At 58.9% G+C, this 43,961-nt stretch carries 41 protein-coding genes and 1 pseudogene; 19 read left to right on the forward strand and 23 right to left on the reverse strand.

The genetic code is table 11. From position 1 onward, the window contains the following. Positions 1-523: 523 nt before the first annotated feature. The gene (locus ACFE72_RS18480) at positions 524-826 is read right to left on the reverse strand and encodes a helix-turn-helix transcriptional regulator (RefSeq protein WP_375414568.1); all 303 of its coding nucleotides are present in this window, start codon (positions 824-826) and stop codon (positions 524-526) included. A gap of 686 nt (positions 827-1,512) precedes the next feature. Next, positions 1,513-2,238 carry a tyrosine-type recombinase/integrase gene (locus ACFE72_RS18485; RefSeq protein ID WP_375414569.1) on the reverse strand — a complete coding sequence of 242 codons (726 nt, stop codon included), beginning with the start codon at positions 2,236-2,238 and terminating at the stop codon, positions 1,513-1,515. Between the two features lie 213 nt (positions 2,239-2,451). On the opposite strand from ACFE72_RS18485, the gene ACFE72_RS18490 reads away from it, so the two are divergent. Next, complete coding sequence (locus ACFE72_RS18490) at positions 2,452-3,216, forward strand: glycosyltransferase family 32 protein (protein ID WP_375414570.1); 765 nt, start codon at positions 2,452-2,454, stop codon at positions 3,214-3,216. 133 nt (positions 3,217-3,349) lie between these two features. On the opposite strand, the gene ACFE72_RS18495 is transcribed toward ACFE72_RS18490, so the two are convergent. Then, positions 3,350-3,523 (reverse strand): hypothetical protein, encoded by a 174-nt coding sequence (locus tag ACFE72_RS18495; protein WP_375414571.1) that lies wholly within the window; start codon positions 3,521-3,523, stop codon positions 3,350-3,352. Between the two features lie 23 nt (positions 3,524-3,546). Here ACFE72_RS18495 and ACFE72_RS18500 point away from each other — a divergent pair, with 23 nt between their 5' ends. Then, positions 3,547-3,735, forward strand: coding sequence for a hypothetical protein (locus ACFE72_RS18500; RefSeq protein ID WP_375414572.1), 189 nt, complete (start codon positions 3,547-3,549; stop codon positions 3,733-3,735). Between the two features lie 5 nt (positions 3,736-3,740). Here the strand turns inward: ACFE72_RS18500 and ACFE72_RS18505 are convergent, their stop codons facing one another. From ACFE72_RS18505 to ACFE72_RS18525, 5 genes are all read right to left on the reverse strand, one after another. After that, positions 3,741-4,373, reverse strand: coding sequence for an acyl-homoserine-lactone synthase (locus ACFE72_RS18505; protein WP_375414573.1), 633 nt, complete (start codon positions 4,371-4,373; stop codon positions 3,741-3,743). A gap of 87 nt (positions 4,374-4,460) precedes the next feature. Beyond that, on the reverse strand, positions 4,461-5,186 hold the full coding sequence (locus tag ACFE72_RS18510; protein ID WP_375414574.1) for an autoinducer binding domain-containing protein: 726 nt from the start codon (positions 5,184-5,186) through the stop codon (positions 4,461-4,463). Positions 5,187-5,588: 402 nt separating this feature from the next. Continuing rightward, complete coding sequence (locus ACFE72_RS18515) at positions 5,589-7,010, reverse strand: hypothetical protein (protein WP_375414575.1); 1,422 nt, start codon at positions 7,008-7,010, stop codon at positions 5,589-5,591. A gap of 435 nt (positions 7,011-7,445) precedes the next feature. Next, positions 7,446-8,378: a S1/P1 nuclease gene (locus ACFE72_RS18520; protein ID WP_375414576.1), complete on the reverse strand. Its 933-nt coding sequence runs from the start codon at positions 8,376-8,378 to the stop codon at positions 7,446-7,448. 132 nt (positions 8,379-8,510) lie between these two features. After that, complete coding sequence (locus tag ACFE72_RS18525; protein WP_375414577.1) at positions 8,511-9,680, reverse strand: type IV secretory system conjugative DNA transfer family protein; 1,170 nt, start codon at positions 9,678-9,680, stop codon at positions 8,511-8,513. 347 nt (positions 9,681-10,027) lie between these two features. Here ACFE72_RS18525 and ACFE72_RS18530 point away from each other — a divergent pair, with 347 nt between their 5' ends. From ACFE72_RS18530 to ACFE72_RS18560, 7 genes are all read left to right on the forward strand, one after another. Next, positions 10,028-10,264, forward strand: coding sequence for a hypothetical protein (locus ACFE72_RS18530; RefSeq protein WP_375414578.1), 237 nt, complete (start codon positions 10,028-10,030; stop codon positions 10,262-10,264). A gap of 8 nt (positions 10,265-10,272) precedes the next feature. Then, positions 10,273-10,596: a DUF3768 domain-containing protein gene (locus ACFE72_RS18535; RefSeq protein ID WP_375414579.1), complete on the forward strand. Its 324-nt coding sequence runs from the start codon at positions 10,273-10,275 to the stop codon at positions 10,594-10,596. Between the two features lie 331 nt (positions 10,597-10,927). Continuing rightward, positions 10,928-11,899: a hypothetical protein gene (locus ACFE72_RS18540; RefSeq protein ID WP_375414580.1), complete on the forward strand. Its 972-nt coding sequence runs from the start codon at positions 10,928-10,930 to the stop codon at positions 11,897-11,899. Positions 11,900-12,154: 255 nt separating this feature from the next. Then, positions 12,155-12,649 carry a hypothetical protein gene (locus ACFE72_RS18545; protein ID WP_375414581.1) on the forward strand — a complete coding sequence of 165 codons (495 nt, stop codon included), beginning with the start codon at positions 12,155-12,157 and terminating at the stop codon, positions 12,647-12,649. Positions 12,650-12,968: 319 nt separating this feature from the next. Next, a complete protein-coding gene (locus ACFE72_RS18550; RefSeq protein WP_375414582.1) occupies positions 12,969-14,081 on the forward strand; it encodes an LOG family protein in 1,113 nt (370 codons plus the stop codon). 63 nt (positions 14,082-14,144) lie between these two features. Next, a complete protein-coding gene (locus tag ACFE72_RS18555) occupies positions 14,145-15,008 on the forward strand; it encodes a S1/P1 nuclease (protein ID WP_375414583.1) in 864 nt (287 codons plus the stop codon). 331 nt (positions 15,009-15,339) lie between these two features. After that, positions 15,340-15,534 carry a CopG family ribbon-helix-helix protein gene (locus tag ACFE72_RS18560; RefSeq protein WP_375414607.1) on the forward strand — a complete coding sequence of 65 codons (195 nt, stop codon included), beginning with the start codon at positions 15,340-15,342 and terminating at the stop codon, positions 15,532-15,534. A gap of 63 nt (positions 15,535-15,597) precedes the next feature. Here ACFE72_RS18560 and ACFE72_RS18565 read toward each other — a convergent pair whose 3' ends face one another. The 3 genes from ACFE72_RS18565 to ACFE72_RS18575 form a co-directional block, all read right to left on the reverse strand. Beyond that, positions 15,598-16,011 carry a hypothetical protein gene (locus tag ACFE72_RS18565; protein ID WP_375414584.1) on the reverse strand — a complete coding sequence of 138 codons (414 nt, stop codon included), beginning with the start codon at positions 16,009-16,011 and terminating at the stop codon, positions 15,598-15,600. 1,078 nt (positions 16,012-17,089) lie between these two features. Further along, positions 17,090-18,745, reverse strand: a complete 1,656-nt coding sequence (locus ACFE72_RS18570; RefSeq protein WP_375414585.1) for a recombinase family protein — start codon at positions 18,743-18,745, stop codon at positions 17,090-17,092. A 174-nt stretch (positions 18,746-18,919) separates the two neighbouring features. Continuing rightward, positions 18,920-20,791, reverse strand: coding sequence for a ParB/RepB/Spo0J family partition protein (locus ACFE72_RS18575; protein ID WP_375414586.1), 1,872 nt, complete (start codon positions 20,789-20,791; stop codon positions 18,920-18,922). 514 nt (positions 20,792-21,305) lie between these two features. On the opposite strand from ACFE72_RS18575, the gene ACFE72_RS18580 reads away from it, so the two are divergent. The 5 genes from ACFE72_RS18580 (at position 21,306) to ACFE72_RS18600 (ending at position 25,470) form a co-directional block, all read left to right on the forward strand. Further along, positions 21,306-22,421 carry a hypothetical protein gene (locus ACFE72_RS18580; protein WP_375414587.1) on the forward strand — a complete coding sequence of 372 codons (1,116 nt, stop codon included), beginning with the start codon at positions 21,306-21,308 and terminating at the stop codon, positions 22,419-22,421. Between the two features lie 113 nt (positions 22,422-22,534). Beyond that, positions 22,535-22,996, forward strand: a complete 462-nt coding sequence (locus ACFE72_RS18585; protein ID WP_375414588.1) for a helix-turn-helix transcriptional regulator — start codon at positions 22,535-22,537, stop codon at positions 22,994-22,996. A 71-nt stretch (positions 22,997-23,067) separates the two neighbouring features. Next, positions 23,068-23,568 carry a hypothetical protein gene (locus ACFE72_RS18590; RefSeq protein ID WP_375414589.1) on the forward strand — a complete coding sequence of 167 codons (501 nt, stop codon included), beginning with the start codon at positions 23,068-23,070 and terminating at the stop codon, positions 23,566-23,568. Positions 23,569-24,313: 745 nt separating this feature from the next. After that, a complete protein-coding gene (locus ACFE72_RS18595) occupies positions 24,314-24,805 on the forward strand; it encodes an HAD domain-containing protein (RefSeq protein ID WP_375414590.1) in 492 nt (163 codons plus the stop codon). A gap of 23 nt (positions 24,806-24,828) precedes the next feature. Beyond that, positions 24,829-25,470, forward strand: a complete 642-nt coding sequence (locus ACFE72_RS18600; RefSeq protein ID WP_375414591.1) for an MgtC/SapB family protein — start codon at positions 24,829-24,831, stop codon at positions 25,468-25,470. A 113-nt stretch (positions 25,471-25,583) separates the two neighbouring features. Here the strand turns inward: ACFE72_RS18600 and ACFE72_RS18605 are convergent, their stop codons facing one another. The 3 genes from ACFE72_RS18605 to ACFE72_RS18615 all read right to left on the reverse strand — a co-directional run bounded on the left by ACFE72_RS18605 (position 25,584) and on the right by ACFE72_RS18615 (position 30,022). Beyond that, complete coding sequence (locus tag ACFE72_RS18605) at positions 25,584-26,744, reverse strand: tyrosine-type recombinase/integrase (protein ID WP_375414592.1); 1,161 nt, start codon at positions 26,742-26,744, stop codon at positions 25,584-25,586. 333 nt (positions 26,745-27,077) lie between these two features. Beyond that, positions 27,078-28,118 carry a ferritin-like protein gene (locus tag ACFE72_RS18610; protein WP_375414593.1) on the reverse strand — a complete coding sequence of 347 codons (1,041 nt, stop codon included), beginning with the start codon at positions 28,116-28,118 and terminating at the stop codon, positions 27,078-27,080. Further along, positions 28,115-30,022 carry a hypothetical protein gene (locus tag ACFE72_RS18615; protein WP_375414594.1) on the reverse strand — a complete coding sequence of 636 codons (1,908 nt, stop codon included), beginning with the start codon at positions 30,020-30,022 and terminating at the stop codon, positions 28,115-28,117. Before ACFE72_RS18615 ends, ACFE72_RS18610 begins: the two co-directional genes overlap by 4 nt. 175 nt (positions 30,023-30,197) lie before the next feature. Here ACFE72_RS18615 and ACFE72_RS18620 point away from each other — a divergent pair, with 175 nt between their 5' ends. Continuing rightward, positions 30,198-31,214, forward strand: coding sequence for a hypothetical protein (locus tag ACFE72_RS18620; RefSeq protein WP_375414595.1), 1,017 nt, complete (start codon positions 30,198-30,200; stop codon positions 31,212-31,214). 37 nt (positions 31,215-31,251) lie between these two features. Here ACFE72_RS18620 and ACFE72_RS18625 read toward each other — a convergent pair whose 3' ends face one another. Next, positions 31,252-32,619, reverse strand: a complete 1,368-nt coding sequence (locus tag ACFE72_RS18625) for a nucleotide pyrophosphatase/phosphodiesterase family protein (RefSeq protein WP_375414596.1) — start codon at positions 32,617-32,619, stop codon at positions 31,252-31,254. A 158-nt stretch (positions 32,620-32,777) separates the two neighbouring features. On the opposite strand from ACFE72_RS18625, the gene ACFE72_RS18630 reads away from it, so the two are divergent. The 4 genes from ACFE72_RS18630 to ACFE72_RS18645 are packed head-to-tail and all read left to right on the forward strand — an operon-like array spanning position 32,778 to position 36,987. Beyond that, a complete protein-coding gene (locus tag ACFE72_RS18630; protein ID WP_375414597.1) occupies positions 32,778-33,977 on the forward strand; it encodes a 3-dehydroquinate synthase in 1,200 nt (399 codons plus the stop codon). Next, positions 33,974-35,176, forward strand: a complete 1,203-nt coding sequence (gene eboE, locus ACFE72_RS18635; RefSeq protein ID WP_375414598.1) for a metabolite traffic protein EboE — start codon at positions 33,974-33,976, stop codon at positions 35,174-35,176. The genes ACFE72_RS18630 and eboE overlap by 4 nt, the downstream gene beginning before the upstream one ends. Then, positions 35,173-36,045 (forward strand): UbiA family prenyltransferase, encoded by an 873-nt coding sequence (locus tag ACFE72_RS18640; RefSeq protein ID WP_375414599.1) that lies wholly within the window; start codon positions 35,173-35,175, stop codon positions 36,043-36,045. The genes eboE and ACFE72_RS18640 overlap by 4 nt, the downstream gene beginning before the upstream one ends. 36 nt (positions 36,046-36,081) lie before the next feature. Further along, the gene (locus tag ACFE72_RS18645) at positions 36,082-36,987 is read left to right on the forward strand and encodes an EboA domain-containing protein (RefSeq protein WP_375414600.1); all 906 of its coding nucleotides are present in this window, start codon (positions 36,082-36,084) and stop codon (positions 36,985-36,987) included. A gap of 10 nt (positions 36,988-36,997) precedes the next feature. On the opposite strand, the gene ACFE72_RS18650 is transcribed toward ACFE72_RS18645, so the two are convergent. The 8 genes and pseudogenes from ACFE72_RS18650 to ACFE72_RS18685 all read right to left on the reverse strand — a co-directional run. Next, positions 36,998-38,077 (reverse strand): TatD family hydrolase, encoded by a 1,080-nt coding sequence (locus ACFE72_RS18650; protein ID WP_375414601.1) that lies wholly within the window; start codon positions 38,075-38,077, stop codon positions 36,998-37,000. A 373-nt stretch (positions 38,078-38,450) separates the two neighbouring features. Next, the gene (locus tag ACFE72_RS18655; RefSeq protein WP_375414602.1) at positions 38,451-39,137 is read right to left on the reverse strand and encodes a site-2 protease family protein; all 687 of its coding nucleotides are present in this window, start codon (positions 39,135-39,137) and stop codon (positions 38,451-38,453) included. A gap of 146 nt (positions 39,138-39,283) precedes the next feature. Beyond that, positions 39,284-40,066, reverse strand: a complete 783-nt coding sequence (gene soxA / locus ACFE72_RS18660; protein ID WP_375414603.1) for a sulfur oxidation c-type cytochrome SoxA — start codon at positions 40,064-40,066, stop codon at positions 39,284-39,286. After that, complete coding sequence (gene soxZ, locus ACFE72_RS18665) at positions 40,063-40,383, reverse strand: thiosulfate oxidation carrier complex protein SoxZ (RefSeq protein ID WP_375414604.1); 321 nt, start codon at positions 40,381-40,383, stop codon at positions 40,063-40,065. The genes soxA and soxZ overlap by 4 nt, the downstream gene beginning before the upstream one ends. Next, complete coding sequence (locus ACFE72_RS18670) at positions 40,383-40,862, reverse strand: SoxY-related AACIE arm protein (RefSeq protein WP_375414605.1); 480 nt, start codon at positions 40,860-40,862, stop codon at positions 40,383-40,385. The genes soxZ and ACFE72_RS18670 overlap by 1 nt, the downstream gene beginning before the upstream one ends. A gap of 18 nt (positions 40,863-40,880) precedes the next feature. Then, positions 40,881-41,288, reverse strand: a complete 408-nt coding sequence (gene soxX / locus ACFE72_RS18675; RefSeq protein WP_375414608.1) for a sulfur oxidation c-type cytochrome SoxX — start codon at positions 41,286-41,288, stop codon at positions 40,881-40,883. Between the two features lie 43 nt (positions 41,289-41,331). Beyond that, entirely contained in the window at positions 41,332-42,612 is a 1,281-nt protein-coding gene (locus ACFE72_RS18680) for an FCSD flavin-binding domain-containing protein (protein WP_375414606.1), read from the reverse strand. A gap of 64 nt (positions 42,613-42,676) precedes the next feature. Beyond that, a pseudogene (locus ACFE72_RS18685) lies at positions 42,677-43,852 on the reverse strand (xanthine dehydrogenase family protein molybdopterin-binding subunit); the annotation flags it as partial. Positions 43,853-43,961 lie beyond the last annotated feature (109 nt).

The raw sequence follows: 43,961 nt of genomic DNA on the forward strand, positions 1-43,961 counted from the left end.
CACCTCCTGGCTCTTCGAGCCTACTACAGGTGTCCACTCATTCGGGGGAGGTTCATATGAAAAAACCACGCGACGATACCGATCGCGGCGTTTCCCCAAAGCCATTTGCCCAACTCTCGAACGTGAGGCGATGGCAGTCCGGTTTCTTTATCATAGGGGTTCGATGTCAAGAGCCAGGCGTAAAGAACGCCCATCATGCAGTGGATCAACAGCCATTCGAAGCCGCTGCCATTGTCCATAGTGCTCCTCAAGCGCCGACATCGGTTGGCTACCGCTCAGGTTGCTATCTCTAAAAGATTCGCTTGGAGAAGAAAATAGGGTTGGGGCGTGTTTCCTACGACGAGTTCCTGTTAACTTTTGATGCAAGGCCGTCAGGTCAAGCGCGGCGCTTGCGGCGCGCAACGGATGAATAAGCGGGAAGAAGGTCAGGAGAAGCAGAATAATAGTATGTCGGGGCATACCCGAGCGGGCACACCATCGAAAAGTACCACGAATTCAATCACTTATCACGCTTTGAGGGTGCCTACCGGCCATGAATGCAGAGGTCACGCCGGTGGTCATGGCCGGTGGGCTTGCGGTCAAACGGAAACACCCGCGTTTGGAGGCGCGGGTGTCGCTCCGGTAAGAGCTTATGCCTTGCGGCCGGCATGGAAATGAAGCCACTCAGCCACTTGCGAAAGCCACAGACGGGATGAGAGTTGCGGTGCTTCCCAAGTTTGAAAGCTTGCGGAAAATCGCCGGCAGCCATCATTCGCCAGATATGCGCGCGCGAGTAGGGTATCCCAAGCGCCTTCAGTCCCTTCCAATCAACCACCTTGTCGTCCATTGCAAAGCTCCAAATTTGGAGCCGTTGCAACGGTCCGGGTTAGCGGCCGTCCGAGAAACCTAGCAGATTTCTTCAATTTGTGAAGTCATGGCGGAATGTTTGGTTTCGGTCACCGCCAAGAATAGTTTGCCGCCACTATTACAAGGGCAAGTCCAGCGAACAGAAATGCAACAGCGCACCAGTCAGCTCTAGTCGAGACGATATCGAAACCGACAGACGAGTCATTCATGAACAGCTGTCGCAGAGTAACGACCGATGATCCCATCAGTACCACCGCAAGCGGTGCCGTCGGCTCCCATGGCCAATGAAAACATCTGTGCGATGCCGGACTATGTCCGCGACCCTCGCTCCGGGCGTTGCCTCGCGTCCGCGTGGGGTTCGCAAAATAACTGCCCTGATGATTATCTTTACGTCGACCGCCTTTATCGCTGCATACATTTTACCAGCTCCGACTCGTTCGAAATGCTAGCAACTGAGTCATTTGCCGTGTCTGGGACATATCCGATAATTATTTCTATAACCGAGGGGCAGCTAGTTATCGCTGCCAGAGACAGTGACGATATGATTATCGTTGATCCAGGAATGTCCGCTACGATTAGCGGCGGCAGCGCGATTGTGACTGCCTCGATATTCAGCCGTATCCGGATAACCGACTGAATAGAGGGGCGGCTGCAACAGTCGTTAGACTAGTTGCTATTTCTCCACATGCGAGCCGCAAATTGCTTTTCTTCGTTCCCGCTTACATCCGCATAAATCGCTGTCGTTCGCAGCGACGCATGACCGAGCCAGCGCTGGACGAGATGGGGCGGGACGTTAGCTTGAAATGCTGAAACTCCAAATGTATGTCGCAGTCCCTTGGGGCTGGCCGCCACGCCAATCACCTGGGCTTCTTTCATCGCTTTCTTAACCAGGCGCCAAGCGGTAGAGCGGCTCCATGTCCAAACTGGTCTGTGCTGACGCAGAGGATCAGTCCGTGCCTTGCCGAGTTCGAAAAGATCATCGAGGTCGCACAATAAGGCAGGCGGGAGAGGGATCTGTCGAACAACGCCTTTTCGTCGCCGTTTGAGGGTCCGCAGTATTATCTCGCCGCTTTCAAGGTCGATAGCCGCCGGAGTAAGAGCAAGGACCTCTGAGACACGACCGCCGCTGAACAACAAAACCGCGCAGAAAACCCGCTCTCTCGGCGGCAGGTGTCTCATGGCATCTTGAAATCGCGTTCGCTCGGCGGCATTCAAATATTTTCTTGAACCGTTCGTGTCAAATAGCGAGGGTTCGGTTATTTGGATACGCATTTTTGTTGGCCGCCCGGTATTTCCCCGAGACAAAATGGACAATTCTGTTGCAAGCATTTTCTTTAAGGTTTGCAACGGTTTTTGGACTGATTGGCCGAATTGGCGCAAGTCTAAGGTCATAAGTACGGCCTAAAACACTAAGTATATCAGCCTTCTGAAACAGAATTGTCCATTCTGTAGCGTTGCCCCAAGCGAACGACCGGTCTCAAAACGGCGATCGACAGGGGATTCAATGTCACCGAACTTCGGCCGCGCCTCGTTGGCGCGTAGCGGTTCAATTCAATCGTCAGCTGCCCTCTGACCATGCGGCGCCCTTGGCATTCAAGGCCGGCGTTGCGTCGCGCTGCCACAACTGCCGTGCAGCTTTTGGGTAATGCCCTTAAGATCATCTTCTTCATCGATTTCAAGGTGCGGCCGACAAAACGATATCGAATTCCCGCAGTCTCAGCGCCCAGGCGAGAACCGAAGAACGCGAAGAAAATCCCCCGAATCTTTTGGCAGACGAATCACAGCGCCGACGTAACGCTTTCGGTGTACGTAAATTATCTGTTCAATCGCTTGTTAACGCCGACCTTCGAACATCGCTTTGTGAGTGATGACGAATGCGAAGAATTTATACGGGAGAACTGCTCCAGCGAAACGTACGACTGCTATTCTCGGCTTCAAATTGGAGCGGCAAAAGCTGATCTGTGGAGGGTGCTTGTTCTGCTCCACAAGGGTGGGATTTACCTTGATATCGACGCCGCGTTTTCCTGGTCGCCTGAATCTTTCCTGTCCTCGGATCACAGTGAACTATTCCTCAGAGAAGGCGACGGAAGGCTGACGAATTACTTTATGGCGGCCTCACCGGGCAGTACAATTCTTGCCGGTATCAGAGATCGGGCGGTACACAACATCAAAATGAACTCGCTAAAAAGCGTTTTCGATATGACCGGACCATCCGTTGTTGACGCTGTCGCCGGCCGGGCGGCCGTGGAGATAGAACGATCCAAGTTGGTTTGTCGGCAAGGACAATTTACAAAAAAGATTTTCCAGTACCCGGACAACATGCGCGGATATTGGGCAAGGGAACAGGAGCAAAAAGCGATAGTAAAATAGGCGGCGCATCGTGTTGCGTCAAATGAAGAACTCGATACGATCATGGATCGAGCCTATCGAGGCATGGCGATGCTTTGTGAATCCCGAGCTTCGATTTCCTTTCCCTCTAGTCGTACAACGGGGCCGACGATGGTCATCCTTTCCTATCATCCCGCCCAATGCGGCCAGTTGCCTTCATGGCGTTTGAAATTTCAAGACTGGCCATCGACAGGATATAGGCCGCCGTGTCCTGCTTCATCTGGGCGGCAAGTTGCAGGGCGGCGTCGACCATTCTGCTCAGTGCACTGAGATCCTCACGTTCCGACATTTCAGCACCTTCGGAGTTAGCACATGACAGCGAACGAAAGTAATCCCGGCATCACAGTCCTGAGTTTCCCGCCACCTTTGGATCCAAGGGGAACGGCCTCAGCGCTTGAAGGTCTGGAACTAGTGCGGGCCTTTAGAACGATTACGACCGCGGCAGACAGGCAGAAAGTTGTTGAATTGGCGAAGCGGCTTGCGGCAGAACTTAAAACATGACTCCGCTAAGCTCGCAGCCGCCGGTCAATAGCTGATTGATGAGCAAGGGCGGGCCGGTCGTCGCCGCGGATTTGTCTTAAGCGAGCCAGCGTTCTCGAATCGAAACCGGCGGTCACCGCGACGATGCTGTCCTTGCCGTCTTCCTGCGGGATTCCGAGCGGCGTCACCCGGAAGTGCAGCTGCACCAAACGCAGCAGCCAGATCGGATTCATTTCGATGATGATTTTCGAAACGCCGCTTTCCAAACCCCACTCCACGATCGCCGATAGCAGCAAGTTCCCCGCAGGGCTCAGCATCCGGCCGCGGTCGCGATGTTCTTTGGTCACGCAGTACCGCGTCCACTCCCAAATGTGCGGGCCGATCGGAAAATCGCCGTCGCACAGATGCGGCATGACCTCCGACAGCAGGTGGGGCTGCATCGAGGATAGCATGCGCTGATAGCCGAGGAGGCGGTCGCCTTCGAGGTAGAGCATATGAAGGGCGCGGCCGTCGTCGAACTGGTCGATCTCGCGGCCATCCGGGTGCCTGAGGTTGTTCCACCCCATCTCTTCGACAAACACCGCATGCCGCAGACGGTAGGCTTGTTCCATCGCTCCCGCGTAGGAATGGATGTTTTCAGCCGTCACAATATGGATCATGTGCAATTTCTCCCTCGGTAACCTCCGGGAGCGGATTTGACGGCGAAAAATGCGACGAAGGTAGTACGGCTTTCCGTACCTTGACGGCTATCGGATGATTCGGAGCCGGAGCGCCTGAGCGACCGCTTGCGTGCGGTTGCTGGCGCCCAACTTGCTCCGGATGTGCCGGGCCATCTTGTCGACGAGGTGTTCGGATACGTGCAGTATCCGGCTGATCTCCCAATCGCTTTTGCCTTCGGCGATCCACTGCAACACGTCGGCCTCGCGAGGCGTTAACTTCACAGGCGGCGGAGTGTCGGCCAGCGAAAGTGCGCGTCCGAAGGAGTACATAGCCAGCAGCTGCAGCCTGCGGCGGAAGTGCACGGGCAATTCACCCCGGTCGCTGGCGATCGAGAACCCGGCCGACTGACCGTCGAGCGTAAACATAGGTACCGTAAAGCCGAACCCAAGGTGAAATTCCCTCGCTTCGGCCATGACGCGCTTGGCGGAGGCGTCGTCCCGGCAGGACGCCTCAAGCTCAGACCATAGGAACGGCTCGGTCGAGGAGGTCACGCGCTGGATAGTCGGATCCTCGAACAGGTATCCTTTCGAGAAATACCGTCGGCTCCACTGGTCGGGCCAGTGATGGAGGACGACATTTGAAAGCTGCTGCTGCGCTGACATGCCGGGCACGGGAATGATGCCGGCGAAAACCTGCGTAAATCCCAAAGGGCGAACGACGGAAAGCACCGTTTCCGAAACCGCGTGCGGCGACCCCGCCCGGTCGATCGCGGCGATGAACGAAAGCGTTTCATCCAGGCTGCGCCGGGACATCTTGCACATCCGAAAACGAGGCAAAGAATGCGACAGTGTAGATCGCGTGCGGGAAGGAAGGCAATCTGAAAGCGAGCGTCGCGGCCAGGGCGACATATTTCCGTCGACCGCAAAATTTCCGCAGATTGGAAACGCCGATCTCTCATCTATCTTAGCGTGCGCGTCACTGCGCAGCCGCGTTTAACCTAGAGGGGCTTGCCCCACACTTAGTCCTCAGGTCTTGTAACTGGCTGAATTCGCTGTCAGATGGCTGCGCTGTAGGGATTAGCCACGCATCCGCGAACAATCTTGCATCGCGAATGTTTGGTGCGTATTGCAGCCGAGACAGGCCAGGACATTCGGGTAAATTTCAATAGCCTCTCCGCTTGCCACCAGAAAGTGAACCGACGTCCTCACCGCCGCTTACTGCGGCAAAACTTTCGGCGCGCAATGGGGGCAGGGCGGCAGCGAGGGTCCCGAGCCGCCCGATCCGACCGGAGGCGGCGGACAGGCCTGCCGCTGGAGCCGGGTGCTTATCACAGCGCCGCAGGCATAGCCCCCGAGCGCCACGGAGCAGACGCGGTATGATGCCGTATCGGCATTTTTGAGCGAGTAGTCGGACAGCGATGGCTCGAACTTGGTGGGGGCGCGATAGGGGTTGGATGCGACTTGCGTCCAGTTCTCGCCGGTTCGAAGCTGCAAGACCACGTCATGATCGACCGTATCACTGCAAGCTACCACCACGCCGGTGCCACATTCTAACTGGTTGATGCGGCAGCTGCCTGGCGGGGCCGCTGGCGGCACGACGTTCTGCGGATCGCCCCAGTAGACCGTTACTTGGTTCTCATCGGCGCTGTAGTCGTCAACGCGAACCATAAAACCCGTATCGGCGCCATCAAGCCATTTCAAGCGGCCGCTATGGCCGCTCCCCCATAGCAAGTTCGACTGGCCGCGAATATTCAAAGGCGGACCGTCAAGAAACAGCGCAAGCTCTGTGTCGCCCGGCCAGCTCGGATCGTACTGTCCGAGCGCCTGCACCTGGGCGAGCTTGCCGCTGCCATCCGCCGCAAGCTTGATGTGCCATATCCCGACGCCGTTTTGCGGAATGTTGGCGTCGTAGCCGCTGCCGCCGCGATACCTGTTATTTCGAAACTCAAGAATGAAATATTCCGAAGGGCCACGGCGCGGATCATAAAAGAGCAGGGGCGCCGCCGGCTCGTTTCGATCAGCCGCCGGGAGCACGGCATTGCCGTAGGAAGAGAGCGCCACGATACGCGGTTCCGACCAGCCCAATTCGAGCTTGTGCCACGGATCGAGATGGTACGTATTGGTATTGGCGTTGCCCGTGCATCCCATGAGCGTAAGGTTTTGGTTGAGGCATTCTCCTGTGACCGGCTTGCCGGGAAAGGCGCGATTGATGTTCCAGACGCCGTAGGCGTCGACCGCGCCGAGCTGGTGCGTGGTCTCGTGCGTCCAGGTCGCCAGATCGTGCTGCTCCGCGACCTCTGTTATCGACGGGCACAGCGATGGGTCGTTGCTCAGGCAAGCAACCGGTTCGGTTTGGGCAAGATCGGCGATGGTGTGAATGATGAGCACGCCAAGCTCGTCCGGAGTAACCCTCCCGTCGCGATTTCGGTCGAACGACCGGATCCTGAATCCGTTCTCGACCGCCTTTTGCACGACGTATCTGCGAAGGGCGGGCTCGGACAGGTTTTTCTGCGGCCCGAGAATGTTTGGGCCAAGATAGATCGGCTGTAGTTGCGCGGGCACCCACGCGAAGCGTCCGTTGGAGTTCGAACGCGCCCAGGCAGCCAGATTCACCTGACCCGGCGTGCCGCCGAACACCAGTTGCTGGATTTGCGTCGCGGTATGCGTAAAGCCGCTTTCATCGCTGAATTGCGCCATGATGACGAGCAGCGGGCGCGAACCCGATGCGAGCTTGCCGTTGGACGTCATCTTGCGGTAGCCGAAATCGGCGAGCGTTGGTCCTGCGGCGCGGGCCTCCGGTTGGGTCCCGCAGGCCCAAAGCAGTCCGATCACTAGGGAAAAGGCGATTTTTTTCATTGCAGCGTTCCTCCGCAAACGATTAAGGCCCGCGCGTCATCGAGCGGTCCCGCCGCGTCCATTTGTTAAATACGCCCCGCCGCGCCACGAAGCATTGCGTTCGAGGCGAAGGCTTTCCGGTTTGTGCTACCTTTTCGTATGTTTCCGCGCTTTAGAAGGGAGGATACGACTCACGAGGCACCTGCGGCCATTGTTAACGCGTGAATGGTCCTGCGTTTACGGCCTTCGCAGGCTCTGATTGAGTACGACCGCCAGCCGCACCCCCGCCTTGCTCAGTTGCAGCGCGACATCGTTGGTCGCCATGGTCACGTAGTCGTCCGTCAGGCGGAAGCTGCCACGACCATTGGGCGGCGGAAGCTGGCCGTAGACATCGTCCTGGGCGAGCTTGAACGACTCCTGCGCCCAATCGGCAGGAGCTCCGGCCTGCCACTGGGTTTGCTGCGCGGCGTTGATATGCCCGATCAGATCGGAGGCGATGGTTTTGGCGTCGGGCCCGAGCTGCTCGACGAACTCGGTGTCCCAAAAATGATGGAGATTTCCGGCGCTGAACCCCGCTGCAGACACACGCTTGTTGTTGCCGCCGCGATCGTTGTCGTCGGAGCTATGCAGTGGTTGGTGCAGATCGCCGACAAAATGAAGCACAAACTTGAGAGCCGCGACCTGCTCTTCGAGATCCGTCGCCGGATCTGCGAGTTCGGCCGCAAATTCATTTATCTTGTCGACGACGCAGTCGGCCGCAGGACCGTCCGAAGCCGGGGCGCCGGCTGGAAGGGGCGGGTGGTTGAAACAGGCAGCGTCCAAATTCGGAGCGGATATTTCAACATCGGCGAAGTGCCATTGCCGGGTTTTTTCTCGAGACCCGTTGATGTTCGCATCACGGTATTTGTCCGGCCATGTCGCTTCGGACGCAATGTCGTGGGTCGTGAGGGTATCGGTATCGGCGGCGAGAAGCGCCGCAACGCGCTTGCGCACATCGGGATCGAGGAACGATTGCGCAACGAGGGCAACGACCTGATGCCCTTCGTCTCCCCAGGCCAGCGCGGCACGGGAAACAACGCAATTGATCGCGAGGGGAAGCAGAAGTATCGCTAGTCCGACCGGTTTGCATCGCATACATACCTCCAAATTAATTTCGTAAAAAGCAGACATGTCAATAGTTGCTTGCAATCGGTATATAAGTGCGGCTGAAATTCAAAGTAAAGATCGCGTTACGCGATGTGACGTTGCATGATCCGATGCACAGGAAAATGGCCGCTACTAGGGGCCATCCTGGGACGTTGCTCAGTACCGAATGGTAGTCGCGCTAAATGGCTTTGACGGCATGCCGTCGATCATGAGCTTGAGGTACATGTTGTAGTTCGGGAGCTGTATTAGGTCGATCGGCTCAAATCGCGGCTGGAATTCCTTCGCGAAATACGAAGCGTCGTCTACGCCAATCCGAAACGCGATCAGGGTTCCTACGTTGCCGAGCATGGCATGCCGGATCGGCGGCTCCATCTGCTGGAGGTACTGCACCGCCGTCGCAAATCCGAGTCGGTATTTGCGCATCTCCGATAGCATGTTCGCCAAGGCCAACGTGCTGAAGCTGCCGAATTCGTCAATGTACACGAAAAATTCGCGCCGTCGCTCGAGCGGAGTGTCGGCCCTGCTGTATCCCGCCAGCCCGATGGTAGTGATGAGGAGGGCGCCAAGCAGGGAAGAACTATCATCGCCGATTCTGCCCTTGGCCAAGTTGACCAAGAGGATCTTGCCGTCATCCATGAGCTGGCGGATATGCAGGTCCTTTTTGGGCGAGGTGAGGATGCGGTTGAGCATGGGGTCCGCCAAGAAGGCGCCGACCTTGTTTTGAATGGGCGCCGTGCCGTCGGTGCGGTAGCCGAACGAGAAGCGGTCGAACTCCTTTTCAAGGAAGTTTTTTACGGTCTCGTTTTTGAGCGACCGCGCGATCTGCTTGCGGTACTTTTTGTCGGAGAAAACGCGCAATACGTCATGAAGGGAGGCGCTCGGCTGCTCCAACAGCGCGAGCAGCGTATTGCGCAGGATATGCTCCATGCGGACACCCCAGGCGTCCGGCCATTTCTTCTTGAACACTTCCATCAGTCCTGAAGCGGCCAGTGGAATGCGGTCGTCGCGCACGTGGCGAAGGGGATTGTACCCGTAGGGCTGGTTGGGGTCGGCGGCGTCGAGATAGATTACGTCCGTTTGCCGGGATTTCGGGACGCGAGCGGCAATGCGCTCGGCGAGGTCGCCGTGCGGATCGATCAGTGCCAGCCCGTGCCCTAACTGCATGTCCTGAAGCACCATGGACTCGATGAGCGAAGATTTACCGGTTCCGGTCTTGCCGATGATGAATATATGGGAAAATCTATCTTCCGTCCGTATGCCGAAATGCCAGGCGTCGTCCCGGAAGTTGACGCGGCCTAAGGTAACTACGTTGCTATCGATCGACATCGCTACAGGATATCGCGCGGCAATCATTTTGCAGGGCGGCCGAAGTTGTAGAATGCGCAAAGCATAAAGGGCCAACAGGCCTTATTTATGGACGGCGTCTGTCGAACTTGTGTCGCGGCGCTCCTTCCGTGAACCTTACTAAACAGGCAAATTCTTACGTCTCCGACGCATCCAGATTGTGGCCGACAATTGATTGCGGACTTCGGCCTTGTGGCTCGGCATCTTAAACGGGTGCCGACGGCGGGGCGGAGGGTACGAGACGGAGCACCAGTACCGGCTAAGCCAGTCGACTCCGCCTCGCCATCGGGGAACCGAATGGATCGGTTCCCGGAAGCGAGGAGAAGCATATGACGCTAGTTCTTTCACATAAGGCGACGAAGCTGCTGAAGCTTTGCGAGACGGAAGGCTTTGGAGATGTAGACGAGCTTCTGAAGAAGCACGCCACCGACAGCATTTGCCCTGCGATCTGCATCACAGAAGGTTGCGACTTCACAACGGGCATGGAGCCGGACCAGGCTGAGGGCGACTGCGAAGCGTGCGGCGGTAGCATGATCTCAGCGCTCGTTCACACCGGCTTCATTTGAGGTGAGCCGTGAGCACGGTGAAAATACGCGAGTTGAATGACGCCTTCCGCGCGACCTTCAAGGGCGGCAAAGTCTTAATGACTGCAAGCGTCGAAGAGCTGCCGGCATGCGTCAAGGCCGAAGCGCTCCTGATAGTAGGGACGTTCTCTGCCTTTACCCCGGACAACGATCCGCATGGTGAACACGACTTCGGTAAGTTCAAGTTCGTCGGTCGGACGTTCTTTTGGAAGATCGACTACTACGACAAGCAATGCGAATTCGGATCGGATGATCCATCTAATCCGGAGATAACGACCCGGGTGCTGACCCTCATGTTTGCTTCAGATTACTGAGCCCTTCGGGGCTTTTTATTTTGACGTCTTAGCTGTGTCTGTTGCGTTGGTGGGAATAACCATTCGCATTCGATGCGCCACGGGCTCTTTCAGAAATCATCAATTGGTGGCTAACAAAATTATCTTCAGAAAATGGCAGTGGAGCGCAGCACGAACTGGCCGCGCTATGCCTTTATCTGGGACCTTGCGTCTTTCCGGTCACACATCAAAAGTATTTTAGTGGGATCGTGGATTGTGTGGACAACCTACCGCATCCGGCAACTTTTGCAATCTGCACGTGAAAATTTCTGGCTAGTTCGCCTTGGGAATTCCTTTTTAGGGCGTGGCCATCATGAAAAATATTTTGCCTATTTGCGTTCTTGCACTCTCCGTTGCCGGCTGCGGGACAATTTTAGATCCCGCCCAAATAACGAATGCATCCGCAAAAAGCCTCATCACCGGATTTGATGCTCAAAAGACCAATGAGCTGAAGCTCGTTGCAGAATTACAAGCCGAAAACGAAAGCCTAAAGTTCATTTCCAAAGCAAAATACAGCTGTGGAGACCCCCGACTGCTAAGCGGACTGACACAAGGCGATCCCGCAAAGATTGTCGCACGCGACAAGATCGACAAACATTTTACCGCAGCCCGCAAATTCGTTGATGGCTACCTTAAGGCACTGAGTGATATTGCTTCGCAAAACAAGAGCGAACAAGACACCATTGCCGCCCTCGCCGCGATGAGCTCGGCGGTGTCCTCAATTGGAGCGCCCGCCGGGTCCAGCGCGGGCATAAACGCGGCAATTGGTGCGCTCAAGACCCTTGTGCAATTTGGGATCAATGACTTTAACGTTGGCCAAATGAAGTATATCGCACTTCAAATGGAGCCCGGGCTGGAAGGTGCTGTCGCAACACTCAAGAAACTTTATCCTGCATTTTCGATCCACGAGCAAAGGCTGTTCAGAGATTGGGACGAGTGTGCCATAGAAAAACTGGTCTTTATTCGCGATCTACCAAACCGAGAGGTGAAGGGGTACGAACAGTTTAGCTACATTTTCAACAAGGATGCCGGGCTGGAACTTGACTCGGCTTATAACGCATATCTCGTTAAACGGAGCCAGCTCAAGAGCACGCCTCTGACAGATGCCTTGTTTGACAAAGTCGTATTGGAAAACAAGAAGTTGATTACCCTTGACGTTAGCATCGCATCGTTGAATGCGGGTGCTCAAAATCTCAATACGCTAAAGACGGACTTTCAAGCGGCGGTGACAGCCGTTCAGCCGCTTGTTACGACGACAGAAGCATCGCCTAAAAATAAACCTTGATACAATTGTCTAAGGTGAGCGATTTTCCAGAAGGATTATGACAATTCTTGTCGCACAATGTCTGGCGACAGATTCTAATCGCTTCTGGGAATATGAACTTGGAGAGGCGCGACGACGCGCTTTCGGCTCAAAGGCGGGTCACGAAGCAGTTTGACGTTCCGCTATGTCACTTCGAATAACGGTCTTTTTTGATCCGTTTCTCAACTTTATCCGTGAACTCGTTAGAGTTGTACCTACACAGATTGGGAGCACAGCATGAAAATTCGCGAAGTTGCCGTTCAGAATTCAGAACTGATTTGGGAAGGCCGACTCCATTTAGGCGATGAACCGGGAGTGTATGGTGATGCCGCATACACGGGGCTGGCGACCGATCTGCCGGTGACGTTGACGAAATGGGAAAAGCCGACCGTTCCGGACGACATTGCCTTCTCGCTCGCAGCGAACGAAATCAATATCATCATCGGTCAGTATCCGGGCCATCTGATAACGGTATTCGGATATGAAGTAGTTCCTCCTGTAAACCCCGGCAATCCGGCGCAATGGAGGAAGGTTGAAGTGGGCCAAGCGCGCTTTACTACCGACCAAATTACGGTGAAAACGCGCGATACCATGGGCAAGACCTATTTCAGCATCCGCGTAGAAGTTGACACCACCGTGCCACCGGGACTGTATGACGATTTTGTCCTGCTGTCGCTCAATATGATCTCCACTACCCACTACGCGGATTTCGGCTTCCGGTACATGCCGTGAGTTCGTCCATTGGGCTGGACCGAAAAGCTCGCTTCATTTGGCGCGAGAAACGCCCGTCTGAGATATTGAGATATGTTTTGAAATAACGAGCGCGGTCTTAACGTGGTGCGCCTATCAGATCGACATTACCTGAGGCGAGCCGCGCGCTGCGAGAAAATACACGAGATGACGGCGCCCCGGCACGGCTTTCAGAGCCGCAAGGTGTGATGATTTCAGGTGTCGAAAAGCTGCCGACCTATGCCATGGCGCACGCACCCGCGCTTGCGAAGCTCCAGTAGCGCATCAGGTCGAAAATCCAATAGGTGTAATGATTAGAAACATGATCGATTCGGGAGCGAAAATGGGCGGACCTGTTGATCCAAAGGAAATTGAACGCTGGCTTTCAACCATGCCTGGCCGAGATGCTATTCCATTTTCGGCCATGCCGGCCGAACTCTACGGTGTACGGCAGCTGTACGAAGGTTATTCTCCTGACGATCCCGACTCGCTGGAAAAGGCGTTCGACACGAAGATTTACAATTGGACGCGCGACGCCAGCGGAAGCGAGACCCGGGTGCTTGAGCTGCCCGAAACGATTGCGACGCGGCTCCACGATACCGCCATCGACCGTTTGGTCGCCGCTTTTCTCGATGCCCCGCACTCCAGGACGATCGGGTTTATGGGCGGCCACGGTATCCTGCGAACCGCCGTGACCTTCCGGAGAATAGCCGAGATTGCTCGCGAGCTGCGGCGACGAGGCTTTTTAATTGTTACCGGCGGGGGTCCCGGGTTGATGGAGGCGGCTAACCTCGGTGCGTTCATGGCGCCCTTCGACGATAAGGACCTCACCAAGGCGATCGGCACGCTTCGCGCCGTACCCGATTATCGTTCGACGAAAGATTGGATTCGCACCGCCGCTACGGCCAGAGCTGATTTACTTGGCAACTGGGATGCTGACGCCCCGGCGGGGAGCCGTAATTTAGGCATTCCGACGTGGGTATACGGTTTCGAGCCTCCAAATTTGTTCGCTACGTCGGTAGCCAAGTATTTCTATAATAGCCTTCGAGAGGACGGATTGGTCAGCGTGGCAAATGGCGGCTTGGTGTTCGGGAAGGGAGATGCGGGAACCGTTCAGGAAGTCTTTCAGAACGCTGTCTTGAACTACTACCGGAAAAAGACCACGGCTCCGACGCCGATGGTGTTTTATGATATCGATTTTTGGAACCCGTCGCCTGAGACCGACGCGGCAGCGGGCGCTCCGCTCGACTCGCATCGCAAGCCTGTCTTCCCTTTGATCCGCAAGTTGGCAACCGAAGCGCAGGAGCCCTTTGATGCCGCCCTGATGCTATCGAACGATCCGGACAATATCGTAGAGTTCTTGTCGTCGGCAAATACCGTGAAGGCTCCGACACTGGTGAGAGCCGCTGACCTGGTAAGCCTCAAAATGACCTGAACTACCTGCAGCACCTTACACCGGCTCATGAGTTCAAGGGCAATTACCTGAGAGGAGAGCATTATGAAGGCGCTTTTAGCCGCTTGTGTATTTCTACCGGTTTCCGGAACCGCCGTCTTTGGATGGGGTCAGGAAGGTCATGCGATTGTTGCAGAGATCGCTCAACGCCGATTGAGCGATGATACGCGCGCCGCTGTCTCCGCCATACTCAAAAATGTCTCGCCGACGCTGCAGTACGCATCCTTAGCCTCGTTTGCGAGTTGGGCCGACGATTACCGGCCGTTACACCAAGAAACCACGAACTGGCATTTCGTCGACATCCCGCTCAAGGAGGACGTCTACGACCCGACACAGGAATGTAAATCGACCGATCCGAAAGGCGACTGCGTTATCGCCGAGCTTGAGCGGTTGAAAAACGACATTTGGTGCAAGACAGGCGAGGATCAATTTAACGCCCTTAAATTTGCAGTGCATTTTGTCGGCGATATTCAACAGCCGCTCCATACCGTCCTGGAAGAATTTGGAGGGAACAACATTTTTGTAGAGGTACAAATGAAAGGATTGGTCTGCACCGGCTCCTGCGTGCCGACGACCGACTTTGCAAAGTTTCATGCCGTTTGGGACACTACGCTCATCCAAAAGACCGTGTTCGCGTGGGGAAGCTATGTCGATCGCTTGGAAGCCGGCTGGCTCGTGTCCGCGGATGCGGCAGGTGCGGAGGGCGGCACGCCGACAACGTGGGCGCTTGAAGCCCATAAGGCGGCGCAGGCCATGTGGGCCGCGAAGCCGGCGAATAACATCTTGAACGATTCGTACTACCAAGCGGCGCTACCAGTTTTAGACCGCCAGTTGGCAGTCGGCGGACTGCGGCTCGCAAAATTTCTTAATGACACGTTTGCTGCAAAATCCTGCACCACTGTGAAGTGAGATTATCCAATCTACAAGGCCGATTAGGCGATCACGAAGTGATTTTGGTCTAGATTAACGCATGTTCGCAGCGCCAGCGGCATGCTTCCGCAGAAGTTTGAAAACGTTGGACACAAAATTCTTCCGGCATGGCAAATTAGTTCGAGGTCTGCCCCGAGGCGGTGCACCTGTATGACCCAGTCATACCGGGTCGAAAATGGCTCTGTTGAGTCGTTTTTTCGTTCTGGCCGTTTTTTTTCAAAGGGCCGACCGTTGACCGCACTCGAACTTTGTCAGCCAGGTACGGTAAACCCTCGTGCGCGAATTTCAAACGGGGGCAACACTGAGCGCTATGGCACGCACCAGGACCGCACTGTGCATTTCGCTTCCGCCGGAAATGGCCGAGGAGCTAGACACGATTGCAACTGAGGAGGACCGCAGCCGCTCTGAAGTCGTGCGGGAGGGGCTTCGAGACTATTGCAAAGCGAGGCGATTGGCCGATCTCCCAGACCTCGTCCCAGAAACTCACTGCAGGGAAGCGGGCTGAATCCAATTGTTCAGAGTGAGCTTCTATATATGATTATACGGTTTCCAGCCGAATTCTGTGAGCTCACGGAACGTCCTTTTTCCTTCGTTGCGTTGAAGAACAACGTCCTTTCCTGTTTTGGGATTCCGATACATCGCAACGCGAGAGACTGGAAAGCAAAATCTTGAGTTCAAGATTATTCGGTCCGGTCGATTCAGTCTGAACGTGTACGGCGGCCATCTCTGCGGCGGCAAGGGCAGTTAATCGAGTTTGGACCGCACGATTGTATTCAGACCAGGACTTAAATGCTGTGCCCCTCAATGCAAAGGGTTGAGTATCTTGATGGTGATCAGCAGCTGACACTTTTGTTGTGGCCGGTCTTGAACGAGAAACGCCGCGCGAAGCGCGGCGTTTTTTGTCTCCATCGTGATGACGCGAAGCGCGACGCTTGGTTTTGCCTACACGTTTGTTCGGATGGTCGTCTGCGGAAATCGACATGATGATGACCTTTGAGATAGGCAGAACTGCGTAGCGACTACGCAGATCTGCTGTTGCGGGTATCTGATAGCGAGCGGTGAGAAGTCGCCCATCGACCATCTATGATCGACCGCCTTATACTGAAGACAAATTATCTGTCGTCAACCCCCAAACAGCAAAAAGCGCTCGCAATCCATCGAATTGCGAGCGCCAGATCAGCCATGTCCACCTGAGCGGTGGTCGAAACTGGCCGGGGTTTGACGCCCGGCTGTCGGGGTTTCTCAGGCCCCGAATTGACGATACCCGCAAAGGTCGTCGTCAACCAAATGTACCAACTAAACCTCTGGATTAAACATATGATATTGTTGATATTTCTGTCAATTCGTTAGTCCACAAGCGCAAAAACGACACCGACCAATCGGCGTCGCCACGTCAGAGGGCGCGTTCAGCGCCTTGCATTATCGGTACCAGCTTGCCTTTCCGTACGGTATTCGTGTTCCGCTACAACTAATTATTCGCCGCGAATCGAACTCGTAGGATAGCCGCCCATTGAGACAGCCGACGCTAGGACACCCCAACAATGCTCTTCTGTCAAGCGAACAAAAGGTGGCCGTTGGGGCTGGTAGGTCGCCCAAGAGCCAGCGAGCCGACATCGTTGAATCTGCCTTGGGGATTTAGCGTAGTGGCGTCTAAATAGCTTTGCGCATTCATTGTATTGAGAGGGAAATATTTAATGTTTCGCATTAATTCATTAGGCGACGGCAGACTGCGAGGCAGATACTGAGGAAGCGTGCTGTGTTAGCAACTTAAAAAGCTTCGGCACCAAATCCTTCCGACGCGGCAAATTAGTTCGAGGTCTGCCCCGAAGCGGTGAGAGTACAAAAATCGAACTGCTCTCCCAAAAACTGCTCCGGCGTCATGAAAGTCTCCCGTGAATAGTCAAGCGCGATTGCATAATCTGGATGAATGAACATATCGAGCATATCCGACGAGCATCTCGATGAGTTCAGAAGGCTCTATTTCGAAGAGTTTGGAGAGGAAATAAGCAGGGAGGAGGCGAGCGTTCGGGCGATGCAGCTTATCGACCTGTACCGGCTCCTCATGGACCTAGAGAAGCGCGGCGACCTGCCTCCGGCTCAAAGCGGCCACGAAGCAGCCTGATGTTTTCGAAGACTTGGTGATACTGCTCGTCTTCCGCGACAGCGGCAAACTCCCGCGCCGCCTTTTTAATCTGCCGCTTCGGCACGATGTGGCGGCTGCGAACGTCCTTCACGAGTCCCCGCAATTGAAGAAAACTTGCAAAATCGGGCATAATCGAGAACGGTTTCGCGGCTTCAAATAACAAGATTTTGCCCTTGAGAGTTAGGTTCGATCGGACTGTTTTCAGGATAAGGCGTTTTTCGTCGATTGTAGCCCGCGAAAACCAAACGGCGGCTCTATTGTTGAACAAAATCGATAACCTAAAAGGTTCGATCACATCCGATGTATGATCAGCTTTTTGGAGCCGTTCAGCAAGACCGGATTGCTCTTTAATCAAGAGTGCTCGCTGCCGGGTGAACTCTTCATCATCTAAGAGATTTCGAAGACGAAGGCGGGTGAGTTCAACAAGCTGGTCGGCTATTGCAGCTAGGGTGCCTTTCAGGGCATTCGCGACTTTGACACGTCCTTCGCGAAATTGCGCCTGGGCCGCGTTTAGCTCTTCGATTATCCAATTTTCTATGGTCGCAGGAATTGTCAAATGTTTCAGATATTCCAGCAACTGGCTCTCTAACACCTTGAGCTCGATTGAGGGTTCCCGACATCGTGGCCCGATCGCTCGTTTGACGCAATGGTAGTAAACATACCGATATCCGTAACGGTTGGTGCGCTTTTCCGCTGTAACGACATGTCGGCAGGAGCCACACCGGATCATTCCGGTGTATGCGAATACGTGTCTTTGTCCCCTGATGCGACTTGGCTCGCGAAGAGTGGCCCGCACTTGCCGAAATTCACTTTCTGTTACCATCCGATCATGCTTGCCCGCGAACGTTTCGCCGTTCCAAACAATCAAACCAGCATAAAACGGATTGCTAAGAATTCTGTAGATGCAGCTCAGAGCCGGCGGCGTGCCACCGATCCGTTTCTTCAACGGAGTTCGCAGACCCCATTCGTTTCGGGCCAGCATCGCTACCTGACTCGGCGTATGTGAGCCGGCAAGAATTAGGTGGAACATCTTCTGAACTAGAGGAAAACGGAGCGGATCTTTGACGATGGTCTTCGAGATAGGATCGTTGAGGTAGCCCAACGGCGCTTGGCTCGGTCGCCAACCCTTTTCTATTTTTGTTCGATTACCGCGCTTCACGTTCTCGGACAGCGCGTCGGAATAGTACTTCGACTGGCCGAACATGATTTGGAGCATGAACTTGCCCTGCGAGTTGTTTTCGAACGTGTATGTCGCAAATTTAAGGTCGGTGATGAGGCCGCGGTCCAGCAGATACACGATCCTGCCACCGTCCATCGAGTTTCGAGCCAGCCGGTCGGGCGCCCATGCTATTATTCCTTGCGCTTCGCCTTTTTCTATCCGCGCAAGCATTTCATTGAATAGCGGCCGACCAGGCGCTTTGGCGCTGTACGCTTCTTCGTAAATCGTGACGACTTCGATATTCGGTCGGTCTAGGAGGAATGCACGCTTAAGAGTGGATAGTTGCGATTCTATCGAAAGCACCTGCCGGTCTTCGGCCTCTGAGGATTTTCTGCAGTAGATGAAATATCGCATATGCCTGACTTGAAATTCTACGGCGGATCGAGTTAACGCGCGAATCCCGTTGTCCACAGCATAACCGTTGCAAGATTGTATTTTCGAGACCCCTCTTTTCAATGTGCTGGCACGAATGGGTTTCAGTTGCGACCAAAGAAAAAGGACCGTTGATACGGTCCCTAGGGGTTGTCGTCACGAACGTGCCGCTTCGCTCGAAGTTCTCTCCTTTGTTCTGAGCGGCGCGGGCAGCCAGTCCGTGTCGGCGAGCAAAAGTTCGGCCTTGGCTGCCATCGCTTGCTTGTTCGCATTCGGCAGGCCGTCCGCGGCCTGCTTGCCGAGCTGTTCGGCGACGGCCGCGGCAATCTGCTCCTTCCGTATCCGGTTGAAGTAGCCCGGTGCCGTCGGCCGCCACCACTCGCGCATATTGAGCCCCGACGCCTGTGCGAGCGCAGCCGCGTGCGCGCGGCGGGCGCTCGCCGTATCATGCTTGCCGAGAACGACGGCGTTCACGGTAGCGGCAGTGAGGTAGGCGAGCAGGTCGAGCTTGGTCTCGATCGTCTGCGCCTGGAGCCACGGCCACACGTTCTCGGGCTGCACGGGAAGCTCTACCCACCGGGCGTGCCGCCCGGCCATGGCGCGCACTGCTGGGCTTTCGCCGATCCCGTCGCCAAAACCGGCAAGATCGAGGAACATTGGCTGGATATCAAAGCAGGTCGCATCCGCAGCGCCGAAGAACGCCTTCAGCGCAAGCATATGCACCAGCGCCGTCAACGCCAACTCCGGCTGGCTTGCGAGGGATGCCCGCAGGCCGGCGGTGAAGTGCGCGGTGAGTTCGCGAAGAAGCGCCTCCGAGAACTCCGGCGCTTCGGCCTGATCCGAGCTCACGGCGTGGGTAGAGCTTGGCTCCTTCGCCTTTGGCTGGGAGTTGTTTGGCCGGAGAAGTCCCCGCGTCACTTGGAGCGTTCCCGCCGACGTCAGGCTCAATAGCACGCCCGACTGCGACAATCTTTTTTTGCTCCAGTGCTCTTGCTTTAGCGACAGCTGCTCGATCTCCGCGGACATCCGATCGAGTGCCGCTGATTGCTCATCGGACGGCTCGTCGTCAACTTCGCTTACCAGCCTGTCATAGTTTCGGCTGAGCGTCTTGAGGCGCTTTTCGTCCTTGGCCGAGAGCGCGACTTTCTGCGGCGCAAGCCTGCCGAAGCGGGCCAGGGCCTCGTAGTCGAGTTCGGGTTGGATTTCGACGAAACTCCAGCCGTCCTCGCGCAGCTGGTCGGCGACTGCCCCTAGCTTCGCGGACACCAGGCGGTCGAGCAGCTGGCTATCGGCAAAATACGACGCATCCTCGTTGAAGAGGTCGCGGCGCACCTCGCCGCCGGCCTGCTCGTAGGCTTCGATGCCGACGAAGCAGGCGCGGCGGTCGCTGCCTTCCACCAGCGACTTGGTGAGGGCGCGGCGGATCGAGGCCGCGCTTCGATCAAAGGGCGATGCTTCGAACCAGACCTGCTCTTGCATCGCATGATCGTCGCACACCGCGAAGGCGGTAAGCTGCTCAAGCGTCATCCGGCCCCCGCGATATTCCGCCATCAGCTTCGGGCTCGCCGCGGCAAGCTTCAGCCGCTGCTCGACGAGGCGCTCCGAGACGCCAAACCGGGCGGCGATATCGGCCGAGGAGCGGCCGTCCTTCTGCAGCCGGGCGAACGCCTCGAACTGGTCGGCGGGGTGGAGCGACACCCGCTGCACGTTTTCAGCGAGCGATACTTCCGAACCGCTGGCCTGCGCCTCGTCGATGACCAAGCAAGGCACGCCGTGATCCTTGAGAAGCTTCCGGCGCTGGACCAGCAGCTTCAGGGCCTGCAGGCGGCGGCCGCCCGCAACCACTTCATAGCGCCGCGTGCCGGCGCCAGTGGCCGCAAGCTTGCGCACGCCGAGGTTCTGCAAAAGGCCGTGGGCTTCGATGCTCGCCGCGAGCGCCGAAATATCGACGTCGGAGCCGGTGCGGCGCACGTTGCCCTCGGAGCGCTGCAATTGCGACAGCGGCACCGTGATGGTTTTGGTAGTCATCGTACTTCTCCTTAGGGGGCAAGGACGGGACCGGCAGATGTTCTGCTCGGTCAAGTCATGAGGTTGGGGAAGTACCTGGAAAGAACAGGTACATCGCAATGCTCGCGCGGAAGGAAGAAGCCGCCGAGACGCAGCAACGTGCCGATCTGGCAGATGATGAAAAGATGTGAGCGAAATGCGCGGGCGATATTGTTTCGATAGGGAGCGGCTAACGGACGCCAAATCATGCTGAAGCAACTGCCCGAACGGCATGAACCCGCGCCTGCGATTTCGGGCCGCAGTTATCTAGCATGAGTGGATGGATATTGCCGCAGATCATGACGATATCGCCTTGAGGCCGAAGGCGACGCCGGGCGTGTGCCGCAGCTATGCCGACGGCACCCTGGTCGAGCTGATCTATGATCCGGCAAGCAAGACCACGCAATTCGCGGTCGGGCAGGGCGGCGTTGTCGCCATCAAGCCAGAGATCGAATGCGGCGGCGAGCGCCTGGTGCCGTTTTCGCCGGATAACAACTTGATCAAGAACGCCGCGGTATTGCTGCCGTCCGGCCCAAAAGAGTTCGGCAGCGTCGAGGCGCTTACGGCTGACGTGCAGGCGTTCATCCATCGCTACTGCGATCTGAGCCCGGTGTTCGAGCAACTGGCGGCATATTACGTCCTGCTGACCTGGGTCTACGACGCCTTCAACGAACTGCCATATCTGAGGCTGCGCGGCGATTACGGGACCGGCAAAACGCGCACGCTGCTGGTTCTGGGCTCGATCTGCAACCGCGCGTTCTTCGCGAGCGGCGCATCAACCGTCTCGCCGCTTTTCCATACGCTCGACGCCTTCCGGGGCACGCTCATCCTCGACGAGGCGGATTTCCGCTTCAGCGACGAGAAGGCCGAGCTGGTGAAAATCCTCAATAACGGCAACGTAAAAGGGCTGCCGGTGCTGCGCACCATGATGAACCGCCAGAAGGAATTCAACCCGCAGGCCTTCCAGGTGTTCGGCCCGAAAATCGTGGCCGCTCGCGGCTCTTACGAGGACCGAGGCCTCGAAAGCCGGTTTCTGACGGAAGAGATGGGCGGCCGGCCTTTGCGCGGCGATATCCCGATCAACCTGCCGCGCCAGTTCAACGACGAGGCGCTCAAGCTGCGCAACCGGCTCCTCTCGTACCGCTTCCGCCACCAGGGCAGCACGACCATCGACGAGACGCTGCTGCAATCCGACCTTGAGCCGCGGCTCAACCAGATCCTGCTGCCGCTTTTGAGCATCGTGCCGCATGCGGACGCCCGGCAGGCGTTTCGCAACCTCGCGCTGCGGAACCATTCGGTGCAGGCCGCCGAGCGGGGCAATTCCTTGGAAGGGCACGTCGTCGAGGTCCTGCACGAGCTGCTGTTGGAGCCGAGCAAGGTCGTGGTTCCGATTGCCGAAATCGCCGCTGAGCTCACGCAGCGCCATGGCGGCGAATACCAGCGCCCCATTACCAATCGCCTCATCGGCAGCATCCTGCGCCGGCGGCTCAACGTGCTGGCGTACAAGAGCCACGGCGTCTACGTGGTGCCGGGAACGGAGCGTGCCAAGGTCAAGCACCTCGCAAGCCGCTATGGCTTGGACGCGCCGCAGACGGGGCCGAAGATATACTAGGGGACGTGGGGAGGTGGGGACTTCCTCGACCCGCCGACCATTCGCGTGCCGCTTGAACAGCCTGCCTCAGCGCCGCGCCGACCGATACCGCCCGCCAAACTCCCCACGTCCCCATGTCCGCTGACGTGGTCGCACCGTATTCCGTTTTGACGATTTGGCAGATTGCTGTGCCTTTTGACGCCGACGCCTATGGTGAAAAATTAGCGGATCGCCTCGGCGACTACAACCATATGGCATACCTAGACAGCTACCTTCGGGTTCATCGTAAAAAGTGGGGTTTGAGCCAAGACGAATTGGCGGGACTGATCGGCTCCCGCAGCGGCGCGACCGTCTCGCGGCTTGAAGGCCTGCGCCGGCACCCTAATTTACGTACGGCATTCGCCGTCCAGATCATTTTCGGCGAGCCGCTCGAAAAGCTGTTCCCGAAGGTCTTCGACCAAGTCGAAGACGCCCTGATGCGGCGCGCCAACGCCCTGCATGAGGAGTTGCAAGGCACCGCGGGCATTTCCACCAGGCTGAAGCTCGATTTACTGGATAACCTGTTTAAGCGCGCCAGCGAGCGCCATACGGCCTAGCCATGCTACAGCCCCGCAAATATCCGCTCATCGCGGCGGTCAATCCCAACTCGCGCGGCTTTGCGTTTGTTGTGTTCGAAGGGCCGTTCGCGCCGGTCGATTGGGGCACCACCGCCGCGAGCGGTACAGGCAAGAACCGGCACTGCCTCAGGATGCTCACGAGGCTGCTGGCGCGCTACCGGCCCGAAGTGCTGCTGCTCCAAGACACCTCGGAAGAAATTCGGCGGGCGGCGCGCATTCGATCGCTCCATGTCGCGATCAAGGCGTTTGCCGAAGACGAGGGCGTGCGGGTGGTCCTGGTGGCGCGCGGCGACGTGCGCAAGACCTTCTCCTATCTCGACGCGCCCACCAAGCATCAAATCGCGGTCGCGATATCACGGCACGTTCCAGTATTCGAGCGCCTCCTGCCGCGGGTCCGCAAGCCCTGGATGAGCGAGGATGCCCGGATGGGCATTTTTGACGCGGCTGGCCTTGTCTTTGCCTACTATGACGGCGGCGCTCAAAAGCGAGGAAGGGCGCGCCGTTACAAGAGCGGCTTCCAAGAGAATGAGGGTGATGATGACTGGATATGAGTTCAAAACAGCACGGGATGCCATGAGCAGTCGGCCAACGGACAGGGTATAGTCCTGGCAACGATGAAAGAGCTTGTAGGGTTTTAGCGTGGGAGTAGTGCCGCTGTTGATGGGCGATATAATACGCGGCACAGAAGGCCGACCGCATCGGTGAACTTGGTTCGAGCCGCCGGAGCGCATGGCTCCGCACCACGGCAGGCAGAAACCTCGCCTACGCTAGCCCGAAAAATAACGAGAGCTTCGCGCGCGCTTCCGCGGGAACAATTTTTCATGAAACATAGTTGGTCCGGACATTCTTTCCGGACCACGCCAATGTGTGACCAGTGCGCGGAATTGGATCGAAAGATTGCGCACTTTCGCAGGCTCGCCATATATTTCAATGACAAGCAATCGCTGGTTGTCATCGAAGAGATGATCGTGGAATTCGAGACGCAGAAACGAGCCCTGCATCCGCCGGAATAGAGCTCTTCAGCTAGAAGGCGAGCGAAGCTGTTCCCGCTGAAACCGCTTGCTATTCACGGCATCGCATCGACGAATTCCCCGGGGGGTGTTGATGGTGCGAAGACCGAACCTCGCAGCGTCTTCATCCAATCGGCGATCGACGTTCGCTATCAGAGTTTTTCACGGCGGCGGCTGCCTTATCCACGTCAGCGTTGACATTGGCGTCCCTCTGCGCAGGGGATCGGTCGCATTTTGCGCGTCAGCATCACCTTGGCTGACTGTCATAAACTGTCATATTGCCGCAATGAAGGTCATTTTCCTCGACATCGATGGTGTCCTCAACTGCGGCAAGACGCCTAATCCGCGCAAATTTCCATATATTGTTGATCGGCGGCTTCTCGCGCGGCTGAACCGGCTATTGGATCGGACCGGCGCCAAAGTGGTGCTCTCCTCGACCTGGAGGTGCGACCCGGTCGGGCTGCTCGCGGCCAAGCACTGGAGCATCCCTTTCATCGACGTTACCCCGGACCGGCCGAGAAGTGCGCGGTGCAAGGAGATGCTGTCGTGGCTCGCGATCCATCCCAAGGTGACGCGGTTCGCGGTGCTGGACGACCAGTGTGATGGCCTCGACGGCCTGCCGCTGTTTCAACCTTCAGGAAAGACCGGTCTCACTCGTGACATCGCGCGGGGGCTGGAACGCTACCTGAACGGCCATACCGACCAAGACATGCGAGCCAGTGTGGCTGTTCGCCTGGTTCAAAATATTCATGCGTTGCTTGATCGGGATAAGAGCTGACGGGAGCAACGGCGGAGGAAAAAATGTTGGATTGGTCCGAGATAACCCTTCGCTTGGGCACGGCCGCCCTCGTAGGTGGTGCCATCGGATTAAATCGGGACCTTCATGGCAAAGCCATTGGCGTGCGCACCCTGGGGATCGTGGCGCTTGCAACGTCTAGCATTGTCTTGCTGGCTAACAACGAAGACCCTTGGAGATTTTCCGACGCGGCGAGCCGCACGGTTCAAGGGATCCTCACGGGCGTCGGATTTCTGGGCGCGGGCGTCATTTTGCACCTTGGCCCGGGCGCCAAAGTTCGGGGGTTGACCAGCGCGGCATGCACCTGGCTCACAGCCTGCGTCGGAGTTCTTTGCGGGGCCGGCCAGTGGCGTACGGTGATTGTCTGCGTAGGCCTGACTTTTTTGCTGCTGCTGTTTGGCGGCAAATTCGAAAGGCCGTACGTCAGGCCGTGCTTAGCCGTCGAGAAAAATCCGGATCAGCTTCCGAGCCGCCGCCCGCAAATAACGTGTAGCAGTCGACGGTTGCCTCTACGTGCGGGGTTGTATTGGGAAATGCACGACGTCGCCATCGGCTGGGCGGACGGCGTTCTTGTGCGTATTACGCTTGCGCTAATGGACTTCTTGGGCAGACCGAACGTTCTTGTCGCGCGCGCCCGTGTTGGATGAGAGGATGCCCGGATGGGCACTTTTGATGCGGCTGGCCTCGTCTTCGCCTATTTTGACACAAGGAAACGCTAGACGTGGCTTGGAAGAGCCGGGACTTATGAAGTTGGCTGACGTTACGCGGCTAGCTGTTCTTGGCCGAGCTCGCCGACCAGCTCGCGCAGGAAGGCCTCCCAGCTCTCCATCGCTTCCCGCATTTCAGGAAGGTAGGTGTAGCGGTCGTAGGTCTCTTCCATCTCCGTACGGGCCGAAGCATGGTTTACCAGCCGCTCGGCGATGTCGGGGCGAACCCTCAATCGTCCAAGGTTGGTGCGGAATGTCCTGCGGATATCGTGGAGCGTCCAATGAGGAATGTTGGCGAGCTTGTCGAGCTCTTTCTTGCATTTCGACCAGCCGTTGAACGGACGATTGATCGATGTGCGGGAAGGGAACAGGAATTCGCTCCCGCGCCTCGTGGGCGAGACAATTTGCTCCATGAGCATTCGTGAAGCCATAGGGCCGACCGGAAAGGTGTGTTCTAAGTGATTTTTGGTCAACTCGCCCGGCAGGCATACGGTCTGTTGATTATGCGAATAATAGATGCGGAGCAGGGCGGCAATCTCGCCTCGTCGCTGACCGGTAAGAATGAGCAAGCGAACGATACTGCCGAACATGCCGTCGATCTGACCGGCGGCACTCCAGACGGCCCGCAATTCGTCGTCGGTCAGGACACGCTTGCGACGAGTTTTCTTTGACTGCTTGTAATGTTGCAGAGGGTTGTCCTTCAGGTACTCTTGCCTGATGGCCCAATTGAAGAACGCCTTCGCGTAGACCGCCGCATGGTTCTTTTGCGAAGGCGTATCCTTCAATTTGTCGAGCTTCTTCGCCACATCCGCCGTGCTTATTTCGGCAACCCTGGTCTCTCCGAAGGGAAAATATCTCCGGAGCGTCCGGGCATATTCATGGTGAGTATGAATGCGCCGGTTCTCCCTGATCCAGTCAAGATATTCATTCGTTGCCTTTTTCCATGATATATTGTTCGGCCGGTGCTTGCCGAGCGTCCGCTCTGCTAAAATAGTTTTGGCCTTCTCCCGGGCTTGAGCGAGAGAAATTACCGGATAGCGGCCGATGGCCTGACGGCGCCCCGAGCCGAGCAGCACGATGAACGTCTTCGCCCCGCCTGCGTTGATCCGGACGCCAAAATGCTTCAACGCGCCATCCCAAACGGTGGCTGTGCCACGCTCGGGAAATCTGGCGGCACGGAGCAGTAGGTCCGTAAGCGCTGGATGCTGTGGCACTGATTTGGCACCGACAAAGGGCGTGTAGCTGTTCGCTACCTTGAAGCGCTATGTATATAGAAAAGTCTGCGCTGCAGCAACTTCTTTCATTTTTGAAGCGCTATGTTGAACTATGTTTTGTCGTTTAATCTGACTCTTAATCATCGGGTCCCAGGTTCGAGCCCTGGTGCGCCCACCAAGCCTTTCAAGCATGCAGCGATTTAGCTGAAGTAAAGCCAGTCGCGCCCATAATGAGGCTTGAGCCGGGAGCGGCTGGGCCGGTCGGGCCTGAAATAGTGCGCTGCCAATGCGACGATGGGGCGGTCGTCGCGAATTGAGCCTGTTTAGGGCTGGTTATGCATCTGCAGCGGATAAGGCCCCGACATATTCGAAACTCGGACCCGCCGTGGTTTTGCCGTCTCCCGACGGGGTCTGCATCAGATTGACCGCGATCATCTTGAGCTCATACATCAGGCCAATCGCCATATCGATCTTGGCGGGCTGTCCGTTGAACGCTGTATGCAAGATATTGAGCAGGCTCGTGTAAGCCGAGCTGAATTCTTCCACGCGCAACCGCGCCTGCGTGCCGGGGGGGAAGTCAGCGATCTTGGGATTGGGCTTCATGGGGTAAACGCCACTGCGATCGAACGGTATGGGATCGCCGCCGTAAGCAAAGCCGGTCGCCGTGCGGATGATTTTGCGACCGTAAAAGATCTCCCCGAACTTATAGTAATGTGCCGGGTCGCCGGGCGACTGGAATGGGTCGGTTTGCGTCCCTTCGCCTTCGTCGACAATGATCCGGATGCCCTTGTCGGCCGTGGTACGATCGACGATCGGGAACAGCCGCACGGGATTGAACCAGTTCAAGACCTGTTCGCTTGCCGGCACCGTAAAAATGGCGTCGCCGAATTCCGCGATCTTTTTAGTTAGCGCCGCATAGAATTCTCCGATCGTTGCGAAATCGGGCACGGCTTCGAGCTGGGGCGTTTTGACCGGGATAGGGTATTCCGGTTTTTCGATTTCCATGAAGATGTCGTGCACCAGCGGCAAGGTGAACGCTTCGATACCGACCTTGAAACTCGATCCACCGATCGCCATCGGCAGCGGCCCGGGATATTTTGGAATAAAGCCCGGCACATTGATCGCCGGACGGCCGCCGATTGCGATCAGAATGTTTCCAACGATGGTCATGTGCAGCATTTCTTGCTGCACGATGGAACGTATCAGCCGCGCGATCTCGTCATTGGTGCCCGGGATAAGCGAGAACATCGCGGTGAGATAAGGGGGGATCGTGCTGTGCTCCAGTTCGATCGCGTTCTGCAGCCATGGGTAAAGGTCCTCGCGCCTGGCTGCGGCGTGCACCGCGTCGACGGCGGCCCGCGATAGCTTGATCATGGCGCCTTCTCCGCTTTAACTGCGGCCTGATATTGCAGCAGGATCTCGGTCTTGCCGCGGGTCTGCAACGGCTCGAGCTTGAGCGCGGGCGGTTCAGGGGCCGCCGGCAGCCCGGATGCCGCCCTGGCAGCCGGCGCGGCTGTGCCCTTTACAGGCAATCCGTCTGCACCGGGATGGTCGATCCAAAACAGGATCATGGCCCGTTTGCGGTCCGACAGATCGCGGGTCACCGGCATGTGGTTGGGATCTCCGATCGGCAAGGCGAAAGCCAGTCTGAGAATCTTCAGATGCGCGACGACGGAGTCATAGTCGCCGAGATCGACCAGGTGCTTGCTCATGATCGGATAGAGGTTGCCATATTGAGTCAGAACCGGCTGAATATCAGCGAACCAGGTCAGACGCGCGGGTACTTCGAACGGGCTGAAAACCAATGCGCTGACGTAATTCCAGAAATTGGTGACGGTCGCGGCCGGCTGGTCCTTCAACTGGTAGCCGACGCCGTATATCTGCCCATCGATATAGCCCCGCGGCATCGGCGGATTGAGGGTCGCGCCGGTCAGCGGCAGTGCACCCCGGCCGTTCGAATCCGTCGATGTTGACGGCGGAAAGTCGATGCCGTTCGCGGGCGTTGCGACGGGAGGAAGCTTGACGCCGGGTGGACCGCCGGTGCCGGTTATGCCCAGGATGCCGGGCGTTGGAGACAGCAGGATTGTGGCGGCCAGCGGCTTGCCGTAGCGGGATGCGTAGATATCCAGCGTCTTGGTCTGGCCGGGATTGAGACGGCAGACAAAATCGTCCGTACGCGCGAACAATCCGCCCAGCGATTCCTGCACAAGCACCGTATAGCCGCCGGCCGCCGGGGTAAGCAGAAGCAACGGATGGTTTGCGATGTTGGCGATGCACCACGGATCGGCCGAATAGTCAAAGGTCTGCACGCCCGCGGTTCGCGCATACCAGCCGGGTGTCAGATAATCCACAGTGCCGAGAATGGCGACCTCGGAAGCGGTCACGGCAGAAAGTAGGCTGCTTCCGTCCGTCTTGAGCACCGCCATGGACAATTGACCCTGATCGACCGGGGCTCCCGAGGCATCCTGGATCTGCAGACAGTTGCCGAAATCGGCCGCCACCGTTCGGCTGTCCTCATGGACCTTGCACTGGAACGAAAAGATGCCGCTTGTCGGTCCCCATGGGTTGCCCGCCGGCGTCGGCGATATCATCTGGCGTCCCATCACAAACCGCTTCGGCTCGCCGCGGCGATACGGTCCGATGACTCCAGCCACGCGCCCTGTCGTATAGCGCGGATTGCCGGGATCGCGGCCATAGCCGTAAACGTTCATATTGATGGAAAGACAGTGATCCTCGGTGAGGCGTTGCAATGTCTCCAGCACCTGGGAGCCGGCATGGCCGGTCCACGCTACATTGTGCAGAACCGACTGGTAAACCGCAGCAAGCGTCTGGTCATGCGGTGCGGACTGGGCCTGCTGCCGGCCCCACAGATTCGTGAACGGCGACGGCAAATAATCGCCGGCGAAAAGCGCCTGCTCGACGCCATTGCTCAAACGTAGCCCCATGCCCCAGATTTCCGAAACCATCTGCTGCTGCGGGTCGAGATCGACGATCTTGCCGAACACGCGGTCGTTGGCATTCTCAAGGGCCATGCCTATCACGGGATCTGCCGCGGCCGAAGCGTCCTTAAGCTGCGCGCCGGTAATGCGGCAGTCCATGAGGCGAAAAATTCCCGTACCCTCGGGATTCCATCCGCCATCCTTTCCATCGGCGCTGATGTGCTGATATTGCGGCTTGAAAGCCTCATTATCGTAGTAACGGACGACATTATTGATCGTCGATACGTCGGCCTGGAAATATCCGGCGAAAGCCAATCGCGGTACATCGAGATAGCTCACTTATCGACTCCCACATTGTAGTAAGAACAGACCGGCTGCCGACCTCAGGTAAGGGTAACTTGTAATTTATTAGACTGCAACGTAACCTAGAATTATAGTTGTTGAATTCCGGCAAGCCGCTGTGCGTGCGGGAGGATACTTTCCAATTCCAAAACAGGTTGAACGGGGGTGACGGGTGTCTGATTCCTACGCGCGTTTTCTTGGTCACAGCGGCGCCGCTCTTGCCGCGTTGCTATGCTGTTGGGCATCGGATGCATCGGCGGCCGACCAACCCGACAACGTCTATTCGACATATGGCGTGCACAATCCGCCGGCTGACAGCCCCTGCGCTAACCCGGACTGCGCCTACGTCCGGGAGCCCGGCCAGCCGACTGATCCCCAGTATCCCGCCTATTGGTCTTCGAACTGGAACATGTACCGGGTGTTCAACGGCTACGTCCAGAATCCGCCTCCCTATGATGGCGCGCCGCCTCCCGCGCTAAAGCCGGGACGGGACTATGAAATATCCAAAGGCGCAACCTATTACGACAGCACATGGCGCGGTCCGGCAGGCGAGGGCGCCATGATGGAGCATTACGACAAGCGGTGTTTGCCGATCTTTCCGATCTCAAATCATTATACGTGTTCGTTCATATCGCTGGGCGATACCGCGTTCTTCGTCACCTATGAAAAGGACCGGCCGAAAGGGATGCCGCCGGTCTGCCTGTTCTCACCCTCGAACCATCCGCCGCGCACTGATTTCATCAGTCATCTGCCCTATAGCTCGGGCGACAGCGAACGACTGGGCAACCGGGTTCAGGGCTATTCGTTCTGGGTGGCCGCGGATACCGGCAAGCCAATCCAGGTCGGGGTCAGTCCCGACCGCACCAAGGACCGGGCGATCATGTTCGGATACGCCTTCATGAGCAAGGCGACCCCGGATCGGGTCGACAAATCGGCAAAGCCGTATCGGCATGCGCAATCGTTCTATTTTTCCGGCTATCCGCTGCCTCCGGCAAACGCCCCGATGGTCAGTCAGAACTACACCAATTTCGCCATGGTGAGGCCGGATCCCAAGACGACCTGGGATCTCGTCAGCAAACTCGACCCCAAGACGCTTCCTCAATGTCAGCTCTTTAATCCGCCCGCGGAAATGGTCGGGCTTGCAGCAACGCCCAGAGCTCCGACCTGGGGCGACATCAAGCACCGGTGACGTGCTTTGGGCGACCGTCATCCAAAGCTGAAGGTCTTCAGGTGAATATCGCATCAAGCAGCAGCGACTTCACGTCCGTCGCTGCCAGACTCTCGGCCTTCAGCAATTCCGGCCGATCAACAATCACGAGCGGGCCGTCTTCGGAACGCTCGTTGATTCGGCCATGCGACCCGCGCACCAGCGAGGCATCCAGTGGGATCACGTCCATCAGCGCCCGAAATCCCAGCTTTCGCAGCGCCAGACGCTTGCCGATTGCCAGTTTCGGGGCCGAAATCGCGGGATCGAGGAATAGCTCCACGGGATCGTAACCTGGCTTACGGTGAATCTCTACGGTGCGTGCAAAGTCGGGTGCATAGCGGTCGTCCGTCCAATAATAATACGTGAACCAGGATCGTGCGTCCGCGATCGCAACGAGTTCACCGGCACGTGGGTGATCGAGGCCGATCTCGTGCTTGTCGGCGGCCCCATAGACGCGCTCGACACCGGGGAGACTCTCAAGCATGGCCTTGACGCTCGGCAGCGACTGGGGATCGGCCACGTAAACATGCGCGATCTGATGGTCGGCGACCGCAAACGCTTTCGATACCGTCGGATCGAGCAATTCGCCGCCGTCTTCCTCACGCACGCAGAGTAGCCCGGCCTCGCGCAGTCTGCGATTGATATGGACGGGCCGGTCGACGTCGGTGATGCCATATTCCGACAGAACGACAACGGAACGCGCGCCGGCATTGGCAGCGTCGATCAGTTCGCCGGCCACGGCATCGATTTCCGCCAGCGATTTCCGGACGGCGGGATGGGCGTGGTTCGGACCGAAACGTTGCAGATCGTAATCCAGGTGAGGAAGATAGGCGAGCGTCAGCGTCGGGTTCGTCTCCGTCATCACGAGCTTGGTCGCGTCCGCGATCCAGCGGCTCGACGCGATTGTCGTTGCCGGACCCCAGAACTGAAACAGCGGAAAAGGCCCAAGCCGATCGGTCAGCCGGTTGCGCAGGCCCGCCGGCACCGTGTAGCAGTCCGGCAGCTTACGTCCGTCCGCCTTGTAGATCGGTCGCGGCGTTGCGCCGATGTCATGGCTTGACGCCATGTTGTACCACCAGAACATATTGGCGCAGGTAAACGCCGGGTCGCGGCGTTTGCCGGCGTCCCAAATCTTTTCACCGCCGACCAGCCGGTTGGACTGCCGCCAGAACAGGACTTCCATTTGATCGCGGAATAGCCAGCCGTTTCCGACGATGCCGTGATCGCCGGGTGTGAGCCCGGTCATGAAACTTGCCTGGACGCTGCAGGTCACGGCCGGCGTAACGGTTTTCAACGGGACCGTCGCGCCGGTGCGTGCAAGCGCTGCCAGCCGCGGGGTGTGAACGCCCAGATGTCCCGGTGTCATTCCGACAACGATAATTGCCAATAGCGGTTTCAATCATTCGTCTCCATGGTGCGATCGACTTGCCAAACCGGTCGGCAAAATGGCACCCTATGATAGAAGTACACGCGCCGGACACCAGGTAAAGTCACCTGCGGTGCAAGTCTGTTTCGTTGGCAGGGTTCGAGGACCAAGGATTTCGCGTGAGCAGGACCGCCAGCCTTGACCCGCCCTTGCAGCGGAGCAGTGATATCCGGCTGCAATCGTTCAGCGTCGCCTATGACTACCCGGTGGCTTTCACCGCAGATGCATTTGGTCCCGACAATCGCTGTCTGGTCGACGTGCTCGCACGCCGCGAAGTGGACAAGCGGCATCGGACCGCGGTGTTTATCGATGACGGCGTGATCTCGGCGATGCCGGATCTTGCGGCCCGTATCGCGCGATATGCCGCCGTGCATGGCAGACATATCGAACTGATCGATGCGCCCATTCCTGTCGCCGGCGGCGAGACCTGCAAGAACGATCCGGAAACGGTGCCGCGGCTGCTTGCGACCTTGTCGAAGTTGGCGGTCGATCGGCACTCCTTTGCTATCGCCATCGGGGGCGGGGCGGTGCTGGACGCCGTCGGCTATGCCGCCGCGATCTTTCACCGCGGCGTACGCCATGTTCGCTTTCCGACCACCGTGCTGTCGCAGTGCGACAGCGGCGTCGGCGTCAAGAACGCCGTCAATTCACTGGGCCTGAAGAACTTGCTCGGCACCTTTGCCCCGCCCTGGGCCATCGTCAACGACAGTGACTTTATCGATTCCTTGCCGGCGCGGGAAAAGCGCGCCGGCATGGCCGAAGCGGTCAAGGTGGCACTGATCCGGGACCGTGATTTTTTCGGCTGGCTCGAAAACAACGCTGCTGCGCTCGCGCGCTTTTCGTCGCCCCATCTGGACCGGCTGATCAGGGATTCAGCGGAATTGCACATGCGTCAGATCCGGCTTGGCGGCGACCCGTTCGAGGCGGGGTCGGCGCGCCCGCTCGATTTTGGCCATTGGTCCGCCCACAAGCTCGAATATCTGTCCGGCAACGCAGTCAACCACGGCGAAGCCGTCGCGATCGGGGTTGCGCTTGACACGCGCTATTCGGTGATCGCCGGACTGCTGGATGAAGGGGAGGATGAGCGCATCCTGCATCTTCTCAAGCAGCTCGGCTTCACGCTGTGGCATGGCGCGCTGAAGCTAAAGGACGCGCAGGGGCGCTTGGCGTTGCAGCAAGGACTTGCAGACTTTCGCGAACATCTCGGAGGCGAACTCACCGTCACGCTTCTTGCAGGTATCGGACGCGGCGTCGAGGTCCACGAGATGGACGAAGGATTGATCGGCCGCTGTATCGCATGGCTGGAGGCGCGGGCATGAAGCTCGAAGCACTTCCAGGCGATGTCCACCTGACCTACTGCACCAACATTCACGCCGGTGAAAGCTGGCCCGATATCTGCGCCAGCCTTGATGCTCACGTTCCGGCCATCAAGGCGGCGGTCGCGCCGGACTGCCCGCTCGGCATCGGCTTGCGGCTGTCGGGCGAAGCAGCAGCGCGCGCGAGGAAGCCCGATGCCCTCGCCGCCTTTCGCGATCAGCTTGATGCGCTCGGCGCCTATGTTTTTACAATCAACGCGTTTCCGTTCGGTCCGTTTCACGGCGTCCGGGTCAAGGAGGATGTCTATCTGCCGGACTGGCGCAGCGCGGCGAGGGTAGGATTTACCGCCGACAGTGCCGCGGTGCTCGCCGCCATCCTGCCGGCCGGAATCGACGGCAGCATTTCCACGGTGCCCGGCGCGTTCAAGCCGAATGGGCGCGCGGAGGGTGCAATTGACGAGATGGCCACCAATATCATACGCGCGGTGGCGGACCTCGCAACGATCGAGCGCCGCACCGGCAAGCGGATTTCACTCGCGCTGGAGCCCGAGCCATGCTGCTTCCTCGAAACCGTCGACGAGAGCATCGCGTTCTTTGAGGACATCCTGCTGCGGCCCAAGACTGTCGGCGGCCTTATGACTGCGATGGACATCGACCGCGCCGGTGCGGAGTTGCTGGTGCGACGTCACCTCGGCATCTGCTACGACGTTTGCCATGGCGCGGTGGAGTATGAAGATCCGGTCGCGGCCCTGGAGCGGCTGCGCAATGCCGGCATTTCCGTTCCCAAGATCCAGCTTTCGGCTGCGATTCGTCTTCCAAGCATGACCGGCGACCTTGTCGATCCCGTCATGCGCTTCAACGACGGCGTCTATCTGCACCAGACCGTCGTGCGGGGAGCCGGCGGGCTGACGCGATATGCCGATCTGCCGGACGCGGTCGCGGCGTTCCGGGACGGCCGGGCCGACGGCGAATGGCGCATTCATTGCCATGTTCCGGTGTTTTTGGCCGATCTTGGCGACATCGGTTCAACCCATTCCGATCTCGCTGCGGTCCTTGCTGCGGTCCGCGACCGTCATGTTTCTTCTCATCTGGAGGTCGAGACCTATACCTGGGACGTGCTGCCCGAAAAGCTGCGAACAGGGTCCAAAGCTTCGGATATCGCGCGCGAGATCGAATTCTGTGCAAAGCAGCTGGTTGGATGAGCGCGATCGCAAGACCGATGCCGGCTTTGTCGACGCTGCTGCGGCTGGGACGCATATCCAACCTGCCGACGGTGTGGACCAATGTCATTGCCGGGTCGGTGATCGCAGGTGGCGCACCGCCGCATCAACTGGCGCTGATTTCTTGCGCGATGACCGCCTTCTATGTCGGTGGAATGTATCTCAACGATTTCTTCGATCGCGCCGCGGACGCGCGCGATCGGCCCGGTCGGCCCATCGACGCCGGCGAAATAACGGCGGCCGCCGTATCCCGGATCGGGTTCGGCCTTCTTGCAACCGGCGTGGTGCTCATGCTTCCGTTCGGCTTTGCGGCGGCGGCCTGCGGTGTCTTGCTGGCCGCAACGATCGTGCTTTATGATGTCTGGCACAAAGGAAATGCTTTAAGCCCGATCGTGATGGGTCTATGTCGCGCGCTGGTGTATGTCGGTGCCTGCGCGGCAGTGACCGGGTCCTTGTCGACCGCAGCGCCGGTCGGGGCGTTTGCACTGGCGTGCCACGTCGCGGGCATCACCTATGCCGCGAAGCAGGAGAGCCTCAACCGGGTGGGCAACCTGTGGCCGTTGCTGATGTTGGCCGCGCCGCTGCTCGCGGCATGGCCGGCCGCAGCCGCCGGGCCGGTGGTGGGTGCGGTTGTCCTGCTGCTGGCCGCGGATGCGCGAGCCGTCCATCTGCTGGCCGCCAGGCCGCTGCCCGGCGCGGTGCCGCTTGCGGTATCCGGCCTGATAGCCGCGATCTGCCTTGTCGACGCCGTTGCCGTCGCCTCGGCAGGAGGCCATATCGTCACCGTGACATTATGCGCGCTCGGTTATCCGCTGACGCGAATGTTTCAAAAAGTAATTCCCGGGACATGAAGCGAGCTCCATGCCCCCCGACCCCGGGGCACGCGCATGTCTGAACCGTCTCAATCGACCCAACGCGATCGTCAAAAGGCCTTGCGGGCTGGATTTCTCGCTCTCGCCGATAGCTGGATCGCGCGCGCGGTGGACGATCCTGGCCGCGCCTGGTTTCGCGGCGCTCTGGACGATGTGTCGCGCGCATCGAACGATCGCCCGCTGGGCATTGCCATCGGGCTGGCGCCGCGGCGTCTCGGCAAAGCCGGCCTGTCGCTAGGCGCCGACGATCTGGATGCTGCGGCGCGGTTGCGGAACGGCCTCGATCCGGCGGGCTGGAGCGTAGATCAGCTCGCGCGCATCGCGCTGATGGTCGCAAGTTATCGGGATGACGCCGGGTTTGTGGCCAGCCTCGACCGGTTCTGCGCGACCGCCGAGGTCAATGAACTGATCGCTTTGTACCGCGGTTTTCCCCTTTATCCCGCGGCAGCCCTGATCGAGCCCAGGGCCCGCGAAGCCATCCGCTCGGGGATGAAGCCGGTTTTCGAGGCGGTGGCGCACGGTAATCCGTATCCCGGCGAAGTCTTCGCGGAGCAGGACTGGAATCAGATGGTGGTGAAAGCCATTTTTATCGGCGCATCGCTCTGGCCGATTCAGGGGCTGGACCGCCGCGGCAATCCGGAACTGGCCCGCATGCTGGTTGCACTGGTGCAGGAGCGCGCGGCGGCCGGTCGTTCGATCAGCAGTGAGGTCTGGCGCTGCATCGCGCCTTATCCCGATCGCGAAGGAATGTCGGCGCTGACCCGCGTCTGGGAGGAGGGCGTCGAAAACGACCGACTGGCGATTGCGCTGGCGTTGCGGGCGGCACCGGAGGTGGAAGCCGATCTGCCGTTCGGCCACCAGTTAAGTGAGGTTCGCGGGACGCTGGATGCCGGCAATATCGCCTGGCGCGATCTCGCCTGAAGCTGCGGAATCACGCGATCCTGATGTCACCCATCGATCTCTGCGGCGCCTCGATGCGCGGCGTCTGCCCGCCGCGCAACACGCTGTTGCCTTGAAACAGCGTGCTCTGATCAATCGGTTCCGGGTCGAGCCAGTCCGATTGTTTCATCGCGCCCGACAGTCCGTAGACAGCGAGGGCGTTATCATACGTCACCTTGCGGATGGCAGATGGGGCAATGCCCCGCTCCGCCATCAGGACGGCGGTCTTCGGGACCGCGAGCGGATCCGACACGCCCCAGTCGCAAGCGGAGTCGACAATGATGCGCTCGGGACCGTAACGTCGGACAATCTCGGTCATGCGCTCGTTGCCCATTTTGGTATGGGGATAGATCGAGAAGGCGGCGAAATAGCCGCGATCCAGCACCTCGCGCACGGTTTCTTCGGTGTTGTGGTCGATCACGCAGCGCCCGGGATCGAAACGATGCTCGGCGAGGACGTCCATGGTCCGCAAGGTGCCGCGGTGCTTGTCGCGGTGCGGCGTGTGGATCATGATGGGAAGATCAAGCTCGATCGCCAGATCGACCTGGACGCGAAGGCATTTGTCTTCCTGCGCCGACTGCTCGTCGTAACCGAGCTCGCCCAGCGCCACCACGCCCTCCTTGACCGCGAAGGTGGGCAGGGCGTCGAGCACCGCCTCGGCCAGTGCCTGATTATTGGCTTCCTTTGGATTAAGTCCGATACAGCAGTAATGGCGAATTCCGAACTGGCCGGCGCGAAATTTCTCGAATCCGAGAATGGTCGATAGATAGTCCAGATAGCTGCCGAGATTGGTGCGGGGTTGACCGAGCCAGAAGGAAGGTTCGACGACCGCGACCACGCCGGCCCGCGCCATCGCCTGGTAGTCGTCGGTGGAGCGCGAAATCATGTGCGCATGGGGGTCGATGAACATGGTTCCTGCGGCAACCGGAACGGGATGCCCGGCTGCCTCGAGCTCCAGGCGGGCCAGGCCCTCGGCGTTCTTCCATTTCAATCGCGAGCCGCAACACGGGCAATCAGCTTCGTTAGCCGCCGGCCGAATCGGGATATCGTCAAAGCCGCGCTTGTTTTCCATCACCTTTGCTCCCATGGCTGCCAAGGTGCACAGAACGCGACACCTGTCGCCGCCCCAAGCTTATGACCATACCGGGCCATTGACGATCGAGCAATCGGACGCGCAATCGATCATAGGACGACGGCGGCAAGCGTTGAGCTGCTCGATCGAAGGAAAGTACAAGACATGAAACGAGGCTGCGGCTGCACGCGGGCGGTATCGATGTATCGCTATTATCGGCGGCCTGCCGAATCGCATAAAACTTGGCGCCGAATGACCATTTGGCTTCGCGAAGACGCCGGTCGCTCTCGGGAATCCGCAACTCACTGGTCCATTTGGTGAGTAGTCCAATGCCGCCGCTTGCCCTCTCACCATCGCGCCGCCCGTCGGTCGATTACACGTTCCCCGTCACCACCAGCAACAGGCGGATCACGATACCGGTTGCCCCGCGCACCCACCGCGAAATGATGTCGAGGTTCAAGCCGAGTTGGGTGCCGAGCACCGGCAACGCAATCAGGATCGCGATCAGGATCAGCATCCCGTATGGCTCCAGCCGCGACAGCGGGTAGGCCAGCACATTCGGCAGCAATCCGACCGCAACGCGCCCGCCGTCCAGTGGCGGCAGCGGCAACATGTTGAAAACCGCAAGCACGACGTTGACGACCAGCGCATTTTTGAGGCTGTCGGCGGCCCATTGCGCCGAGCCCGCCGGCACAAGACCGATCAGATGGAACGCGGCGGCGGCGAGCGCCGCCAGCAGGATATTGATCGCGGGCCCGGCCAGCGCGACCCATACCATGTCGATCCGCGGATGATTGAGCGCGCGAAAATTGACCGGCACCGGCTTGGCATAGCCGAACAGGAAGGGCGCGTGGGAGAGCAGCAGGATCGCGGGGAATAGGAGGGTGCCGAACAAATCGATATGCCGCAGCGGATTGAAACTGACGCGGCCCAGTTTCCAGGCGGTATCGTCTCCAAGGCGATAAGCCACAAAGCCGTGCGCCGCCTCGTGAAAGGTGATGGCGACAACAAGCGGAATGATCCAGGTCGAAAGGTCGTAGAATGAGATGTTGAACGGCAATCGCTGTCCTTCGCTGTGAAACCGGTCGCAATACGACTACCACACATCGGCATCCAGCTAACGGCCATCCGTCGTCCTGAGCTGCTTGGCGCGCGCAAGAGCGCGCGCCTCAGGATGACGGCAGCGTATGTCGCTTTGCCTGCCAGTTACGGCCGCACTGCCGGCGCCTCGATCGGCATGCCGCGCGCCCGCGACATCAAATAGAGTTCCAGTTCGACCAGTTCGGGTGCGCCGTAGTCGTAGGCCTGCGCGCGAATGCCGGAGATGCAGGCCCGCAACCGGCGCTGCAGCGAACCGAGCGATTGCCATTCCAGCCGGTACAGCGGATACCCGGTCGGGTGGGCTTGCGTGATCGCGGAGCCGGCGAGGCGCTTGTCCCAGTTGTCGTCGTGGCAGTTCGCGCATCCGAGATTGAGCTGGCCTTGCCGCCGCATGAAGAGGTCGCGGCCTTCCGCGATAAACGGCTCCAGCCGCGGGTCGGTGCCGGTTTCGATCGCCATGCCGTGGGACTGCCGCGCCACGAAGGCGGTCAGCGCGAGCAGGCCCCGGCTTTCATAGGCAAGCGGCGCCGCTTGCTGATTCCGGGTGCGACACAGGTTGACGCGCTGCTCCAGATCGACCGGACGTCCCAGCGTTGCATCGAAGGCCGGATAACGCGCTGCGACGCCGCGCATGCCGGCCGCGTCGTTGTGGCAGTCGGCGCAGGACTTTCCGGACGCGCCGGTTCTGCTGTTCCACAATGCTTCGCCATCGAACACCCACAGCATGCCGGGATTGGCGGTGTCGTCATTCTGGATCGCTTGCGTGTCCGGCGCCATGAAGCTGAAACCGGATCGGCGCGCGGCTGATGGAATTTCAGCCGCAAAGAGGAGGGGGACGCAAGCTGCGGTCAGCAGCACGGCCTTGGCTATCGTGCCGATCCATTTCATTCGACAAGGATCGAAGCCGACGCGGTTTCAGAAAAACCGCGGTCGCCGATCCAACTGAATTCGAACGTGCCGCTCTCGGTCGCCGTGGTGAAGAAGGTGATGAATGGATTGGCCGCGATCGCCGGGAACAGATCGGCACGGAAAATCTCGACTCCGTTGTAGCGGCACGCAAAACTGGTGATGATGTCGCGCGGGATCACCTCGCCGGTGGCGGTATGGCGAAACCCGGTTTCCATGATATGCGACATCAGCGTCTTGATCTCGATGACGTCACCGCGTTTCGCCTTCTTCGGAACATTGATCAACACCGAGCCCATCAGATCACCTCCTCGGTGCAGGCCGCCAGCGTCACCACCACCTCGACACTGGCCGACCAGAACGAGCCGTCGGACAGTTTGGCGATGGCGACGATCTTCTGCGAGTCCGCAAGGCGGATGCGCGTCGAAACCTGCGCGCGACCGGCATTGGCGCCGAGAACGAAATTGCCGACATTGGGCTGCGGGTTCTTCTCGTTGAATACATGGATGCTCTTGACGTGATCGTCAGGGGTCATCGGGCTTGAGACGCTGACCAGGAGCGGCACCGTGTTGCCGTTTTCGACCAAAGGCGGCACCTCGAGCTTGACCTTGCCGGCGCGCATCGCGGCCGAGCCGACGACGTCGCGGATAGCGGTGGCAAGGGCCGACGGTGTCGCCCCGGCAGGCCGCAGCGTTACCAGCGGCGTGGCGCCAAGCACGGCGGCGCTTCCGGTCATGGCCAGGAATCGGCGGCGGCTGGAATCGTTCGGCTCGCGCATCGGTTCTCCTCTTATCAGCTATTCGCGCAGCGTTGCGAGATACGCCACGACATCCTCGATCTGCTCGGCCGACAGGATCGGCTTGCCACGCCATGGGGCGCCGACACGCTGCAGTGCCTCGATGCGATAATAAGAGGGCATGATCGTCGCGGGATTGAGGCGGGGGGCATCCACCACACGAAGTCGAAGCTGGCCAGCGGTCCAGCGGCTGCCGGAACCGGCGAGGCTGGGTGCGAGGTCGCCCTGGAATTTTTCCTCCGGAAACGGCCCGCTGTGGCAGAGGATGCAGGTGCTGGTTCGATTGAGCACAAGGATACGGCCGCGCGTCGGGTCGCCCGCCGCGCCGGTGAGCGAGGCGGGAATCGCATCGCCGGTGACGGCATAGGGCTGCAACGTCTGCGCGGCGGCTGCGCCGGACAGGGCGATGGTTGCGGCCGCGACCCAGGCGCCGAATGGTTGGACCGCGGCGCTAACCAAAGGTGTCCGCCGTGATCGCTGTGAACCACGCCGACGCAGTTTCCGCTTCCCGGGCGCGCGTCTCACGCGGCGCATCGACCGGGCTCGTGCTGGAGGCGCCCTCGGCTTCGATGAACAGCCCATCCCTGGGCGCATAGACGCCTGATAGCGAAAAAGCATAGCCCGGTGCGACCGTGTTGTAGCAGGCGCCGGTCAATCTCGGAATTTCCGGCGCTTTGCCCGTCATCAGGCTTACGACGGCGGCCGCACATGCCTTGGCTTGCGCATGCGCGGCGGAGGCGGATTTGGGAAGGGCACCGGCAATGCAGGCGTCGCCGATGACATGGATATTCGGCACGAGCTTCGAAGCAAAGGTGATCGGATCGATCGGGCACCATCCGGTATTGTCCGCGGCCCCGGCAATGTCCGCGATACGGCCGGCCCTCTGCGGCGGAATGACGTTGGCGACATCGGCGGTATAATTGCCGAAATCGGTGACGATAGTGTTGGTCGCGGGCTCGACCGACGTGACCCGTCCGCCCTGCGACAGCGCGATGCGTTCGATCATGCCGGGATATAGTTCCTCCCAGGCATTCTCAAACAGGCGCTGCTGGGAAAAGCCATCCTTGGCGTCGAGGATGAGCACCTTGCAGCGCGGTTTTTTGGTCTTCAGATAATGCGCGATCAGGCTGGCGCGCTCGTAAGGCGCGGGTGGACAACGCAGCGGCGCCGCCGGCACCGCGAGCACGACGAGGCCGCCGTCATCCATGGCTTCAAGCTGCCGGCGCAGCAGGATCGTCTGGTCGCCGGCGATCCAGGCATGCGGCATTTTCGTAGCCGCGGCCTCGTCATAGCCGGTCAGCGCGTCGAAACGCATGCTGATCCCGGGCGACAGCACCAGCCGGTCATAGCCCAGCGACGTGCCGTCGGCGAGCCCGACCGCGCGGGCGCGTGCATCGACTTTCACGGCGGTCTGTGCGACCACGGTCACGCCTTCCGCGGCAATCCTGTCGTAGGTAAATTGCTGAGCTTCGAATTCACGCAGCCCGGCGATCGCTTCGTTGCTGAACGGGCAGGCGAAATAGAAGGTTTTCGGCTCGATCAGGGTCACCTGCAGTTTCGGGTCGATCCGCCGAAATGCGCGCGCGCAGCTTGCGCCGCCAAAACCGCCGCCGATCACGGCCACCCGCGCCGCACCTTGCGCGAACGCGGGACATGGCGACGCCAGCGCCGCGGTTGCGGCCGCAAGCTTGCGAAAGACGTCTCTCCGCGTCGGAAGGCGGGTGGCGTCCATGGGCTGGATCCGGTGAGGAAGCGGCGGGCCCCCGGCCGCCGCGGGATTGTGAGGCGGAGGGGGTGTTGTGGTAGCGCCGCCGGACCCCCCGGATACGTTGTCCGGTGGCGGCGAAGTACGCGTTGAGTACTGCAGGGCCGGCAACGCAAATGGTCGGTTCGCCGACGCCGCCCCAGAAGCCGCCGCTTGGCATCACAATCGATTCCACCTTCGGCATCTCGGCGATACGCATCGAATTGTAGGTGTCGAAATTGGTCTGCTCGATGCGGCCGTCCTTCACCGTGCAGCCGCCATAGAACAGTCCCGACAGGCCGTAGACGAAGGAGCCGGCGATCTGCCGTTCGATCTGCGCGGGGTTGACCGCATAACCGGGATCGGTGGCGGCGACGATGCGATGCACCTTGATCTTGTTGCCGTCGGAAACCGATATCTCGGCGGCGCCTGCGACATAGCTGCCATAGCCCATGTGCTGGGCGATACCGCGATAGACGCCCTTGGGAGGCGGTGTGGTCCAGCCGATTTTCTCAGCCACCGCGTTGAGCACGCCGAGATGCTTCGGATGTTTCGCCATCAGCTTGCGGCGGAACTCGAGCGGATCCTGGCCGACCGAATGCGCAAGCTCGTCCATGAAGCATTCGAGATAGATCGCGTTTTGGTTGACGTTGACGCCGCGCCAGAATCCCGGCGGCACGTGCGGATTGCGCATCGCATGTTCGACCAGCAGGTTCGGGACGGTGTAGCCGATCGCGGCCTCCCCGGTCGGAGCCAGGCCCTGAAACGCCGCAGGGTCCATGCCGTTGATCAGCGCCGCCGGGCGCAGCGCGAACAGGATGGATTGTCCCGACAGCCGCACATGCAATCCGGTCAGGTTGTTGTCGGCATCGAAGGCGCCGGTCAGCTTGCACTGCGTGACCGGATGATAGGTACCATGCAGCATGTCTTCTTCGCGCGACCACAACAGCTTGATGGGCGTGCCCGGCATCTGCTTGGCGATCGCGACCGCCTGGCGGACATAATCGGTCTGGCCGCGGCGTCCGAAACCGCCGCCCAGCATCTGCTTGTGCACCTCGCATTTGTCCGCCGGCAGGCCGGACGTTTCCAGCACCGCGGCGAAGGCCGCTTCGCCGTTCTGCGTGCCGCACCAGACCTCGCATCTGTCCGCGGTATACAGCGCCGTAGCGTTCATCGGCTCCATCGCGGCGTGGTTCTGGTAAGGATAGTTGTAGACCGCTTCCACTTTGCCGCCATGCCGGGCCGCATTGGAATTGTAAAAGTGCGCGATCATGCTGCGCCCGACCTAATTGCCGAAGGGAACGCCGCCATCGGAATAAAGCAGGTCGGGATGGTAG

Origin of the sequence: uncultured Bradyrhizobium sp. (assembly GCF_964252615.1) — a bacterium.
Taxonomy (GTDB): domain Bacteria; phylum Pseudomonadota; class Alphaproteobacteria; order Rhizobiales; family Xanthobacteraceae; genus Bradyrhizobium.

Excerpts from the sequence above, each read along its gene's own strand:
- ACFE72_RS18500 (WP_375414572.1), top strand. The coding sequence starts at position 3,547 with ATGACAGCGAACGAAAGTAATCCCGGCATCACAGTCCTGAGTTTCCCG.
- ACFE72_RS18505 (WP_375414573.1), bottom strand. The coding sequence starts at position 4,373 with ATGATCCATATTGTGACGGCTGAAAACATCCATTCCTACGCGGGAGCG.
- ACFE72_RS18640 (WP_375414599.1), top strand. The coding sequence starts at position 35,173 with ATGAGCGCGATCGCAAGACCGATGCCGGCTTTGTCGACGCTGCTGCGG.
- eboE (WP_375414598.1), top strand. The coding sequence starts at position 33,974 with ATGAAGCTCGAAGCACTTCCAGGCGATGTCCACCTGACCTACTGCACC.
- ACFE72_RS18595 (WP_375414590.1), top strand. The coding sequence starts at position 24,314 with ATGAAGGTCATTTTCCTCGACATCGATGGTGTCCTCAACTGCGGCAAG.
- ACFE72_RS18680 (WP_375414606.1), bottom strand. The coding sequence starts at position 42,612 with ATGGACGCCACCCGCCTTCCGACGCGGAGAGACGTCTTTCGCAAGCTT.
- ACFE72_RS18575 (WP_375414586.1), bottom strand. The coding sequence starts at position 20,791 with ATGACTACCAAAACCATCACGGTGCCGCTGTCGCAATTGCAGCGCTCC.
- ACFE72_RS18550 (WP_375414582.1), top strand. The coding sequence starts at position 12,969 with ATGATCGATTCGGGAGCGAAAATGGGCGGACCTGTTGATCCAAAGGAA.
- ACFE72_RS18670 (WP_375414605.1), bottom strand. The coding sequence starts at position 40,862 with ATGCGCGAGCCGAACGATTCCAGCCGCCGCCGATTCCTGGCCATGACC.
- ACFE72_RS18565 (WP_375414584.1), bottom strand. The coding sequence starts at position 16,011 with ATGTCGATTTCCGCAGACGACCATCCGAACAAACGTGTAGGCAAAACC.
- ACFE72_RS18530 (WP_375414578.1), top strand. The coding sequence starts at position 10,028 with ATGACGCTAGTTCTTTCACATAAGGCGACGAAGCTGCTGAAGCTTTGC.
- ACFE72_RS18600 (WP_375414591.1), top strand. The coding sequence starts at position 24,829 with ATGTTGGATTGGTCCGAGATAACCCTTCGCTTGGGCACGGCCGCCCTC.
- ACFE72_RS18585 (WP_375414588.1), top strand. The coding sequence starts at position 22,535 with ATGTCCGCTGACGTGGTCGCACCGTATTCCGTTTTGACGATTTGGCAG.
- ACFE72_RS18540 (WP_375414580.1), top strand. The coding sequence starts at position 10,928 with ATGAAAAATATTTTGCCTATTTGCGTTCTTGCACTCTCCGTTGCCGGC.
- ACFE72_RS18570 (WP_375414585.1), bottom strand. The coding sequence starts at position 18,745 with ATGCGATATTTCATCTACTGCAGAAAATCCTCAGAGGCCGAAGACCGG.
- soxA (WP_375414603.1), bottom strand. The coding sequence starts at position 40,066 with ATGAAATGGATCGGCACGATAGCCAAGGCCGTGCTGCTGACCGCAGCT.
- ACFE72_RS18645 (WP_375414600.1), top strand. The coding sequence starts at position 36,082 with ATGTCTGAACCGTCTCAATCGACCCAACGCGATCGTCAAAAGGCCTTG.
- ACFE72_RS18560 (WP_375414607.1), top strand. The coding sequence starts at position 15,340 with ATGGCACGCACCAGGACCGCACTGTGCATTTCGCTTCCGCCGGAAATG.
- soxZ (WP_375414604.1), bottom strand. The coding sequence starts at position 40,383 with ATGGGCTCGGTGTTGATCAATGTTCCGAAGAAGGCGAAACGCGGTGAC.
- ACFE72_RS18485 (WP_375414569.1), bottom strand. The coding sequence starts at position 2,238 with ATGACCTTAGACTTGCGCCAATTCGGCCAATCAGTCCAAAAACCGTTG.
- ACFE72_RS18495 (WP_375414571.1), bottom strand. The coding sequence starts at position 3,523 with ATGTCGGAACGTGAGGATCTCAGTGCACTGAGCAGAATGGTCGACGCC.
- ACFE72_RS18610 (WP_375414593.1), bottom strand. The coding sequence starts at position 28,118 with ATGATCAAGCTATCGCGGGCCGCCGTCGACGCGGTGCACGCCGCAGCC.
- ACFE72_RS18545 (WP_375414581.1), top strand. The coding sequence starts at position 12,155 with ATGAAAATTCGCGAAGTTGCCGTTCAGAATTCAGAACTGATTTGGGAA.
- ACFE72_RS18510 (WP_375414574.1), bottom strand. The coding sequence starts at position 5,186 with ATGTCCCGGCGCAGCCTGGATGAAACGCTTTCGTTCATCGCCGCGATC.
- ACFE72_RS18480 (WP_375414568.1), bottom strand. The coding sequence starts at position 826 with ATGGACGACAAGGTGGTTGATTGGAAGGGACTGAAGGCGCTTGGGATA.
- ACFE72_RS18555 (WP_375414583.1), top strand. The coding sequence starts at position 14,145 with ATGAAGGCGCTTTTAGCCGCTTGTGTATTTCTACCGGTTTCCGGAACC.
- ACFE72_RS18520 (WP_375414576.1), bottom strand. The coding sequence starts at position 8,378 with ATGTCTGCTTTTTACGAAATTAATTTGGAGGTATGTATGCGATGCAAA.
- ACFE72_RS18525 (WP_375414577.1), bottom strand. The coding sequence starts at position 9,680 with ATGTCGATCGATAGCAACGTAGTTACCTTAGGCCGCGTCAACTTCCGG.
- ACFE72_RS18650 (WP_375414601.1), bottom strand. The coding sequence starts at position 38,077 with ATGGAAAACAAGCGCGGCTTTGACGATATCCCGATTCGGCCGGCGGCT.